The 54246-nt window shown below is 68.2% G+C and carries 41 protein-coding genes and 1 riboswitch (1 of these 42 only partly in view); of the genes, 18 read left to right on the top strand and 23 right to left on the bottom strand.

All coding sequences use genetic code 11. The annotated features are described in order from the left end of the window. The 4 genes from SB786_RS24310 to SB786_RS24325 form a co-directional block, all read left to right on the top strand. A protein-coding gene (locus SB786_RS24310; protein WP_410729704.1) for a (2Fe-2S)-binding protein crosses the window boundary here: on the top strand, window positions 1-427 show its 3' portion. 14 nt of this gene lie to the left of the window's left edge; only the last 427 of its 441 coding nucleotides appear in the window; the start codon falls outside the window, past its left edge; it ends in the stop codon at window positions 425-427. Further along, window positions 411-2618: a molybdopterin cofactor-binding domain-containing protein gene (locus SB786_RS24315; protein WP_410729705.1), complete on the top strand. Its 2208-nt coding sequence runs from the start codon at window positions 411-413 to the stop codon at window positions 2616-2618. The genes SB786_RS24310 and SB786_RS24315 overlap by 17 nt, the downstream gene beginning before the upstream one ends. A gap of 89 nt (window positions 2619-2707) precedes the next feature. Beyond that, window positions 2708-3796 carry a porin gene (locus SB786_RS24320; protein WP_410729706.1) on the top strand — a complete coding sequence of 363 codons (1089 nt, stop codon included), beginning with the start codon at window positions 2708-2710 and terminating at the stop codon, window positions 3794-3796. Window positions 3797-3826: 30 nt separating this feature from the next. Then, entirely contained in the window at window positions 3827-4789 is a 963-nt protein-coding gene (locus SB786_RS24325) for an AraC family transcriptional regulator (protein ID WP_410729707.1), read from the top strand. A 99-nt stretch (window positions 4790-4888) separates the two neighbouring features. On the opposite strand, the gene SB786_RS24330 is transcribed toward SB786_RS24325, so the two are convergent. The 7 genes from SB786_RS24330 to SB786_RS24360 form a co-directional block, all read right to left on the bottom strand. Beyond that, on the bottom strand, window positions 4889-5260 hold the full coding sequence (locus tag SB786_RS24330; protein WP_006758315.1) for a hypothetical protein: 372 nt from the start codon (window positions 5258-5260) through the stop codon (window positions 4889-4891). A gap of 209 nt (window positions 5261-5469) precedes the next feature. After that, the gene (locus SB786_RS24335) at window positions 5470-8778 is read right to left on the bottom strand and encodes an efflux RND transporter permease subunit (RefSeq protein ID WP_410729708.1); all 3309 of its coding nucleotides are present in this window, start codon (window positions 8776-8778) and stop codon (window positions 5470-5472) included. Window positions 8779-8781: 3 nt separating this feature from the next. Continuing rightward, window positions 8782-11901, bottom strand: coding sequence for an MdtB/MuxB family multidrug efflux RND transporter permease subunit (locus SB786_RS24340; protein ID WP_410729709.1), 3120 nt, complete (start codon window positions 11899-11901; stop codon window positions 8782-8784). Window positions 11902-11916: 15 nt separating this feature from the next. Continuing rightward, on the bottom strand, window positions 11917-13293 hold the full coding sequence (locus SB786_RS24345) for an MdtA/MuxA family multidrug efflux RND transporter periplasmic adaptor subunit (RefSeq protein WP_410729710.1): 1377 nt from the start codon (window positions 13291-13293) through the stop codon (window positions 11917-11919). Window positions 13294-13537: 244 nt separating this feature from the next. Then, window positions 13538-14362: an IclR family transcriptional regulator gene (locus SB786_RS24350; protein WP_410729711.1), complete on the bottom strand. Its 825-nt coding sequence runs from the start codon at window positions 14360-14362 to the stop codon at window positions 13538-13540. A gap of 731 nt (window positions 14363-15093) precedes the next feature. Next, the gene (locus SB786_RS24355; protein ID WP_410729712.1) at window positions 15094-16236 is read right to left on the bottom strand and encodes an FAD binding domain-containing protein; all 1143 of its coding nucleotides are present in this window, start codon (window positions 16234-16236) and stop codon (window positions 15094-15096) included. A 79-nt stretch (window positions 16237-16315) separates the two neighbouring features. Further along, window positions 16316-17191, bottom strand: coding sequence for an alpha/beta fold hydrolase (locus tag SB786_RS24360; RefSeq protein WP_410729713.1), 876 nt, complete (start codon window positions 17189-17191; stop codon window positions 16316-16318). Window positions 17192-17465: 274 nt separating this feature from the next. On the opposite strand from SB786_RS24360, the gene SB786_RS24365 reads away from it, so the two are divergent. Next, window positions 17466-17684 (top strand): hypothetical protein, encoded by a 219-nt coding sequence (locus tag SB786_RS24365; RefSeq protein WP_410729714.1) that lies wholly within the window; start codon window positions 17466-17468, stop codon window positions 17682-17684. Between the two features lie 96 nt (window positions 17685-17780). On the opposite strand, the gene SB786_RS24370 is transcribed toward SB786_RS24365, so the two are convergent. The 3 genes from SB786_RS24370 to SB786_RS24380 form a co-directional block, all read right to left on the bottom strand. Then, window positions 17781-19739, bottom strand: a complete 1959-nt coding sequence (locus tag SB786_RS24370) for a PhoX family protein (protein WP_410729715.1) — start codon at window positions 19737-19739, stop codon at window positions 17781-17783. 192 nt (window positions 19740-19931) lie between these two features. After that, window positions 19932-21125: an ammonium transporter gene (locus SB786_RS24375; RefSeq protein WP_410729716.1), complete on the bottom strand. Its 1194-nt coding sequence runs from the start codon at window positions 21123-21125 to the stop codon at window positions 19932-19934. Between the two features lie 253 nt (window positions 21126-21378). Continuing rightward, window positions 21379-21714 carry a hypothetical protein gene (locus tag SB786_RS24380; RefSeq protein ID WP_410729717.1) on the bottom strand — a complete coding sequence of 112 codons (336 nt, stop codon included), beginning with the start codon at window positions 21712-21714 and terminating at the stop codon, window positions 21379-21381. Between the two features lie 193 nt (window positions 21715-21907). Here SB786_RS24380 and SB786_RS24385 point away from each other — a divergent pair, with 193 nt between their 5' ends. The 4 genes from SB786_RS24385 to SB786_RS24400 all read left to right on the top strand — a co-directional run bounded on the left by SB786_RS24385 (window position 21908) and on the right by SB786_RS24400 (window position 24443). After that, entirely contained in the window at window positions 21908-22336 is a 429-nt protein-coding gene (locus tag SB786_RS24385; protein ID WP_410729718.1) for a hypothetical protein, read from the top strand. A 96-nt stretch (window positions 22337-22432) separates the two neighbouring features. Next, entirely contained in the window at window positions 22433-22888 is a 456-nt protein-coding gene (locus SB786_RS24390; protein ID WP_006762377.1) for an Rrf2 family transcriptional regulator, read from the top strand. A 137-nt stretch (window positions 22889-23025) separates the two neighbouring features. Further along, window positions 23026-23667: an NAD(P)-dependent oxidoreductase gene (locus SB786_RS24395; RefSeq protein WP_410729719.1), complete on the top strand. Its 642-nt coding sequence runs from the start codon at window positions 23026-23028 to the stop codon at window positions 23665-23667. A gap of 305 nt (window positions 23668-23972) precedes the next feature. After that, window positions 23973-24443: an Lrp/AsnC family transcriptional regulator gene (locus tag SB786_RS24400; protein WP_006762379.1), complete on the top strand. Its 471-nt coding sequence runs from the start codon at window positions 23973-23975 to the stop codon at window positions 24441-24443. Window positions 24444-24489: 46 nt separating this feature from the next. Here the strand turns inward: SB786_RS24400 and SB786_RS24405 are convergent, their stop codons facing one another. From SB786_RS24405 to SB786_RS24415, 3 genes are read right to left on the bottom strand one after another with little or no spacing between them, the layout of a single operon-like run. After that, window positions 24490-25263 (bottom strand): ABC transporter ATP-binding protein, encoded by a 774-nt coding sequence (locus tag SB786_RS24405; protein ID WP_410729720.1) that lies wholly within the window; start codon window positions 25261-25263, stop codon window positions 24490-24492. Between the two features lie 4 nt (window positions 25264-25267). Next, window positions 25268-26944: an ABC transporter permease gene (locus tag SB786_RS24410; RefSeq protein WP_410729721.1), complete on the bottom strand. Its 1677-nt coding sequence runs from the start codon at window positions 26942-26944 to the stop codon at window positions 25268-25270. Further along, on the bottom strand, window positions 26934-27977 hold the full coding sequence (locus tag SB786_RS24415; RefSeq protein WP_410729723.1) for a Fe(3+) ABC transporter substrate-binding protein: 1044 nt from the start codon (window positions 27975-27977) through the stop codon (window positions 26934-26936). The genes SB786_RS24410 and SB786_RS24415 overlap by 11 nt, the downstream gene beginning before the upstream one ends. Before the next feature lie 242 nt (window positions 27978-28219). On the opposite strand from SB786_RS24415, the gene SB786_RS24420 reads away from it, so the two are divergent. Beyond that, the gene (locus SB786_RS24420; protein ID WP_006754390.1) at window positions 28220-28381 is read left to right on the top strand and encodes a hypothetical protein; all 162 of its coding nucleotides are present in this window, start codon (window positions 28220-28222) and stop codon (window positions 28379-28381) included. Window positions 28382-28558: 177 nt separating this feature from the next. Here SB786_RS24420 and SB786_RS24425 read toward each other — a convergent pair whose 3' ends face one another. Together SB786_RS24425 and SB786_RS24430 are read right to left on the bottom strand one after the other, a co-directional pair. Next, window positions 28559-29926: an amino acid permease gene (locus SB786_RS24425; RefSeq protein ID WP_410729724.1), complete on the bottom strand. Its 1368-nt coding sequence runs from the start codon at window positions 29924-29926 to the stop codon at window positions 28559-28561. Between the two features lie 338 nt (window positions 29927-30264). Next, window positions 30265-32556, bottom strand: a complete 2292-nt coding sequence (locus SB786_RS24430) for an FUSC family protein (RefSeq protein WP_410729726.1) — start codon at window positions 32554-32556, stop codon at window positions 30265-30267. Window positions 32557-32736: 180 nt separating this feature from the next. Between SB786_RS24430 and recC the strand changes: the two genes are divergently transcribed. The 4 genes from recC to arfB are packed head-to-tail and all read left to right on the top strand — an operon-like array spanning window position 32737 to window position 42492. After that, window positions 32737-36075 (top strand): exodeoxyribonuclease V subunit gamma, encoded by a 3339-nt coding sequence (gene recC, locus SB786_RS24435; RefSeq protein ID WP_410729739.1) that lies wholly within the window; start codon window positions 32737-32739, stop codon window positions 36073-36075. Continuing rightward, on the top strand, window positions 36072-39776 hold the full coding sequence (gene recB / locus SB786_RS24440) for an exodeoxyribonuclease V subunit beta (RefSeq protein ID WP_410729727.1): 3705 nt from the start codon (window positions 36072-36074) through the stop codon (window positions 39774-39776). Before recC ends, recB begins: the two co-directional genes overlap by 4 nt. After that, entirely contained in the window at window positions 39773-42091 is a 2319-nt protein-coding gene (locus tag SB786_RS24445; RefSeq protein ID WP_410729728.1) for an AAA family ATPase, read from the top strand. The genes recB and SB786_RS24445 overlap by 4 nt, the downstream gene beginning before the upstream one ends. Further along, the gene (gene arfB, locus SB786_RS24450; RefSeq protein ID WP_006759249.1) at window positions 42088-42492 is read left to right on the top strand and encodes an alternative ribosome rescue aminoacyl-tRNA hydrolase ArfB; all 405 of its coding nucleotides are present in this window, start codon (window positions 42088-42090) and stop codon (window positions 42490-42492) included. The genes SB786_RS24445 and arfB overlap by 4 nt, the downstream gene beginning before the upstream one ends. Before the next feature lie 66 nt (window positions 42493-42558). Here arfB and SB786_RS24455 read toward each other — a convergent pair whose 3' ends face one another. From SB786_RS24455 to thiC, 5 genes are all read right to left on the bottom strand, one after another. Next, the gene (locus SB786_RS24455; RefSeq protein WP_410729729.1) at window positions 42559-43839 is read right to left on the bottom strand and encodes an EAL domain-containing protein; all 1281 of its coding nucleotides are present in this window, start codon (window positions 43837-43839) and stop codon (window positions 42559-42561) included. A 476-nt stretch (window positions 43840-44315) separates the two neighbouring features. Further along, the gene (locus tag SB786_RS24460; RefSeq protein WP_410729731.1) at window positions 44316-45242 is read right to left on the bottom strand and encodes a DMT family transporter; all 927 of its coding nucleotides are present in this window, start codon (window positions 45240-45242) and stop codon (window positions 44316-44318) included. Window positions 45243-45384: 142 nt separating this feature from the next. Beyond that, the gene (locus SB786_RS24465) at window positions 45385-45633 is read right to left on the bottom strand and encodes a hypothetical protein (RefSeq protein ID WP_011656438.1); all 249 of its coding nucleotides are present in this window, start codon (window positions 45631-45633) and stop codon (window positions 45385-45387) included. A gap of 199 nt (window positions 45634-45832) precedes the next feature. Further along, window positions 45833-46045, bottom strand: a complete 213-nt coding sequence (locus tag SB786_RS24470) for a glycine zipper 2TM domain-containing protein (RefSeq protein WP_006759245.1) — start codon at window positions 46043-46045, stop codon at window positions 45833-45835. Window positions 46046-46282: 237 nt separating this feature from the next. Then, on the bottom strand, window positions 46283-48214 hold the full coding sequence (thiC, locus tag SB786_RS24475; protein ID WP_410729732.1) for a phosphomethylpyrimidine synthase ThiC: 1932 nt from the start codon (window positions 48212-48214) through the stop codon (window positions 46283-46285). 124 nt (window positions 48215-48338) lie between these two features. After that, window positions 48339-48455, bottom strand: a riboswitch (TPP riboswitch). Between the two features lie 242 nt (window positions 48456-48697). Here thiC and SB786_RS24480 point away from each other — a divergent pair. From SB786_RS24480 to SB786_RS24490, 3 genes are all read left to right on the top strand, one after another. Beyond that, window positions 48698-48949 carry a pentapeptide MXKDX repeat protein gene (locus SB786_RS24480; protein WP_006754217.1) on the top strand — a complete coding sequence of 84 codons (252 nt, stop codon included), beginning with the start codon at window positions 48698-48700 and terminating at the stop codon, window positions 48947-48949. Window positions 48950-49044: 95 nt separating this feature from the next. Next, a complete protein-coding gene (locus SB786_RS24485) occupies window positions 49045-49677 on the top strand; it encodes a cytochrome b/b6 domain-containing protein (protein WP_006759243.1) in 633 nt (210 codons plus the stop codon). A gap of 29 nt (window positions 49678-49706) precedes the next feature. After that, complete coding sequence (locus SB786_RS24490) at window positions 49707-50495, top strand: molybdopterin-dependent oxidoreductase (RefSeq protein WP_410729733.1); 789 nt, start codon at window positions 49707-49709, stop codon at window positions 50493-50495. A 21-nt stretch (window positions 50496-50516) separates the two neighbouring features. Here the strand turns inward: SB786_RS24490 and SB786_RS24495 are convergent, their stop codons facing one another. Further along, window positions 50517-50798: a helix-turn-helix domain-containing protein gene (locus tag SB786_RS24495; protein WP_228907224.1), complete on the bottom strand. Its 282-nt coding sequence runs from the start codon at window positions 50796-50798 to the stop codon at window positions 50517-50519. Continuing rightward, entirely contained in the window at window positions 50795-51148 is a 354-nt protein-coding gene (locus SB786_RS24500; RefSeq protein WP_410729740.1) for a type II toxin-antitoxin system RelE/ParE family toxin, read from the bottom strand. Before SB786_RS24500 ends, SB786_RS24495 begins: the two co-directional genes overlap by 4 nt. Window positions 51149-51641: 493 nt before the next feature. Between SB786_RS24500 and SB786_RS24505 the strand changes: the two genes are divergently transcribed. Further along, window positions 51642-52823: an EamA family transporter gene (locus tag SB786_RS24505; RefSeq protein WP_410729735.1), complete on the top strand. Its 1182-nt coding sequence runs from the start codon at window positions 51642-51644 to the stop codon at window positions 52821-52823. Between the two features lie 21 nt (window positions 52824-52844). Here the strand turns inward: SB786_RS24505 and SB786_RS24510 are convergent, their stop codons facing one another. Next, complete coding sequence (locus SB786_RS24510; protein WP_410729736.1) at window positions 52845-54044, bottom strand: MFS transporter; 1200 nt, start codon at window positions 54042-54044, stop codon at window positions 52845-52847. Between the last annotated feature and the right edge of the window lie 202 nt (window positions 54045-54246).

A 54246-nucleotide genomic window follows, 5' to 3' on the forward strand; every position in this document is an offset into this window, starting at 1 on the left:
GAACGGCCAGCCGTTCGATTTCGGCGGCGATCCGGATACGCCGCTGCTGTGGGTCATTCGCGACTCGGCCCGCCTCACCGGCACCAAATACGGCTGCGGCATCGGCGCATGCGGCGCCTGCACCGTCCATCTCGACGGCGAAGCCGCGCGTTCATGCGTGCTGCCGGCCGCGAGCGTCGCGGGCCGCTCGGTCACGACGATCGAAGGGCTGTCGCACGATCGCTCGCACCCGGTGCAGCGCGCGTGGATCGAGAAAGACGTGCCGCAGTGCGGCTACTGCCAGTCGGGGATGGTGATGGCCACCGCCGCGCTGCTCGCGCAGCATCGCAAGCCGACCGACGCGCAGATCGACCAGGCCGTCACGAACCTGTGCCGCTGCGCGACCTATCAACGCATTCGCGAGGCGATCCATGTCGCGGCCGGCTGACGCGCGGCGGGCGCGGCATGCGCCGAACGCGTCGCGGCGCGTGTTCCTCAAAGGCGGCGTCGCGCTGGCGGGCAGCCTGCTGCTGCCGCTGGCGATCGGCGACGTCGTGCATGCGGCCGGCGACGGCGCGCGTCGCTTTCGCGAGATCAACGACTGGGTGCGCATCGACGCCGACGGCAGGACGATCATCGGCCTGTCGCAGGCGGAAGTCGGGCAGGGTGTCTACACGGGGCTGCCGCAGGTGCTTGCCGACGAGATGGATGCCGATTGGCGCAGCGTAACGGTCGAGTTCGTCACGGGGCGCGATGCGTACCGGATCGACGCCGCGAACGAGGCGCCGCAGCAGTTCGTCGGCGCGTCGATGTCGGCGACGATGTTCTACACGCGGCTGCGCATCGCGGGCGCGCAGGCGCGCTGGGCGTTGCTGCGGGCCGGTGCCGCACGGCTCGGCGTGCGCGACACGCAGTGCGTGACGCGCGACGGCCGCGTCATTCATGCGGCGAGCGGACGCTCGCTGTCGTATGGCGCGCTCGTCGACGCCGCCGCGGCGCTGCCGCCCGATCCGCAGCCGCGTTTGAAGCCGCAATCCGCGCATACGTTGATCGGGCGTGCGCTGCACAAGCTCGACGTGCCCGCGAAGGTCGACGGCAGCGCGATCTTCGGCATCGACGTGCAGGTGCCCGGCATGCTGGTCGGCGCACTGACGATGGCGCCGACGCTGAACGGGCGGCCGAGCGCCGTGCGGAACCGCGACGCGCTGCGCGCGATGCCGGGCGTCGTGGACGTCGTGCTCGCGAAGGACGCGGTGATCGTCGTCGCGCACACCTACTGGCAGGCGAAGAAGGCGTGCGACGCGGCGGACATCGCGTGGGACGCCGGCACGACACCGGCGTTCGACAGCGCGACGATCCTCGCGCAGCGCAAGGCCGCGCTGCAGGCCGAGCACGCGGTGGTCGCGACGACGATCGGCGAGCCCGCGCGCCGGCTCGCCGAGGCCGGCACGATCGTCGAAGCCGACTACCACACGCCGTACATCGTTCACGCGACGATGGAACCCGTCAACGCGACCGTGCACGTGCGGGCGGGTGAGATCGAGGTGTGGGGGCCGATCCAGGGGCAGGACAAGGTGCGCTGGACGCTGTCGGCGCTGTTCAACGTGCCGGCCGAGCGCGTGATCGTCAACACGACGTTTCTCGGCGGCAGCTTCGGCCGCAAGTACGTGCCCGATTTCGTCGTGCACGCGGCCGTCGCATCGAAGGCGCTCGGCCGGCCCGTGAAGGTGATCCGTTCGCGCGAGGACGACATCCGTCACGGCTTTTATCGGCCGTGCGCGTCCGCGCGGTTGCGCGCGGCGCTCGGCAGCGACGGGCTGCCGGTCGCGCTGCATGCGCGCGTCGCCGGCCACTCGCTGTATGCGGCGATCAAGCGCGACCGCTACGAGAAGGCGGGTGGCTGGGACGAGACGATGCTCGACGGCCTGTACGACCTTTGCTACGACGTGCCGAACCTGCTGGTCGATTCGGTCACGGTGATGCAGCCGATTCCGGTCAGCTTCATGCGCAGCGTCGGCAGCACGTCGACGGTGTTTTTCCTCGAGAGTTTCGTGAACGAGCTCGCGCACACCGTACGTGCCGACCCCGTGGGCTACCGGCGCGCGCTGCTGAAGCACGACCCGCTCGCGCTGCGCGTGCTCGACGCGACGGCCGCGCACGCGAACTGGTTCGGCCGCGCGCCGGCCGGCGTGTCGCGCGGCGTCGCGTATTCGCTGTACACGGGGCGCGGTGGCGCGTTCCGCACCTACGTCGCGGCGATCGCCGACGTGCGGGTGACGGGCGGCCAGGTGAAGCTCGAGCGGATCGTGTGCGGGATCGACTGCGGCCGCGCGATCAATCCGCTGCTGATTCGCGAGATGGTCGAAGGCGGTGTCGGTTTCGCGCTGACCAATACGTTCAGGAGCGAGATCACGTTCGAGCACGGCGCGGTCGTGCAGCGCAATTTCGCCGACTATCCGCTGCTCGGTCTGGCCGCGATGCCGAAGATCGACGTCGTGATCGTCGACAGCGATCGTGATCCGCAAGGCTGCGGCGAAGTCGCGCTGCCGCCCGTCGCGCCGGCCGTCGCCGATGCGATCTGGCGCGGGACCGGCGAGCGGCCGCGCTCGATGCCGTTCGCCACGCCGCTCGCGATCTGAGCGATTCCAGGGTTCCCCCCAAGACCGGCGGTGCCCGTGCGCCGCCGGTCGATATCAAGCATAACTACACGACCGGTCTGGAGACTTCCATGAAAACCTTCCGCACGGCCGCGACGGCCGTTTTGTTCGCGGCTGCCGCCGCGTCGCCGGGCGCGCATGCGCAGGGCAGCGTGACGCTGTACGGCATCGTCGACACCGGCGTCCAGTACTACAACAACGCGGCGGGTGGCGGCACGGTCGCCGGCATGCCGTCGCTGACCGGTGAAGTGCCGTCGCGCTTCGGGTTGCGCGGCGTCGAGGAGCTCGGCGCCGGCTATCGCGCGTTCTTCGTGCTCGAGAACGGCTTCGCGCCGAACTCGGGGGCGCTGAACTACGGCGGCCGCCTGTTCGGCAGGCAGGCGAACGTCGGCATCGAGTCGCCGTACGGCGCGCTCACGCTGGGGCGGCAGATGAACATGTCGATGCGGGTGCTGCTCAATGCCGACGTGATCGGCCCGTCGATCCATTCGATGGCGAGCTTCGACAGCTACCTGCCGAACGCGCGCAGCGACAACGCGCTCGGGTATCTCGGCCGCTTCGGCGGCGTGACGCTGGGCGGCACCTACAGCACCGGGCGCGACGACGCGGGCCCGGCCGGCCCGTCGGCGACCCATTGCGCGGGCAACCTGGCGGGCGACCCGGTCGCCTGCCGCCAGTACACGATGATGGTGGCGTACGACGCGGCGCAGTTCGGCGCGGCCGCTTCGTATGACGTGATGCATGGCGGCGCGGGCGCGTCGGCGCCGCTGTCGAGCCCCGGCTATACGGACACGCGCACGATCGTCGACGCGTACGTGAAATTCGGCATCGCGAAACTCGGCGCGGGCTGGATCCGCCGCAACACGGCGGCCGCGGCGCACAGCCAGTCGGACATCTTCTTCGCGGGCGGCACGGTGCAGGCAACGCCGGCGCTATCATTCGACGCACAGGCGGTGCGCTACCTGCTGCGCGGCCGCTTCGACTCGAACCTGTTGGTCGCGCGGGCGAACTGCAGTCTGTCCAAGCGTACGATGGTCTATACGTCCGTCGGCTACATGACGAACAGCGCACTCGGCACGTCGGCGGTGGCGGCCGGCGGCACCGTCGGCGCCGGCCAGAACCAGGTCGGCGTGATGGCGGGCATCCAGCAGCGCTTCTGAGCCGCGACGCGCACCACGGAGACTCCGACGATGACGACCGATCTTCTCAGCGACGTGCTGACCGACCTGCGGGCCGATGCGGTCGTCACCGGGCGCTTCACGCTGAGCGCGCCGTGGGCGATCCGCAAGCCGGCCGTCGCGGGCGCACCGTTTCGCACCTGTGCGGGCAGCCCGTTCTTCCTGGTGGTCGCGGGGGCCGCGCCCGTGCACGTCGAGCCGGGCGACTTCGTGCTGCTGCCGCACGGCGACGAGCACGTGATGGCATCGTCGCTCGACGAGCCGCCGGTGCCGTTCGATACGCTGATGGCGGACAAGGGTATTCGGCCGCGCTTCGACACGCCGCTCGAATTCGTCGCGGGCGGCGGCGGCGCGACGAGCGACCTCTATACCGGGATCGTCATTTATCGCGATATCGTGCGCAGCCCGCTGTTCTCCGTGCTGCCGCCGCTGATTCACGTGCGCGCGAACGACGCGGCCGTCGCGCCGTGGCTCGCGAGCACGCTGCAGAGCTTCATCGAGGAATCGATGGCGTGCCAGCCCGGCTGGGCCGTCGCGGCGACACGTCTGGCCGACGTGCTGTTCGTGCAGTTGCTGCGCGCGCACCTGCAGTCGTCGGCGAATCACACAGGCTGGCTGCGCGGCTTGACCGATGTGCAGATCGGCCGCGCGATGGCGCTGATGCACCGCGACCCGCGCCGCGACTGGCAGCTCGCGAGTCTCGCGGCCGAGGCCGGCATGTCGCGCTCGCGTTTTTGCGCGCGTTTCGCGGAGCTGGTCGGCGAGACGCCGATCGGTCACCTGACTGCCTACCGGATGTACCTGGCGAGCGGCGAGCTCGCGCACGGCAAGCTGCGGCTGATCGAGATCGCCGAGCGGGTCGGCTACACGTCGGAAAAGGCGTTCGCGCGCGCGTTCCATCGCTGGTCGGGGATGGCGCCGCGCCGCTATGCGCGCAATGCACAGGATCTGTACGACCTCGCACGACATGGATGACGGCGTGCGCGATGCCGGGTGCCGGCGCTCGAACGCGGGCCGTGTTGCGTCGAAATCGCGCCGTCGCGCTCGAAGAAGTCGAGCCGCCGCGCGCGTCGATCAGTCGATACGTAGCCGGTCGAATTCGACGGCCAACTCTACGCCAAGCGTCGAATACAGATAGACGACGTGTTGGCCGTGACGCTCTCCGTGAGCGGAGCGAGAAAGCAGCGCGTCCGCTTTCGCGTATGCCTCCGTGCCCGGCAGCACCACCTCCAACGCATTCACGATATTCAATAATCCCCCTGCCTCGAACCCAAGCCGGGTGACGCCTTCGAAGGTGAGCCTTGCACGGCTTCGCCCGTCGTGCGCGCTCAGGATGAAAGTATCGGGAACGCCCAAGCCGACGCTGCCCTCGGTCGAGATACCGTCGATATACCAGTCATGGAAATTGCCGAATGGGTCGAATAGTGCGGAAATCTTGTCAGCCATCGCGATATTGGCCTTACGGAAGAATGGAGACCTCTCAAGTGGCGGCATGCGCTGCCACCACGTCCGTTTCGAAGATCGACGCAAGCACATGACAGGGCGATAACGGTTCGCACCGGGTGTCCGCCGTCACCGTAAACGCAACGGACCGGAATCGAAGCGACGATCCCGGTCCGCACAACCGCGATATGCCAACGCCGCGTCGCTCCCCCTCACTCACCGGCTACCGCCGGCCCGCCCGAATTGCCGCGACGGTTGCGGCGCTTCTCTCCCCACACGCGCAGCCGGTCCATGTACAGATAGACGACCGGCGTCGTATACAGCGTCAGCACCTGCGACATGATCAGGCCGCCGGCGATCGCGATCCCGAGCGGCGCGCGCAGCTCGGCGCCGTCGCCATGGCCGAACGCGAGCGGCAGCGCGCCGAGAAGCGCCGCCATCGTCGTCATCATGATCGGCCGGAAGCGCAGCAGGCACGCCTCGTGGATCGCATCGAACGACGACTTGTGGCCGTTGCGCGTCTGGTCGATCGCGAAGTCGACCATCATGATCGCGTTCTTCTTCACGATGCCGATCAGCAGGATCACGCCGATCAGCGCGATGATGCTGAACTCCGTCTTGAACAGCAGCAGCGCGAGCAGTGCGCCGACGCCTGCCGACGGCAGCGTCGACAGGATCGTGATCGGGTGGATGTAGCTCTCGTACAGGATCCCGAGCACGATGTAGACGGCCAGCAGTGCCGCGAGGATCAGGAGCGGCTGGTTGTTCAGCGATTGCTGGAACGCCTGCGCGGTGCCCTGGAAGCTGCCGACGATCGTCGGCGGCACGCCGATCTGCGCCATGGTCTGGTAGATCGCCTGGGTCGCCTGCGACAGCGACACGCCCGGCGGCAGGTTGAACGAGATCGTCGTCGCGACGAAGAGGCCCTGGTGGTTGACCGACAGCGGCGTCGTGCTCGGGCCGAAGGTCGCGATCGCGGACAGCGGGATCATCGTCGACTTCGACGTCGACACCGCCGCGCCCGACGACGCGCTCGACTTGCCGGTCGACGCGATCGAGTTCAACGCCTGGTTGCGCGCGGAATCGGACGCGATCGCCGCGGCGCTGGTGGCGGCCGTGCCGGCGCTCGACGTGCCGGCCGAGGTCGCGACGAAGGTGCCGGCCGCCGCGTTGGTCGACTGCGAGCCGTTCGCGCTGCCGCCCGACGTGCTGATCCACACTTCGTTCAGCATTTGCGGGCTCTGCCAGTATTTCGGCGCGACTTCCATCACGACGTGGTACTGGTTCAGCGGGTTGTAGATCGTCGAGACCTGGCGCTGGCCGAACGCGTCGTACAGCGTGTTGTCGATCTGCGCGGGCTTGATGCCGAGCCGCGCGGCGGTCGCGCGATCGATCGTCACCATCGCCTCCAGGCCGCCTTGCTGCTGGTCGGAGTTGACGTCGGTCAGCTCGGAACGCTTCTGTAGCGCCTCGGTCAGCAGCGGCCCCCACTTGTACAGGTCGGCGCTCGAATCGCCGAGCAGCGTGAACTGGTATTGCGCGTTGCTCTGCCGGCCGCCGACGCGGATGTCCTGCGCAGCCTGCAGGAACGTGCTCGCGCCGGCCACATCCGCCAGCGGCTTGCGCAGTTGCTGGATCACCTCGTCGGCCGACAGCTTGCGCTCGGTGCGGTCCTTCAGCGTGACGAACATGAAGCCCGAATTGGTCTGCGTGCCGCCGGTAAAGCCCGCGGCGCTCTGCACGTTCGGGTTGCTCTGCACGATCCGCATCATCTCGGTGAACTTCTGCTTCATGGCCTGGAACGACGTGGACTGGTCGGCCCGAATGCCGCCGACCATCAGCCCGGTGTCCTGCTGCGGAAAAAAGCCCTTCGGCACGATGATGTACAGATAGACATTCAGCCCGATCGTCGCGAACAGGATCAGCAGGACCAGCAGCGGGCGGCGCAGCGCCCACGACAGCGAGCGCTCATAGCCGCGCTGCATCCGCGTGAAGAAGCGCTCCAGGAATCGGCCGACGCGGCCTTCCTCGTGCGCGTCGTGCGGCTCGCGCAGCAGCCGCGCGCACATCATCGGCGTGAGCGTCAGCGATACCGCGAGCGATACCGCGATCGCGAGCGACAGCGTCAGCGCGAATTCGCGGAACAGGCGCCCGACGATGCCGCCCATCAGCAGGATCGGCAGGAACACCGCGACGAGCGAGATGCTCATCGACAGGACCGTGAAACCGACCTCGCGCGCGCCGTCGAACGCGGCCTGCAGCCGCGGCTTGCCGTTCTCGATGTGACGCGTGATGTTCTCGAGCACGACGATCGCATCGTCGACGACGAAGCCGGTCGCGACGATCAGCGCCATCAGCGACAGATTGTCGATCGAGAAGCCGAGCAGGTACATCGCGCCGAACGTGCCGATGATCGAGATCGGCACCGCGACGCTCGGAATCAGCGTCGCGCGCCAGTTGCGCAGGAACAGGAACACGACCATCACGACCAGGCTGATCGCGATCAGCAGCGTGTGCTCGGTGTCCTTCAGCGACGCGCGGATCGTCGTCGAACGGTCGAGCACCGGCGTCACCGTGATGTCGGCCGGCAGCGACGCGGTGAGCTGCGGCAGCGCGGTGCGCACGCGATCGATCGTCTCGATGATGTTCGCGCCGGGCGAGCGGTAGAGGATCACGAGCACCGCGCGCTTGCCGTTCGACAGGCCGAGGTTGCGCAGGTCCTCGACCGAGTCGACGACCTCGGACAGGTCGGACAGCCGCACGGCCGCGCCGTTGCGGTACGCGACGACCAGGTCGCTGTACTGCGACGCATGCGAGGCCTGGTCGTTCGTATAGAGCTGGTAGTGCTTCGGGCCGAATTCGATCGCGCCCTTCGGGCTGTTCGCGTTCGCGGACGCGAGCGCGGCCCGCACGTCCTCGAGGCCGATCCCGTAGTGGAACAGCGCATGCGGTTCGAGCTCGACGCGCACGGCCGGGTTCGCGGAACCGCTCACCGACACCTGGCCGATCCCGTCGATCTGCGACAGCGACTGCTGCAGCACCGTCGACGCGGCGTCGTACAGCTTCGCGGGCGACGACGTTTCCGACGTGAGCGACACGATCATGATCGGCGAGTCGGCCGGGTTGACCTTGCGGTACGTCGGGTTGCTCTTCAGCGACGCGGGCAGGTCGGCGCGCGCCGCGTTGATCGCGGCCTGCACGTCGCGCGCGGCGCCGTCGATGTCGCGGTTCAGCCCGAACTGCAGGATGATCCGCGCGTTGCCGACCGTGCTGGTCGACGTCATTTCGCTGACGTCGGCGATCGAGCCCAAGTGCCGCTCGAGCGGGCTCGTCACGCTGGTCGCGACGGTCTCGGGGCTCGCGCCGGGCAGCGACGCCTGCACCGAGATGGTCGGGAAGTCGACCTGCGGCAGCGGCGACACCGGCAGCTTGATGAACGCGAACAGGCCGGCGAGCGCGACGCCGAGCGCGAGCAGCGTCGTCGCGACGGGGCGGGTGATGAAGGGGCGCGACAGGTTCATCGCTTACGCATCCGGGTGCGTGCCGGCGCCGGCGCCCGGCCCGTGCCGCTCGAACCAGCCGCGCACGCGGCGCGCGAGGCTGTCGAAGCCGAGATAGATCACCGGCGTCGTGAACAGCGTCAGCACCTGCGACACGATCAGGCCGCCGGCGATCGCGATCCCGAGCGGCTGGCGCAGCTCGGAGCCCGCGCCCGCGCCGACGATCAGCGGCACCGCGCCGAGCAGGGCGGCGAGCGTCGTCATCAGGATCGGCCGGAAGCGCAGCAGGCACGCCTGGTAGATCGCCTCGCGCGGCGGCTTGCCTTCGACCCGTTCGGCCTCGAGCGCGAAGTCGATCATCATGATCGCGTTCTTCTTCACGATGCCGATCAGCAGCACGATCCCGATGATCCCGATGATGTCGAGGTCGTGCCCGGTCATCATCAGCGCGAGCAGCGCGCCGACGCCGGCCGACGGCAGCGTCGACAGGATCGTGATCGGATGGATGTAGCTCTCGTACAGCACGCCGAGCACGATGTACATCGTGACGATCGCCGCGAGGATCAGGAACAGCTGGTTCGACAGCGACGCCTGGAACGCGAGCGCCGCGCCCTGGAAGCGCGTCTGGAACGAGCCGGGCAGGCCGATGTCCTTCTCGGCGGCGCCGATCGCCTTCACGGCCTCGCCGAGCGACGCGCCCGGTGCGAGGTTGAACGAGATCGTCGTCGACGGGAACTGCGACAGGTGCGCGACGAGCAGCGGTGACGGCCGTTCGTGGAACGACGCGATCGACGACAGCGGCACCTGGCCGCCGCCGGCGGACGGCAGGTAGATGTCGTTCAGCGATTCGGCGTAATGCTGCTCCTTCGGCTCCGACTCGAGAATCACGCGGTACTGGTTCGACTGCGTGAAGATCGTCGACACGATGCGCTGGCCGAACGCGTCGTACAGCGCGTTGTCGACGGTCGCCGGCGTGATGCCGAAGCGCGCGGCGCTGGCGCGGTCGATCTCGATGTACACCGACTGGCCGTTGCTCTGCAGGTCGGTCGCGACGTCGGCGAGCGACGGCTCCTTCTGCAGCCGCGTGACGAGCTTCGGCACCCAGGTCGAGAACTCGTCGGGGTTCGGGCTCGTCAGCATGAACTGGTACTGCGTCGGGCTCACGGTCGAGTCGATCGTCAGATCCTGCACCGACTGCATGAACAGCGTGATGCCGGTCACGTTCGCGACGCGCTGCTGCAGCTCGCGGATGATCTGCGCGGCCGGCTCGGAGCGGTTGTCGCGCGCCTTCAGGTTGATCAGCATCCGGCCGCTGTTCAGCGTGATGTTGCTGCCGTCGACGCCGATGAACGACGTGAGGCTCTCGACGTTCGGGTCCTTCAGGATCTCGGCCGCGAGCGCCTGCTGGCGTTCGGCCATCGCGCCGTACGAGATCGACTGCGGCGCCTGCGTGATCCCCTGGATCACGCCGGTATCCTGCGCGGGGAAGAAGCCCTTCGGCACGTACACGTAGAGCAGGGCGGTCAGCGCGAGCGTCAGCAGCGCGACGACGAGCGTCGAGCCCTGGCGGTTCAGCACCCATTCGAGCGCGACCGCGTAGCGAGCGATAACCGCGTCGATCACGCGATGCACGCGCGCCTCGAAGCGGTGGCTTTCCGGCGGCGGCGAATGGCGCAGGAGCTTCGCGCACATCATCGGCACGAGCGTGAGCGACACGATCGCCGAGATCACGATCGTCACCGCGAGCGTGATCGCGAATTCGTGGAACAGGCGGCCGACCACGTCGCCCATGAACAGCAGCGGGATCAGCACCGCGATCAGCGACACCGTCAGCGAGATGATCGTGAAGCCGATCTGCCTCGACCCCTTCAGCGCGGCCTCGAGGCTCGTGTGGCCTTCCTCGACGTAGCGTGCGATGTTCTCGATCATCACGATCGCGTCGTCGACGACGAAGCCGGTCGCGATGGTGAGCGCCATCAGCGACAGGTTGTTCAGCGAGAAGCCGGCCATGTACATCACCGCAAGCGTGCCGATCAGCGACAGCGGCACCGACAGGCTCGGGATGATCGTCGCGTAGACGTTCGCGAGGAACAGGTACATCACCAGCACGACCAGCGCGACCGCGAGCAGCAACTCGAACTGCACGTCGCGCACGGCGGCGCGGATCATCGTCGTGCGGTCGGTGACGACCTGCACGTCGAGCGCCGCGGGCAGCGTCTCCTGCAGCTTCGGCAGTTGCGCCTTGATCGCGTCGACGGTCGCGATCACGTTCGCGCCCGGCTGGCGCTGCACGTTCAGGATGATCGCGGGTTCCGAGTTTACCCACGCGCCGAGCTTGGTGTTCTCCGAGCCGGCGACCACCTTCGCGACGTCGGTCAGCATCACCGGGCGGCCGCTCTTGTACGCGACGACCGCGGAGTTGTACTGGTCGGCGCTGGTGAGCTGGTCGTTGGCGTTGATCGTGTACGCGCGCGTCGGGCCGTCGAAGTTGCCCTTCGGCGTGTTCACGTTCAGGTTCGAGATCGTCGTGCGCAGGTCGTCGAGGTTCATCCCGTACTGCGCGAGCGCGGTCGGATTCGCCTGGATCCGCACGGCCGGCCGGTTGCCGCCCGACAGGCTGACGAGACCGACGCCGGCGATCTGCGAGATCTTCATCGCGACGCGCGTATCGGTCAGGTCCTGCACCTGCGTGAGCGGCAAGGTTTTCGACGTGATGGCGAGCGTCAGCACCGGCGCGTCGGCCGGGTTGACCTTCGCGTAGATCGGCGGCGCCGGCAGGTCGGACGGCAGCAGGTTGCCGGCCGCGTTGATCGCGGCCTGGACTTCCTGTTCGGCGATGTCGAGCGGCAGGTCGAGCGAGAACTGCAGCGTGATCACCGACGCGCCGGCCGAGCTTTGCGACGACATCTGGTTCAGCGACGGCATCTGCCCGAATTGCCGCTCGAGCGGTGCGGTGACCGACGACGTCATCACCTCGGGGCTCGCGCCCGGATAGAAGGTCTGGACCTGGATCGTCGGGTAGTCGACTTCGGGCAGTGCGGCGAGCGGCAGGAAGCGCAGCGCGACGAGACCGGCCAGCATGATCGCCGCCATCAGGAGGGCGGTGCCGACCGGCCGGAGAATGAAGAGGCGGGATGGATTCATCGAGCGGCCCGCGCGTTACTGGGCCGCGGGGGCCGCGGCCTGCGACGCGCCGTGCTTGTGTCCGCCGCGGTGGCCGGCCGCACCCGATGCGCCCGATGCACCGGACGCCGCGCCGGCGCCGTGCGCGCCCGACGCGCCTTTCGGCTTGTCGGCCGGGATCGTGATCTTCGCGCCTTCGCGCAGCCGGTCGGAGCCGTCGGTGACCACGCGCTCGCCCAGCGCGACGCCGCTGACGATGCTGGTGCGTTCGCCGTCGACCGGGCCGATCGTGACCTTGCGCACCGTCACCGTGTTGTCGGGTTTCACGATGTACACGAACTGGCCGATCGAGCCGGTCAGCACGGCGGCCGTCGGCACGATCGTCGCATTGCGCAGCACGTCGACGAGCAGGCGCGTGTTCACGAACTGATTCGGGAACAGCAGGCCTTCCTTGTTATCGAACGTCGCGCGCAGCTTGACCGTGCCGGTGCTCGTGTCGATCTGGTTGTCGAGCGTTTCGAGCGAACCCGTCTCGAGCGGCACCGTGTTGTTGCGGTTGTACGCGGTGACCGACAGTTTCCTGCCCGCGTTCACCTGTTTGAGAATCCGCGACAGGTTGTCTTCCGACGTCGTGAAGATCACGCTCATCGGCTGCATCTGCGTGATCACGACGATCCCGTTCGTGTCGCCCGCCGTCACGTAGTTGCCGGGGTCGACCTGGCGCAGGCCGACGCGGCCCGACACCGGCGCCGTGATGCGTGCGTACGTGAGGTTCAGCTTCGCGGAATCGATCGCCGCCTGATCGGTCTTCACCGTTCCTTCGTATTGCTTGACGAGCGACGCCTGCGTGTCGACCGTCTGCGACGCGATCGAGTCCTGCGACAGCAGTGTCTGGTAGCGCTTCAGGTCGAGGCGGGCCGTCGCGAGCAAGGCTGCGTCGCGGGCGTGCGTGCCTTCGGCGTTTTCGAGCGCGACCTGGTACGGACGCGGATCGATCTGCGCGAGCAGGTCGCCCTTCTTGACGAACTGGCCTTCCTGGAATGCGACGGACTGCAGATAGCCCGACAACTGCGTCTTGACCGTCACGTTCGCGAGCGGCGTCACGGTGCCGAGCGCGGACAGCACGATCGGCATCTCGCCTTGCGTCGCGGTCGCGACCGACACGGGCTGCGGAATGTTCGCCATCGCGGCCGGGCCGCCGCGGCCGCGATGGCCGCTGCCGGCGCTCGCGCCGGAGGCCGCGCTGCCGGCTGCCTGCGTGCCGGCCGGCGTACGGCTCCACGGGTGCCACCACAGCAGGCCGCCGATGACGACGACTGCGAGCGTCCCGATCAGCAGCGTGCGGCGCGGGCGACGGGCGGCAGGGGAGGCGGGATCCTTCGAAGGGGGCGTGGGCTTTTGTTGGTTGTCCATCGTGTTCTGTCAGGAAGACGGCGCGGCGTGCCGGAAAACGGGCGTGGTGCGGCGCGTGGGCATGCGATGCCGCGAGGGCCGGCTCGGTCCGGCCCTTGCGGTCCGCGCGGGAAAGAGCGGCGCGCACCGCGAATGCGGCGCGACGATGGGCATGATCCTACGTGCCGTCCCCGTTACAGTCCAGCGGTCTATCTTTCAACGGGTTACGGTCGTTACAGAACGCGACTCGGCGATGACGAAACGATTACACGCCGACGCGCCGGGCCGGTGCGCCGCCGATCTCGCGCGTGATTTTCGCGATGCATTCCTGCAGCGCGGGCACCACGTGTTCCTGCAGCCATTCGGGCGGGCACTGGTGCGACGCGCCGCCGCAATTCACCGAATAGCGCTGGCCCGACGGGCCGACGAAGCCGGCCGCGACCGCGTTCAGCCCTTCGCGCCATTCGCCGATCGCGATCGCATGGCCATCGCGCATCGCTTCGTCGAGTGCGGGCGTCAGGCGGGAGGACACGTGCGGCCAGTCGTCGCCGGCGGTGGTGCGCAGCGACTCGAGCAGCAGGCGGCGCTCGTCGTCCTCGAGGGCGGCGAGATACGCGCGGCCCACGGCCGTACGCGCGATATCCATCCGCGAGCCGATCTCGAGGCGCGTGACGAGCACGGCCGAGCGCGGCCGGATCACGTCGATCGCGACCATGTCGAGCCTGTCGCGCACCGCGAGGTGCACCGACAGCGACGTGCGCTCGGCGAGTTCGATCATGAACGGCCGCGAGCGCGCGCGGATATCGAAGTTGCGCAGGAAGCCGTGGCTCAGCTCCAGCACCGACGCGGTCAGCACGAAGCGCTCGCTGTCGGGCAACTGGAACAGGAAGCCGGCGCTGACGAGCGTCGCCGTGATGCGCGACACGGTCGGCTTCGGGATGCCCGTCAATTCGGTCAGCTCGCGGTTGCTGACGGGGGCATCGGCGGCCGCGATGCGGCGCAGCACGGCGAGGCCGCGCGCGAGCGCGGTGATCTCGTCCGGCGACGATTCGCGGTCCCGGGGCGCGGGAGGCGTTACAGATGTCGACACGAGGAATTCTCTCTATTTCCGAAACTCGATTTCAATTTTGTTGGTATCGTAAGACGATTGTCAAAAGATGCATGTTCCTTGGGCGAATCGTTCATCGTATGGGATTTTACGGGTTCACCCTTGGTTTATTAGGAAAGTTCTCAAATGACCCTTGCCGGAAAGTGCGGGAGCCGGTGCAAATACCGCTTGACTTGTCGGGCGGAAACGGAAAGAATGTCTCACGTTTTCGAAACATCGTTTCAGGAGTTTAACCGGCAACGGTGTTTCGCGCAGTCTCTCAGGTTCTAGCACGGCCCTCGGAATGGCTAGAACTTTTTTAGCGCCACGGTCTCCGTGGCGCTTTTTTTTGCCCGTCTATCGGCGCACATCAAAGTCTGCAGCAAAGCAGAAGAGCGGCTTCAGAAACACGAAAGTATGCCGCATCGCGGAAAGTTGATGTTCGACGCACCATCTTTGGTTATTTGGCTATCGTATCTTGCTCCTCGATAGCTTGGCGTTGGTGAAGTCGCTTACCGAGCTGCGGGCCTGCGGGTGTTGGCCTGACGCCTCGAAATCGTGGATTGAGCAGAATGTGGCAGTCGGTCGAACAGTTCGGCACGGATTCGTGCGCGCGGGCATCGGCGCAGTTCGATCCTGAGGCGGCCGTCCACGCTCGAAGAGCTCGCGAACGTGGTCGTCTACGTCTGTTCCACGCAGGCCTCGGCGACGAGAGGCGCGGCTTGCCAAGATGGTCACGTAGATCCCATGATGCGCGTACCCAGTGAAATACCGAGCGCCGATAGCGAAGCGTTGATCTTCTGCTGATCGAGTTCCCAACGCGACAATGCGGCGTCGAACGCCGTGCCTCGCGCGAAAGCCTGCATCGCTTCGGCGAGTCCAACCGCATTGTCCGCCGCCTTTGCTACGCCAGCGGCGGTATGTGGGCGGACAAGGCAAGCCGCGTCGCCAAGCAATACCGCGCGGCCGAACACCATTCGCTCGACGACAAGATCCTGAATTGCCTGTGCGAACGGCGCGTGCGTTGCGTTGACGAGCGCGGCGAGCGTCGGTGCGAGCAGGTTGCGGCCCGCGTCGACAAGTTCCGACCGATTGTCGTCGCGCATTGCACCGGGCGGCAGCGATCCGTCTCGCTGTGTGCCGTCCCGGGAAAGAAACAGTTCAGGTAGCTTGTCGTACGAGAGACGCCGGTACCACACCCAGTTCACGCGCCGTTTGCCGGGCTCGACGGTGCCGTCGCGGCCTGGTACCAGGTAGGTCAGGAAGAGATGTGCGTCACCCTGCTGAAACGTAAAGCGGTTGCGCAGCACGCGAAGTACCTGATCGGGCAGGTCATGTTCGTCGACGAGCCCGCGCCACGCAACGTAGCCCGCATAGGCGGGGTGCGTATCGGGCAGCAGTTGCGCGCGCACGCTGGAGCGCCCGCCATCCGCGCCGACGAGCAGATCCGCGTGTTCTACCCGGCCGCTCGCGAAATGCGCGGTTACGCACGCGCCATTGGAATCGAGTCGCGCGAACGTTTCGCCTGCATGGACGACGCCCGCTGGCAGTGCGCGCTTCAGCGCGGTATAGATCACGTTCCACGCAGGCTGGGTTTGCGGCGCGCGCATTTGCTGCACGATCCGGTCACCTTCGTCAAGATAGATCCGGTCGGTCGAATCCACGCCGGTATCGCCCGGCATCGGTACCCCGCCGAATGCGAACGCGCGGACGATCGGGGGCTGCAGGACGATGCCCCCGCCGCGGCTATCGAGCTCGCTTGGCGACTGTTCGAACACGCTGACGCGCCATCCTGCCGCACGCAGCGCGGTTGCCGTGAAGAGTCCGCCTACCGATCCGCCGATCACGAGTGCCCGCGGACTCGATACGTCATTCATGAAGTGCTCCTGTTAGCCAGTTGACCGCGCGTACCGTGCGTCCAATTTCCTGCTGACTCGATGCCGGTGCGCTGCGGATTCAACCTTCCCAGCTCTTCAGGAAATCGAGCAGCAGCGCGTTGACGCGTTCCGGCTGTTCTTCCTGCGGAAGGTGGCCGCATTGCGCGATGGGCTCGGCCCGAAGATGTGTCGCCATGCTTTCCCACACGGATTTCATGTCGAACATCTTGCCGACCGCGTAGAAATCCTCACCCCAGATCGCCATGGTCGGGCACGCGATCTTCACGTCGGCGTCGGCGAGATCCTGTTTGACGTCTTCCGCGTTCGCGCGATAGTCGGCGAGTGCGCCACGTACGGCGCCGGGACGACGATAGGCCCGGACATACGTGTCGAACGCTTCGCCGGAAATGGCGTGCGGGTTGTAGCACCAGTCGGAGAAGAAGTAGCTGAGCCACTCGGCTTCCTTGCCGGCGATCAGTGCTTCGGGCAGGTCCGCTACCTGATGAAACAGGAAGAACCAGTACGCGCGTGCCGTCTGGGCTGTCATGTTCTGCGCGACGATGCGGGTCGGCACGTTGTCCATCACGACAAGGCGCTCGAGGCGCTCGGGGAAGTCCTTCGCGAAGCGGGTCGCGACGCGTGCGCCGCGATCGTGCCCGACCAGCGCGATTCGGCCGACGCCAAGCGTGTCGAGCAATGCGACGAGATCGCGGGCCATGTTGCGCTTGTCGTAGCCGGCGGCCGGCTTGTCGGTTTCGCCGTAGCCGCGCAGGTCGGGCACGATTACGCGGTAGCGTTGTGCCAGGACGGGAATCTGGAAGCGCCATGCGAAGCTGGTTTCCGGGAAACCGTGCAGCAGGACCACGACAGGCCCGCTGCCCGCATCGATGAAATGTTGTCGAATGCCGTTCGCAGTGACGGTGTGGTGAACGATCGAAGGCGTAGTGGTGGACATGTGTCGGTTCCCATTCCGGTTCGGACGACGCGCCATCGGAGCGAAGTGCGCGCGAGTGGTGTTCGAGCATAGGCGAAGCAACATGGGCAGTCGCATGAATTGTTCTGAATCGTCTGCCGGGTCGATGCGGCCCGGCGGGCGCAGGCCGTTTCATAACGATTAAGTTGTTCCTGGGAGGATGGCGACCTCTGATGCCCGATGTGAGCCGTGCGGCGAGTGGCGTCAGTGACGGAGGCCGTGTTGCACCGCCGGAGCGACAAAGGACAGCCGAAGCGTGAAGATGCCGGATGTCGATTCGTCAATCGTGCGGTGCCGCGAGGCTATCGCCTGCGATCTGCGCGCGATCGTCGGCGACGAATGGGTGCTCGACAGCGAAACGGAGCGGCGCTCCTGCGAATGCGACGGGCTTACCGCGTCCAGCGCGTTGCCATTGCTACGATCGAACAAGATCGCGCAAAAAAAGCGCGACGCCCGCAATGGGCATCGCGCATGAACCGGCGTGGAGCGCCGACGAATGAAACGTGATGAAGAGGGGAGGCCCGCTTAGGGAGGCCCAGTTAGGGAGGCCCCGGTCACGGCCCCCGGCCGCTCAGGCCTTCGCGAGCTTGATGCTGGTCGGCTCGGCCGTCAGGTAGCCGACGCTGGCGCCGAAGCGGTCCTTGTAGTTCGCGCGCACGAGCGGGTCGAGCGTCGACTTGACCTTGTCGTGCAGCGGCGTTTCCCAGTCCCCCACGTGCTGGAAGTTGCTCATGATGTAGGTCCAGCCGTTGATCTCGTCGACCGCGTGCAGGCCCGTCGATTCGGCGCCGGCCGGGCACGACAGCACGCGCGCGAGCGACTTCGTGTCGACGTTGTACGCCCACAGGAAGTTGTTGACGTGCATGCCCGAGTCTTCGCCGATGAAGAGCGTGCGCAGCTTTTCGGAGAACTTCAGGTTGTCGGCGTTCGCGATCTTGTCCGGATTCGCGAGGTTGCCGAGCGCGTCGGCCGTGGCGAGGTCCTCGCCGACGAGCGCAGCCGGCGCGCTCATGTCGACCGGCACCCATTCGCTGTCGATCGCGCCGCCCGACGTGTCGCGCTGGCCGGCCTTCAGGTTCAGCGCATAGACGGCGCCCGCGGCGATCTTCTTGTCCACCGCGACGTCGTGCGACGCCGCGTTGCCCTTGACCATCGACGTCTCGATCCGCGACATCGCCGTGTAGACGATCTTGTCCTTCGCGTTCACCGTCGTGCCTTCGAGCTTCGTGAACGCCATGCTGCCGCCGAGCAGCGCCGCATAGCGGTGCGTCTCGAGGAACGCGGCCGCCTTTTCCATCCCGGGCTTCACGCGCATCCAGTTGAATTTGCCGCCGAAGTGGATCTTCGTGTAGCTCGCGTCGTTCGGGTCGGTCGTCGTCAGGTCCATGATGTCCGACGCCTTCAGCGTGTTCGCGAGCGTCTCGATCTCGCTGCTCGTCGCGTGGCCGATCCTGATCCACGTCAGCGTCGCGCTGCCGGCGCCGGCGGACGACGTCTGCGTCCACTTTGCGACGTACAGCGTGCCGGCCGATAGGTCGGCCGCCTTGTCGGCGACGAACATGAACAGGCCGCCGTTGGTGGCGTCGTCACCCATCATCACGGTGCGCTGGTCCGGCATCACCTGGATCAGCTCGTGCGAGATGCGGCCGAGACAGTAGTGTTTCTTCACCGTGCCGGTGCCGTCCGGGTTCACCGTGATCTCGGGCAGGTGGCCGTAGTGATAGGGGTTCGCCTTCGTCTCGTCGCCGAACGTGTTCTTGCTGAATGCCTTGAATTGCGCATCGGTCGCGGCCTTCGTCGCGTCCGGCTCGTATTCCTCGCTCGACAGGTGCGTGCCCCACGGCGACAGGCTCGCGCCGCAGGTGATCCACAGGCCGTGCGCGCTCGACGTATCGACGTTGTGATACTTGACGACCTTCAGCGCGCCGCTGGACGGATCCTGATCGAGCGTGATCACCGCGATCGGCGACGGCAACTGGCCGTACTGCGATGCGCTCGCCTGGTCGCGCGTCGTGTATTCGAACTGCACGACCGCGAACACGGTGTTGCCCTTCACGCCGGCGACGTTCGCGTTCTTCAGCGTCAGCAGCGAGCTGCCGTCCGGGCAGTCCGAATAGAACTGGCGCTCCTTGCCGGCCACCGAGCGGTCGATGATCGGCTGGTTGTTGATGTCGTAGTAGCCGCCCGCGAGCGTCGTGCCGCCCTTGCCGTCCGGCACCATGTCGCCCGTCACGAAGAACGGCCGGTACGCCAGCTTGAAGTTGCGCGAGGAGCCATCCGAGAACGACACCGACAGCGTCGAGCCGACCGTCGTCGTGGCCATCGCGGCCGCGTTGTCGAGCGAGGGCGCGGCCATCGCCGAGAATGCCGCCGACGTGTATGCGGCAGCGGCCGGCGTCGCCGTCGGATTGTCGTCGCCGCCGCAACCGGTCAGCAGGGCCGGCAGCGCGAGGCCGGAGAGGGGCAGCATGGGCGCGCCTGCGAGGATCTTCAGGGCCTGACGACGGGAAGCATTGGGCAACGCGGGCATGTGGAGTCCAGTTTCAGATGTTGGAAGAATGGCCGTCGCGAAGCAGGCTCTCGGCAAGCAATGCGAAGGCAAGTTGAAAACTGGACCGAAGTGTAAGGATGCTAGATGAAAGTTTTTTGAATCGAAAACGTAATGATGCGCCGGGCGTCCGTCAGGTGTGCTGCCGGACGCCGGTTTTGTGCGTGATGGTGCTCAGTCGCGCTCGGGCGTCGCCGAGATGCGGTGGATCGACAGGTCGGCGCCGTCGAATTCGGCTTCACGATCGAGGCGCAGCCCGACCGTCGCCTTCAGCGCGCCATACACGAGCGTGCCGCCCGCCGTTGCGATCGCGATGCCGCCCAGCGTGCCGATGAGCTGCGACACGAACGACACGCCACCGAGGCCCCCGAACAGGGGCTGCCCGAACACCCCGGCCGCGAGGCCGCCGAGCGCGCCGCACATCCCGTGCAACGGCCACACGCCGAGCACGTCGTCGATGCGCCATTTGTTCTGCACGCAGGTGAACATCGCGACGAATACCGCGCCGGCCGCGGCACCCGTGACGAGCGCACCGATCGGGTGCATCACGTCGGAGCCCGCGCAGACCGCGACGAGGCCCGCGAGCGGGCCGTTGTACGTGAAGCCCGGGTCGTTGCGGCCGGCCATCCACGCGGAGAGCGTGCCGCCGACCATCGCCATCAGCGAGTTCACGGCGACCAGGCCGCTGATCTTGTCGAGTGTCTGCGCGCTCATCACGTTGAAGCCGAACCAGCCGACCGCGAGCACCCACGCGCCGAGCGCGAGGAACGGAATGTTCGACGGCGGATGCGCGGCGATCCGGCCGTCCTTCGCATAGCGGCCGTGGCGTGCGCCGAGCAGCAGCACGGCCGGCAGTGCGACCCAGCCGCCGAATGCGTGCACGACGACCGAGCCCGCGAAATCGTGGAACGGCGCGCCGAACGCATGCGTGAGCCAGTCCTGCACGCCGAAGCGGTCGTTCCATGCAATCCCTTCGAAGAACGGATAGATGAAACCGACGATGATCAGGGTCGCGACGAGCTGCGGATTGAATTTCGCGCGCTCCGCGATGCCGCCGGACACGATCGCGGGGATGGCCGCCGCGAACGTCAGCAGGAAGAAGAAGCGCACGAGCGCGTAGCCGTTGTGCTGCGACAGCGTGCCGATGTCGTCGAAGAACTCCACGCCGTACGCGATCGTGTAGCCGATGAAGAAGTAAGCGAGCGTCGACACCGAGAAGTCGACCAGGATCTTCACGAGCGCGTTGACCTGGTTCTTCTTGCGGACCGTGCCGAGCTCGAGGAATGCAAAGCCCGCGTGCATCGCGAGCACCATGACGGCGCCGATCAACAGGAACAGTGTATCGACGCCGGATTTCAGACCATCCATGCCGTGGCTTCCTTGCGCAAAAAATGCGCGAGGAACGCAAGTATCGAGCCAACTTGGTGAATCGCTGCGTGCAAATGGTGCGAAAGGCCGCGCGGTGCGGTGTTTCGGTGAAGCATGCACGGTCGCGGGGCGGGCTGCATGCGGGGGAAGGCGCGCGGCGGGTGCACGCGTGTGGTGCGAAGTGTGCGTAACTGGTGCGTGCGACGCGCGGCGGGGTGCGACGTGGTGCGGCGCGGTGCACCGGTCTGGCGCGTCACCGGCGCGCGAACAGCGTGCGTGGCCGCCGCAGTCGCAGCGCGCGCGCGCACCAGTAGGCGGCGACGGCCGCGAGCCCGAGTGCGGCGAACGCGAGTGCGACGACGCCCGCGTGCGACTGGCCGTCGCCGTCGGGGCCGAGGATGCCTTGCGCGACGATCAGCGCGGCCGTCCAGAAGCCGATCACCGCTTGAGCGAGCAGGCGCGCGGACGCCACGCGGCGCGGACGCCCGACGGCACGCAGGCGCGTCGCGGACGGCGAGCGAAGACACAGGAACAGGGTGGCGGCGAGCACGGCGGCCAGCGCGATGAACCAGTCGATGAGGAAAGCCATGAAGAAGCGGGAAGCGGACGCAGCGGATGGAAGGCTGCCCACTTTAGTGTCGGCGCGCGTCCGATTGAATCAGACAAATCCGAAATTGAAAGGCATTTTTAATCGGGAGTAGTCAGTGGCCCTGTTCCACAAGCGGTATCATCGGCATCGGTCCAACCATTCAGGCCGTGCGGCGCACGGCCGGAGATTGCTGATGAAGATGAACACTTCGCGGGCGCGTCGCGCGCCCGGGTTCGTGCTGGCGGCCGCGGCCGTCGGTGCGGTGCTGTTGCTCGCAGGCTGCGAGAAGTCCGGCACGCCGGCCCAGCAAGCCGATACGGCCGCGAGCGCGGCCACCGATGCCGCCAACAGCGCGGCCAAGGCGCTCGACCAGGTGGCGAGCACCGTCAACCAGCAGCTCAATGCCGCGAAGGCCGGCATCGCGAGCGCGGCCTCGGCCGTGCCGCCGCTGTCCGCGAGCGGTCTCGCGTCGGCCGCGCAGGCGCAGCTCGATGCGGCCGCTTCCGCGGTCGTCGCGCATGCGGCGTCCGAAGCGGGCGCGAAAATGGCGGAGGCCGGCAAGAAGCTGCAGCAGTGGAGCCAGCAGAATGCGTCCGGCGCGAAGCCCGCCAGCGGCGAATAACCCGGCACTTGCACAATCCGTAAAATGTAATTATAGTGGTTACACATTGTCGCCGGCTGCCGTTCGGGCCGGCCGGCGTCGCCAGGTGAGTGAGGAATGAATACCAGCAGCCGGTTCGCGTTTGCCGTTCACGTGCTCGCCTTGCTGTCGATGCAGGAAGGCGTGCCGCTGTCGTCCGACATCATCGCGGGCAGCGTGAACACGAATCCGGCGCTGATTCGCCGTCTGCTGTCGATGCTGGCGGCCGCGGGGCTGACCACATCGCAGCTCGGCGCGGGCGGCGGTGCGCTGCTGGCGCGCGAGCCGGGCGAGATCACGCTGCTCGACGTGTATCGAGCGGTCGACGATGCGCAGTTGTTCGCACTCCATCGCGAAGCGCCGAATCCCGCGTGTCTCGTCGGACGGCACATCCAGGGCGTGCTGATCGACTACATCGGCGACGCGCAGCGCGCGATGGAAGCATCGCTTGCCACGCGCACGCTCGCGGACGTCACGGCCGACGTGCTCGAATCGGAGCACCGCAGTCGGCCCGCAGGAAGCGCCGGCGGGTAAGCGCAGGCGACGGACGATGCAGGGCAGGAGGCCGGGCGGCGCGCACGCGCGGCGGCCGGCACGACGGAGTTTCGCTCCGTTTTTTTTCGGTCTTATATGTAATCACTTTAGTTACTTTTTCTTTCTGGAGAATCGACATGACGCAACGTACCTTGAACATCGCACTGTTTGGCGCCACCGGGATGATCGGTTCGCGCATCGCCGCGGAAGCCGCGCGCCGCGGCCATCGCGTGACCGCGCTGTCGCGTCACCCGGGCGCATCCGCCGACGGCATCGTCGCGAAGGCGGCCGACCTGTTCGATGCGGCCAGCATCGCGGCCGCGCTGCCGGGTCACGACGTCGTCGCGAGCGCGTACGGTCCGAAGCAGGACGATGCCGCGAAGGTTGTCGCGGCGGCAAAGGCGCTGGTGGCCGGCACGCGTCAGGCCGGCCTGAAGCGGCTCGTGGTGGTGGGCGGCGCCGGTTCGCTCGAAGTCGCGCCGGGCAAGCAGCTGGTCGACACCGAAGGCTTCCCGGACGCGTACAAGGCCGTCGCGCTCGCGCACCGCGATGCGCTCGACTATCTGCAAACGGTCGGTGATCTCGACTGGACGTTCTTCGCGCCGGCCGCCATGATCGCGCCGGGCGAGCGCACGGGCACGTTCCGCACGGGCGCCGGCAAGCTGATCGTGGATGCGCAGGGCAACAGCAAGATCTCGGCGGAAGACTACGCGGTCGCGTTCGTCGATGCGCTCGAGCAAGGCAGCTTCGTGCGCGAGATCGCGACGATCGCGTATTGAGCGACATCGCGGCGAGGCGGCGCGCGCGTGCCGCATTCTCCGTGAGCGTCCGTGAGCCTTCGTAAGCGCCGGGCAGCCCACGCGGTCGCAACGACATCAGGCGATTCCACCTTGACGGGCGGGATCGCCTGTTTCGTTTGAGGTGCCGCTCATCGAAAGGGAGGCGTGCGCGGGATTGCGCGCATCGCGGGCGTATCCGTCGCTGATTGGTATTTATCCCGGTCGACGCGGCGCAGCGGTTTCCATATTGTTCCCCGTCATGCACGATGCATAGAAAAAATTTCTATCTACGAAGGACTGGGTAAATGGATGCCATCGATCGCAAGCTGCTGGAGCTGTTGCAGGCAGATGCCACATTGCCGATCGCGGAACTCGCGCAGCGCGTGAACCTGTCGCAGACGCCCTGCTGGAAGCGCGTGCAGCGGCTCAAGGAAACCGGCGCGATCCGCGCGCAGGTCGCGCTGTGCGACCCACGCAAGCTCGGGGTCGGCACGACCGTGTTCGTCGCGATTCGCACGAACCAGCACACCGAGGAGTGGGCGCAGCGTTTCACGCAGGCCGTGCGCGACATGCCGGAAGTCGTCGAGGTGTACCGGATGAGCGGCGAGACCGACTATCTGCTGCGGGTCGTGGTGGCCGGCATCGACGATTACGATCGCGTCTACAAGCAGCTGATCCGCGCGGTGCCGCTGTTCGACGTGAGCTCGTCGTTCGCGATGGAGCAGATCAAGTATTCGACCGCGCTGCCGGTGCGCGATGTGTCCGAACCGGCGTAGCACGGTACGGCGGCTCGCACGGATCGCGCCGTCCTCGTCATCGCGCTCAGCGGCCGCGCGCCAGTGCGCGGGCGCGTTCGTCCGCCAGCGCGTCGCGGCGCACGAACTCCGCGACGAACGGGCTGGCCGGATGATGGTGCAGCGCGTACGGCGTGTCCCATTGCGCGAGCCGGCCATCCTTCATCACGCCGATCCGGTCGGCGATCGCGAACGCTTCCGCCTGGTTGTGCGTGACGAGGATCGCGGTATGACCCGTGCGCTTCAGGATGTCGCGCAGTTCGAACGCGAGCCGCTCGCGCGTATCGACGTCGAGATTCGAGAACGGCTCGTCGAGCAGCAGTAGCTCCGGCGACGGCGCGAGCGCGCGGGCGAGCGCGACGCGCTGCTGCTGGCCGCCCGACAGTTCGTGCGGATACGCGCTGCCCGCATCGGCGAGACCGACGAGCTCCAGCATGTCCGCGACGCGGGTGCGCCGTTCGGCCTTCGGCACGCGTCGCAGGCCGAACGCGACGTTGTCGGCCGCGCTCAGGTGCGGAAACAGCGCATAGTCCTGGAACATCATCCCGATGCGCCGCCGCTCGGGCGGCACGTCGAGCGACGGCGCGGCGACGGGCGTGCCGTCCAGCACGATGCGCCCCATGCGCACGGGCTCGAAGCCCGCGATCGCGCGCAGCACGGTGGTCTTGCCACAGCCCGATGCGCCGAGCAGGCAGCCGATGTCGCCGCGCGGCAGCGCGAGGCTCAGCCCGTCGACCACCGTGCGGCGGCCATGCGGCGTGTCGTAGGCGACGCAGAGGTCGTCGAGTTCAAGCAGGTTCACGATGTCAGGCTCCGATCTTGTGACGGGTGCGCGCGAGCAGGATCACGGGCACGAGCCCGGCCAGCACGATCGCGAGCGCGGCGACCGCGCCTTCCTCATAGGTGCCGCGCGCGGCTTCCGCATACAGCCAGGTCGCGAGCGTGTCGAAATTCAGCGGGCGCAGCAGCAGGGTCGCCGGCAGCTCCTTCATCGCGTCGACGAAGACGAGCAGGGCGCTCGTCGTGAGCGCGGGTCGCAGCAGCGGCAGGTGCACGCGGCGCAGCGTGCCGCCGGCCGTCTCGCCGAGCGAGCGCGCGGCCTGTTCGAGCGACGGCGGAATGCGCGCGAGGCCCGCTTCGATGCTGCCGGTCGAGATCGCGAGAAAGCGCACGGTGTACGCGATCACGAGCGCGGCCGCCGAACCCATCAGCAGCAGCCCGTCGCGGCCGAGCGCCGCGCCGAGCAGCCGGTCGGCCGCCGCCAACGGGATCAGCAGGCCGATGGCGAGCACGGTGCCCGGCACCGCATAGCCGAGGCAAGCGATGCGTGCACACACGCGAGCCGGGCCCGCATGGGCGCTGTCGCGCCGCGCGCGTGCCGCCCATGCGACGACGAGCCCGCAGGCCAGTGTGGTGACGGTCGCGGCGGCGGCGATCGTCAGCGTGTTCGCGAGCCCGGTCAGCAATTGCGCCGACACGCCACCGACGAGATGCAGCCGCTTGCCGGTCTCGACCGCGAGGTACGCGGCCGGCGCGCCGAAGCCGATGAGTACCGGCAGCCAGCCGAGCACGGCGGCGCTCCACGCGGCCGCGCCCGTCAGCGTGCGCGGCGCGACCGGACGCATGCGCCGGCCGTGCGCGTAGCGCTGGCGGCGGCGCCCATAGCGTTCGAGCACGATCATGCCGACGACGATCGCGAGCATCGCGAGCGCGATCTGCGCGGCGCCGGCGAGATCGGAGCGCGTGATCCACGTCGTGTAGACCGATACGGTCAGCGTCTGCACGCCGAGGAATTCCGACGCGCCGATGTCGTTCAGCGTTTCGAGCAGCGCGAGGCTCACGCCGACGGCGATCGCGGGCCGCGCGAGCGGCACGACGACGCGCCAGAATGTCGCGATGCGTCCCGCGCCGAGCGTGCGCGCGGCTTCGAGCAGGCTCGCGGACTGCGTGACGAACATCGCGCGGGTGCTCAGGTACACGTACGGATACAGCACGAAGCCGAGCACGAAGATCGCACCGGGTAACGAGCGCAGGTCGGGCAGGCGGAACTGGCGCGGGCTGTCGAAGCCGAGCAGCCAGCGGATCGCGCCCTGCACGGGGCCGATCGGGTGGAGCAGGTCGAGATACGCGAACGCGACGATATAGGTGGGCACCGCGAGCGGCAGCAGCAGCGCCCAGGTCAGTATCCGGCGGCCGGGAAAGTCGTACGCGGTGACGAGCCATGCGCAGCCGGTTCCGACCACCGTGACGATCGCGCCGACGCCCGCGAGCAGCAGCAGCGTATTGGCGAGCGCCTGCGGCAGCACGAAGGCGCCGAGATGCTTCCAGTGCGCGAGATCGGCGCCGAACGCGGCGGCGACCAGCACCGCGAGCGGCGCCGCGACCGCCGCGGCGATCGCGACGGCCGCGCCGAGCCAGACGCTGCCCGCGCGCCAACGCAACGGCCGGCGGCGCGCGCGGACGAACGATGCCTCAGTTGTCAAAGCCGACCTTGTCGACGAGCTGGCTGGCCGCCTTGCGGTGCTTCGCGATGTCGGCCAGCGGCAGCGGGTCGACCTTCAGCGTGCCGAAGCTCGCGATCACCGGATCGAGCTTCACGTTCGCGCGCACCGGGTATTCGTAGTTCGCCTGCGCATACAGCGCCTGCGCTTGCGGCGACACGAGGTACTCGAGCAGCTTCACCGCGTTGGCCTTGTTCGGCGAGTGCTTCGCGACCGTCGCGCCGCTGATGTTGACGTGCGTGCCGCCGCTCTTCGCGTTCGCGAACGTCGGGCGCACGACCTTGATCGCGTCGCCCCACTTGCGCGCATCGGTGCCCGGCTCCGCGTTCTTCATGTGACCGACGTAGTACGCGTTGGCGAGGCCGACATCGCAGATGCCGCCGAGAATGTCGCGCGCGACGTCGCGGTCGCCGCCCGTCGCCTTGCGCGCGAGGTTCGCCTTCACGCCGCGCAGCCACTTTTCGGTCGCGGCTTCGCCGTCGTGCGCGATCATCGCCGCGACGAGCGCCGTGTTGTACGGATGCTGCCCCGAGCGGATGCAGACCTTGCCCTTCCATTTCGGATCGGCGAGATCCTCGTAGCGGAACGCGTCGACCTTCAGGTCCTTCTCCACATAGAGCACGCGATCGCGCAGCGACAGCGCGTACCAGTCGCCTTGCGCGCCGCGCAGGTTCGCGGGAATCGCGTCGTCGAGCACCTTCGAGCGCACCGGTTGCGCGAGCCCGCCGTCGACGAGGTCGAGCAGGTTGCCGATGTCGACCGTCATCAGCACGTCGGCCGGCGACTGCGCGCCTTCCGCCTTCACGCGCTCGAGCAGCCCGTCCTTCACGAATACCGTGTTGACCTTGACGCCGCTCTGCTTCGTGAACGCGTCGATCAGCGGCTGGATCAGCTTCGGTTCGCGGGTGGTGTACAGGCTCACTTCCTCGTTGGCGTGGGCCAGCGGCGCGAATGCGGCGGCGGCAAGGGCGAGGGCGCCGGCGAGCGGCAACAGGCGGGTGCGCGGATTCGACATGGAGACTCCGGTGAGGCAGGCGGACGAAGAGGCGTTCCGGGGCGTGCCTGCCGCCCGAGCGACCCGAAACATTACAAAGCGAAAGATTTCGGATTCTAGATCGAAATGGGAATGATTATCAAATGAAAGGTGTCGGAAAGCTGCGCGGAAGGCGGAAGGAGGGGGGTGTAACGGGGCGTCGCGGCGCTGGCGCAAGCGCGTAGAATGCCCGCTTCAACGAATTCGACGGAGCCGGACCGACCATGAACGATCAGCGCAAGAAGAACCCTGTCCGCAACGTGAGCATCCTGATCGTCGTGGCCGTGCTGCTCGTGATCGGGACGATCGCGTACAACGCGATCTCGCAGAAGCACGCGTACGACGAGGCCCATCCGGCCGAGGCCGCGAGCGCTGCGTCGCACTGACGCCGGCACGGCGGGCATGATCGCTGAGGGCCGGTGGGCTGGGCGCAAGCGACGTGCGGAAACGGCGGGAGGAGCGGGAGCGGCAGGAGCAGCAGCAGGCGACGCGCGGTACGTCGCGCCGCGCCGGGACAGATGCGGGCGCGGACTCGGCGCGCCGCATGGAAGGTCAGTCGTGCGTCAACGTGACGCGGGCGCGAACTTCGGGCGGATCCGTGCGTAGAACACGACCGCGAGCAGCACGAGCCATCCCGCGCCGACGTAGAGCGCGACGCGCGTGTCATCGAACCCGCCGAGCATCACGATCACGAAGCCCATGAATGCGATCGTCAGCGCGGGCGCGACCGGCCACAGCGGCACCTTGAACTTCAGCGCGGCGACTTCCGCGCCCGACAGGCGACGGCGCATCGCGACCTGCGACAGCAGGATCATCAGCCACACCCACACGGTCGCGAACGTCGCGATCGCCGCGACCACCAGGAACACGTCCTTCGGCATCAGGTAGTTGAGCACCACGCCGACCAGCAGCGCGCCGGCCATCACGAGCACCGTGACCCACGGCACGCCGTGCCGCGACGTCGTCATCAGCACGCGCGGCGCCTGACCCTGCCGCGCCATCCCGAACATCATCCGGCCCGCGCCGAAGATGTCGCTGTTGATCGCAGAGATCGCCGCGCTGATCACCACGAGGTTGAGGATCGTCGCGGCCGACTTCACGCCGAGCGCGGAGAAGATCTGCACGAACGGGCTGCCGTCGCTGCCGACGCCGGTCCACGGGCTGATCGACATCAGCACGACCATCGTCAGCACGTAGAACAGCAGGATGCGCGCGGGCACCGCGTTGATCGCCCGCGGAATCACGCGCTCCGGATCCTTTGCCTCGCCGGCGCTCATCCCGATCACCTCGATGCCGCCGTACGCGAAGATCACGACCGACAGCGAGGCGACCAGCCCGCCGATCCCGTTCGGCAAGAAGCCGCCATGGTTCCACAGGTTCGCGAAGGTCGGCACGTCGGCCGAATGGCCGAAGTGCATGCCGGTCAGCAGGATTGCGACGCCGCCGCCGATCATCGCGACGATCGCGCCGACCTTGATGATCGACAGCCAGAATTCGAGCTCGCCGAACACCTTCACGTGGCACAGGTTCAGCCCGCAGATGACCGCGACGACGCCGAGCACCCAGATCCATTGCGGCACATCCGGAAACCAGAAGCTCATGTAGATGCCGAACGCGGTGATGTCGGCGATCGCGACGATCACCATTTCGAGCGTGTAGGTCCAGCCGGTGACGAAGCCGGCGAACGGGCCGAGGTTTTCGGTCGCGTAGTGGCCGAACGAGCCGGCGATGGGTTCGCGCACGGCCATCTCGCCGAGCGCGCGCATCACCATGTAGACGGCCGCGCCGCCCAGGATGTAGGCCAGGATCACCGCCGGGCCCGCGAGCTGGATCGCGGACGCCGAGCCGTAGAACAGGCCGGTGCCGATCGCCGAGCCCAGCGCGAGAAAGCGGATGTGCCGTGCGCTCAGATGGCGCTGCAGGTTCTTCATCGAGTCTCCGATATCGTTATGCGACGAACCGGGGGAGCAGGGCCGGCCCGGTCGGCTCAAGTTGTCTATACAACTTGAATGTGAACGAATGATAACAAGCCCGGCCATGTGACCGGAATTGGGTATTCCCTGACTGGCGCCACCGATTGAATCGCGGGTGGGGCCGTCGCGCGGCGCGCACACGGGCGGCCTGGGGCGGGCGGGTCATACTGCGGAACGGTATTGCGGGAGCGGGGAAGCGGGAAGCGGGGGAGCGCCGCCGGCTGGCCCGCTTGGATGCGCGGCCGGCCGGCGGCGGGAACAATGTCATGCCGTCATGCCGTCATGCCGTCATGCCGTCATGCGGGCAGGCGGATCACGCTCGCGTCCTTGCGGATCAGCAGCGACGACGCGAGCATCTGCTTGCACTGGTGCGCGAGCACCTTCAGGTCGTGCGTGAGCTCGGCGCCCACCGCGTCGGATTTTTCCGCGGACACGACCATCGCGTCGAGGTCGCGCGTGATCTGCTTCGTCGCGTCGAGCCGGTCGGCCGGCGGCGGCTCGCCGGCTTCCGCCTTCTCGAGGTTCTCCAGCACGGCGGACAGGCCGCGGTGCAGCGCGTCGTCGTGGACGAGGGTCTCGTCGGCCGCGCACGCGCTGCGGATCAGCGGCGCGGCGGCGGTGATCTGTGCGCCGAGCACGTGCGTCTGCACGAGCAGGTCGTTCAGCTCAGGCACGAAGCGCTGGTGCGCCTTCGGCTCGATCATCATCCGCTGGAACGCCTGGCCGAGGTTCGCGAACGCGATGTGCACGTCCTTGCGCGCGAGGCGGTAGCGGTAGTCGTCGTCGAGGGCGGTGGTGGGCGCTTCGATCGCCGCGGCGACGACCGGCACGACCGCCGCGCCGTCGGCGGTCGGCACGGGCGGCGGCGATGCGCCGCGTCCGGCGCGCCACACGGCCTCGAAATACTTGCGGGTCGACGTCAGCATGTCGGTGACGAGCTTGCCCATCAGCCGGTATTCCCAGTACGGGAACAGGCGGCTCGCGGCGATCGCGATCATGCAGCCGACCACCGTGTCGATCGCGCGCTCGCCGATGATCCGCATGCTGCCCGGCGCGAGCAGGTGGAACATCAGCAGCACGTACGACGACGTGAACACGACGCTCGCCGCGTAGTTGAACAGCAGCAGGCTGTAGCTCATCACCATCGAGCCGAACATGATCGCGATCAGCAGGTGCGGCTCCTTCACCGTATAGATCAGCGCGATGCTCGCCGCGCAGCCGATCAGCGTGCCGACGATACGCTGCGCATTGCGCTGCTTGGTGAGCGAGTAGCCGGGCTTCAGGATGATGATGGTCGTCATCACGATCCAGTATGCGTTCGTGAGCGGCAGTAGCCGGCCGAGCCAGAAGCCGACCGCCACCGCGATCGTCACGCGCAGCGCGTGGCGAAAGCTCGGCGAGCGCATGTTCAGGTTCGAGAAGATCAGCAGCGGCGACATTCGGCGCCGCTGCAGGAAGCGCGTGAGCGCCTTGTCGATCTTCAGTTCCATCTGCTGCGGGTCGGCATGGCCCGACAGGTTGCGGCGCATCCGGTCGATCAGGCGCGTCGCGCTCCAGATTCGCCGGAACGTCGCGAGCACGGCCGCGTACGCTTCCGCATTGCTGGCCGGGAAGTTCTTCTTGCGCATCAGCTCGATCTCGTACTCGATCGCGCGCAGTTCGGCCTTCACGCTGATTCGCGAATGCGGCGCGCGGTTTTCGAGCACCGCGAGGCCGATCTGCTCGAGATCGGCGGCTGCCTTGCGGATCAGGTCGCGGTAGAAGATGATCAGGTCCGAGCCGCCGAACGTGTTGCGCACGAGCGGATAGTCGGTGTGCGCACCGACGAACAGCTCGTGCAGGTCGACGCTGTTGATGAACAGGTTGTACATCGTCGCGCGCCCGGGATCGAGCTTGCCTCGACGCAGCTTCGGCAGATTGCGCAGCACGATGTCGCGCGCGGTTTCCTGCGTTTCGACCGCGGTGATCTGCTTCGCGACGAGGTTGCGGTAGCACTCGTCGAGATCGGCGTCGAGATCGTAGAACTGCGCGCGCGCGAGCAGGTAGTCGGCGCATGCGAACAGGCTTTCGGCGAGCGCCTGCTGTTCGATCCGGCGCGCCTGCCATTGCGACACGAACGTCGCCCAGTACGTGTACCAGAGGCCGCCCGCGAGAATCCAGCCCGCATTGACGAACGCCTGCAGCGGCGTGAAATTCTCCTCGAGCGTCATCACCATCATGAACAGCGTCGCGAAGCTGATCTGCGGCCAGCGGTTGCCGTAGACGACGATCAGCGACAGCACGAACGTGAGCGGCACGATCGTCAGCCACAGCCCGAAGATGTTCGGCGTGGCGAGGCCGGTCGCGAGCGCGGCCAGGAAGCCGATCACGCTGCACGCGAGCATTTCGTTGTGCTTGTACTTCAGCGGGCCCGGCATGTCGACGACGCACGCGCCGAGCGCGCCGGTCGAGATCGTGAAGCCGAGCTCCCGGTTGTGAAACACGATCAGGCACAGCACGGCCGGCAGCGACACGCCGACCGCGATCCGCAGGCCGCCGAAAAAGTACTGGCTGTAGAGAAACTTTCTGATTTCGACCGAATAGCGCATCGATGGGCTGAATGACAGACGAAGACGCCGGGGCGGCGTATTGACTGGCGACGAGTCTATCGTATTTCGCGGTCCGCAAAACCTGGCCTTTCGGACGAGCTTCATCGTGACGGTCCTTTTGCTATCCTTGGTGCTCCTGTTCGCCCGGCCCCGCCGGCGCGACGCTTCGACACCCGCTTGATGCTCCATCTCTTCTATTCGAACCGTCACGAAACGCTCGCCGACGCGCTGCTCGACGACCTGGCCGCGTTCCCGGCCCGCAACGGCCCGTGGGCGCCGCAGCAGGTCATCGTGCCGAGCGCGGCGCTGCGCCGCCGTCTCGAGCTCGACATCGCCGCGCGCCACGGCGTGTGCGCGAACGTCGAGTTCACGTATCTCGCGCAGTGGCTGTGGGCGCAGATCGGCCGCGTGCTGACGGTGCCCGCGCGCTCGCCGTTCGCGCCCGACCGCCTCGTGTGGCGCTGCTACCGGTTGTTCGCGCAGGCCGCGGGCGACGCGCCGTGGCTCGCGTCGCCGCGGCTGGCCGCGTATCTGTCCGCGTCCGATGACGCGATGCGCTACGAGCTTGCGCACCGCGTCGCGGCCGTGCTCGATCATTACCTGACCTATCGGCCCGAATGGCTGGCCGCGTGGCAGGCCGGCGAGTCGGTGCTCGCGGGCGATGCCGCGCCGCGCGGGATCAGCGATGCCGCACGCGACGACGAGCACTGGCAGGCCGCGCTGTGGCGCGCGCTGCTCGCCGAGCTGAGCGACAGCGGCACGCCGCCCGCGCATCGCTTCCTCATGGAGGCGCGCAACCTCGATACCGAATCCGTCGCGCGCGCCGACTGGCCGGAATCGGTCAGCGTGTTCGCGCTGCCGACGATGCCGCCGCTGCACGTCGCGCTGCTGCGCGAGCTGTCGCGCTGGATCGACGTGCGCGTCTATGCGCTCAACCCGTGCCGCGAATTCTGGTTCGACATCGTCACCGCCGCGCATGCCGAGGCGCTCGATGCGGCCGACCGGCTCGACTATCAGCAAGTCGGCCATCCGTTGCTCGCGGAGTGGGGCCGGCAGACGCAGGCGCAACTGCACATGCTGCACGAACTGACCGAGAGCGCCGCGTTCGGCGACGCATCGCGTTTCGTCGGCAATCCCGCGCCGACCTGGCTCGCGCGCGTGCAGAACGCGATCCTCGATTTGCAGCCGGAAGCCGAACTCGGCGAAGCGCCGGCCGAGCGCGGGATCGAGGTGCACGTGTGCCACAGTCTCGCGCGTCAGCTCGAGGTGCTGCATGACCGCCTGCTCGCGTGGTTCGACGCCGACGCGACGCTGCAGCCGTCCGATGTGCTGGTGGCGGTCGCCGATCTCGCGGCGGCCGGGCCGCTGATCGATGCGGTCTTCGGCACGGCAGGCGCCGGCGGTGCGCGCGTGCCTTACCGGATCACCGGCCTGCCGCCGTCGCAGGCGAACCCGGTCGCGCGCGTGCTGCTCGAATGGCTCGCGTTGCCGGAGCGGCAGGTCGGCGCGCCGGAGCTGGTCGAATGGCTGCGCGTCGACGCGGTCGCGGCCCGTTACGGCATCGACGCGGCCGCGCTCGAGACGGTGCAGACCTGGCTCGCGGCCGCCGGCGCGCGGCGCGGGCTGTCGCCGACGGCGAGCGACGACGCGGCGGTGCCGGCGCCGCGCCATACATTCTCCGATGCGCTCGCGCGGCTCTTCCTCGGCTATGCGATGCCCGAAGGCGCGGCACCCGTCGGCGCGTGGCTGCCGATCGAGGCGGCCACCGGCAGCGAGGCCGAACTGCTCGGCCGGCTCGCGCGCTTTACCGACGATCTCGACGGCTTTTCGCGGCGGCTTGCCAGCGCGCATACGCCGCGCGCATGGAGCGAACTGTTCGCCGACACCGTCGCGCGCTTCTTCGATTCCGGCGCCGCGTATGCCGATGCGCTCGCCGGCGTGCGCGACGCGCTCGACGCGATGCTCGCCGCGATGACGGAAGGCGCGCCCGACGAAGCCTTCCCCGCGGCCGTCGTGCGCGCGGGGCTGACAGCCGCGCTGGACGATCCGGCGCGCGGCGGGGTGCCGTGGGGCGGCGTCACGTTCTCGTCGCTGACGAGCTTGCGCGGCTTGCCGTACCGCGTCGTGTGCCTGCTCGGCATGGACGACGGCGTGCTGCCGAGCCTCGCGCGCGCGGACGAGTTCGACCTGATGGCCGTCCTGCCGAAGCTCGGCGACCGGCAGCGCCGCGACGACGAGCGCAATCTGTTTCTCGACCTGCTGCTCGCCGCGCGCGACCGGCTGCTGATTGCCTATACGGGGCGAAGCATTCGCGACAACGCGCCGTTGCCGCCCGCGGCGCTCGTCGACGAACTGCTCGACCATCTCGCGCTCGTCACGGCCGGCGCGGACACCGCACCCGGCGCGGTCGATGCCGCGCGGCGCGCGTTCGTTGTCGAGCATCCGCTGCAACCGTTCGCGGCCGAGTATTTCCGGCCCGGCAGCGAACTGGCCTCGTACGACGCCGAGCGCGCGACGCTCGCGTCGCTGCTGGCGGCCGAAGCCACGCGCGACGCGACGCGCGAGCAGCCGTTCTTCGCGCAGCCGCTGCCGGCCGAGGCGGTCGAGCCTGTTGCGTTCAGCGAATTCGAACGTTTCTGGCGGCATCCGGCCCGAGCGCTGCTGCGTGCGCGGCTTGGCATCGTGTTGTCCGACGCGCAGGCCGAACTGCTCGACACGGAGCCGTTCGCACTCGACTTCGCCGGCAGCGACGCGCTCGCCGAGCGCGTGCTGCCGCTCCTGATCGAATCGGACGAAGGCGGCGTGCACGATCATGCGCTGCGCATCGCGGACGCGAGCCCGGAACTGCCCGGCGGCGCGACGGGTGCCGTCTGGCGCGACCAGGCGCTCGGCTCGATGATGCAGCTTGCGTCGAACGTGCGTCGTGCGCTGGCCGACGGCATGGAGCGGCGGCCGTTCACGCTCGCGATTGCGCCCGCGTGGCCCGATACCGATCAGGCGCTGTTCGGCGCTGATGACGCGATGCTGTCGGGCGACGCGGTGAGTGCGCCGCTCGAATTGCACGGCACGCTGAACCGGCTGACGCCGGCGGGCCAGATCATCTATCGCTATGCGCGGCCGAGCGCGCGTGACTACCTGTCCGCGTGGCTTGCGCACCTCGTCTATTGCGCGGTGGAACCCGACGGCCCGCGCCGCACGCTGTGGTTCGGCAGCGGCGGCGCGTTCGAACTCACGCCGGTCGCTGCGCCGCTCGAGCGTCTCGCGCCGCTCGCCGCGCTGTTTCGCGCGGGGCGGCGCATGCCGCTGCGGTTTTTCCCGCGCAGCGCATGGGCGCGCGTTTCCGACGGCGAGGCGAAGGCGGCGAGCGTCTGGATCAACGAGCGCGTGGTGAGCGAGGCCGACGATCCGGCCATCGCGATCGCGTGGCGCGGTGCCCGTCCGTCGCTCGACGAGCCGTTCGGCACACTTGCAGGGCTCGTGTTCGAGCCGATGCTGGAACACCTGAAGGAGCTCGCATGAGCGCCGCATCACAGCCGCAGGCGGCGCTCGAACTCGACGTGTTCGCGTGCCCGCTCGACGGCGTCAACCAGATCGAGGCGTCGGCCGGTACAGGCAAGACGTGGAACATCTGCGCGCTGTACGTCCGGCTGCTGCTCGAGAAGGATCTCGGCGCGGACGAAATCCTCGTCGTGACCTTCACGAAGGCCGCGACCGCCGAACTGCACGAGCGGATCCGCGGGCGGCTCGCACAACTCGCGCATGCACTCGACACCGGTGACGACGGCGGCGATCCGTTCGTCGCGCGCCTGCTCGAGACGACGCTCGGCGACGCCGGCACGCTCGACCCCGAGACCGCCGCGAAGCGGATCCGGCGCGCGTTGCGTGCATTCGACCAGGCGGCGATCCACACGATCCACGCGTTCTGCCAGCGTGCGCTGCAGGAGGCACCGTTCGCGGCCGCGATGCCGTTCGCGTTCGACATGCAGGCCGACGATGCAGCGCTGCGCTTCGAACTCGCGGCGGACTTCTGGCGCACGCGCGTCGAACCGATGGCCGCGCGCTGGCCCGGCTTCGCGACGTGGCTCGTCGATTCGGGCGCGGGCCCGGCCGCGCTCGACGCCCAGCTTGCGCGGCGGTTGAAGAAGCCGCTCGCCGCGCTGCGCTGGGACGGCGTCGTCGAACCGGACGAATCGGCGGAGGCCGCTGCCGCCGAGTGCTTCGCGGAGGCGGCGCGGCTGTGGGCCGACGAGCGCGATGCGATCGACGCGTTGCTGCGCGCCGCGCAGCCCGCGCTCAACCAGCGCTCGCACAAGCCCGACGCGCTTGCCGATGCACTCGCCGCGTGGGCCGCGCATTTCGCGCAGGGCGATGCCGCGGCCGCGTTGCCGAAGGCGGCGCTCAAGCTCACACGCACCGCGCTCGCGAAGGCGACGAAAAAGGGCGGCGTGACCCCCGAGCACACGTTCTTCGACGTGGCCGATGCGCTCGAAGCGTCGGTGGCCGCGGCCGAGGCCACGCAGCGCGCCCGCTGGCTCGCGCTGATCGCCGACTGGCTCGACACCGCGCCGGGCGAGCTGGCCGAACGCAAGCGTACGCGTCGCGTCGTATCGTTCGACGACCTGCTCGCGAACCTGTATCGCGCGCTGCATGCGCACCCGTGGCTCGCCGAGACGCTGCGCGCGCGCTATCCGGCCGCGCTGATCGATGAATTCCAGGATACCGACCCGCTGCAGTTCGCGATCTTCAACCGGATCTTCGCGCCGGGCGGGCCGCTCTTTCTCGTCGGGGACCCGAAGCAGGCGATCTACAGCTTCCGCGCGGCGGATCTGCATACCTATCTCGCCGCACGGGCAAGCGCGAGCGCGTGCTATACGCTCGCGGTCAACCAACGCTCGACGCCGGCGATCGTCGACGCGTGCAACCGCTTCTTCATGTCGAACCCTCGCGCATTCGTGCTCGACGGGCTCGACTATTACGCGGTGCGCGCCGGCACGCGCGTGCGCGCACCGTTCGTCGACGCAACGGATCCGGGCCCGGCCGGCGATTTCCGGATCTGGGCGTTGCCGGGCGGCGATGGCACGTTGCTCAAGCGCGATGCGCAGGCGCAGGCCGCCCAGGCGTGCGCGGCCGAGATTGCCCGGCTGATGCGCGGCGCGCGCGAAGGGCAGGCGCGGCTCGGCGATACGCCGCTGTCGCCGGGCGACATCGCGGTGCTGGTGCAGACGCACCGGCAGGGCAGTCTCGTGAAGCGCGTGCTCGCCACGTGGGGTATCGGCAGCGTCGAGCTCGCGCAGGCGTCGGTGTTTTCGACCGGCGATGCGGAGCAGCTCGAGCGCGTGCTGGCGGCGATCGACGCGCCGGGCGACCTGCGGCGCTTGCGCGCGGCGCTGGCCGCCGACTGGTTCGGCCTCGATGCCGGTGCGCTGTGGCGGATGGAGCAGGGCGACGGCGACGCGTCGCGCGAAGCGGCCGACAGCGCGGACGCGATGAGCTGGGTCGAGCGCTTCTCGCGCTATCGGCTGCTGTGGCGCGAACGCGGCTTCGCGGTGATGTGGCGCACGTTCACGCGCGAGCTGCACATCGCCGAGCGGCTGATGGCCGGCGCGGACGGCGAGCGCCGCGTGACCGACATCAACCATCTGGCCGAACTGACGCAGGCGCGCGCGTCCGCGCAGCCGGGCATCGCACCGACGCTGCGCTGGCTCGCCGCGCAACGGCTCGACGGTGGCGGCGAGGAAGCACAGCTGCGCCTGGAATCCGATCGCAATCTCGTGCAGATCGTGACCGTGCACAAGTCGAAGGGCCTCGAATACGCGGTCGTGTTCTGTCCGTTCCTGAACGACGGCGGGCTGCGCGAGCCCCCCGCGTCGGGGTTGCCGGACGCGCGCGAGTATCACGACGACGCGGGCGACGCCGTGCTGCATTACGGGTGCGACGACGAAGCCGCCGAGCATGCCGCGCGCCAGGCGCTGCGCGAACAGGCGGCCGAACGCGCGCGGCTCGTCTACGTGGCGCTCACGCGCGCGGTGTATCGGTGCTATCTCGTCGCCGGGCCTTATTTGTCGTCGCGCTCGACCCGCGAGGCACGGCGCAGCGTGCTGAACTGGCTCGTGGCCGGCGCCGGCCAGTCGTTCGACGCGTGGCTCGACGAGCCGCCCGACGAAGCGGTGCTCGACGCTGCGTGGCAAGCGCTGGCCGGCGGCCCGGTGAGCGTTGCACCGTTGCCGGTGCCGGCTCGGCCCGAACGGCTCGCGGCCGGCCACGATGCGACGCAGACGCTCACGGCACGCCATGCGACGCGCGTGCTGCGCGACGCGTGGCGGATGGCGAGCTTCAGTTCGCTGACGGCGTCGATGGCGCGCGAGGAGGCGGGCGTCGCGGTCGTGCCGGACGACGAGCTTCGGCCCGATCACGATGCGCTTGCCGCCGTGGCGCCGGACGGTGCATTCGTCGCGGCCGACGCGGTCGCTACCGAGCCGCCGGACCACGACATCCTGCTGTTCCCGCGCGGTGCGGCAGCGGGCGAGTGCCTGCACCGCCTGTTCGAACTCAGCCGCTTCACCGAGCCCGATTCGTGGCACCAGGCAGCGCTCGGCGCGCTGCACGATCGGCCGGTCGAGGCCGAGCCGGAACTCGCGACGCGTCTGCCGGCGATGATGGCGCGGCTCGTCGACGATGTCGTGCGTACGGAACTCGTGCCGGGCATGCGGCTTGCGGATCTCGACCCCGCCAGGCGGCTCGACGAAATGGGTTTTCTGTTTCCGGCGCCGTCGCTCGAGCTGGGCGCGCTGCGCCGGCTGCTGGTGGCGCATGGCTATCCGGACGTTGCGCTCGACTCGGGCATGCTCGCCGGTTTCATCAAGGGTTTCATCGACATGATCGTCGAACACGACGGCCGGTTCTGGATCGTCGACTGGAAGTCGAACCATCTCGGCAATACGCCGGATGCGTACGGCCCGCGCGCGCTCGACGTCGCGATGGCCGATCACGCGTATCACCTGCAGGCGCTGCTCTATATGGTCGCGCTGCATCGCTATCTGCGCGGGCGGCTGCGCGACTACGACTACGACACGCATATGGCGGGCTACCTGTACCTGTTCGTGCGCGGCGTGCGGCCCGACTGGCGCAGCGGCGGCGAACCGGCCGGCGTACATGCGCGGCGGCCCGCGCGCGAACTCGTCGACGCACTCGACCGGATGATGGAAGGGGGCCGCGCATGAATGCGTCCGACGATACGCTCGAATTCACCGGCGGCCTCGTCGCGCGCCTGCCCGAGCCCGCGGATTTCGGCATCGCGCTCGCGGAAGGATTCGCGCGGCGCATCGGCGACCTGTCGCGCCGCGCGGGTGCGCCGGCCGCGGCCGCCCGCTGGGCGGCGCGTGCCGCGTTCGCGACGAGCCGGGCGACCGCGGGCGGCCACGTGTGCGTGTCGCTCGGCGCGCTCGCGCAGCGCTACGAGGAGCCGGTCGACGACGTGCGCGCCGCGCTTGCCGCGAGCGGCGTCGTGGCGTTCGGTACGCTCGCGCGCGGCGACGAGCGGCCGCTGATCGTCGACCGGCACGACCATCTGTATCTGTCGCGCTATTTCGACTACGAACGGCGGCTCGCCGATGCGCTCGTCGCGCAGGCCGGCGTCGCCGCACCGGGCGACGCGCTGTCGCCCGAGCGCTTGCGCGACAGTCTTGCGCGTTACTTCGGGCCCGCGACGGGGGAAGTGGACTGGCAGCGCGTCGCGGCGATCGTTGCGCTGACAGGGCGCGTGACGATCGTCAGCGGCGGCCCCGGCACCGGCAAGACGACGACCGTCGTCGGTGTGCTGGCTTGCCTGCTCGACGCGCATCCGGCGCTGCGCATCGCGCTGGCGGCGCCGACCGGCAAGGCCGCGCAGCGGATGCAGGAAGCGTTGCACGCGCGGGCGGGCGACCTGCCGCCGGAACTCGCCGCGCGCCTGCCCGACACGTCGTACACGCTGCATCGCCTGCTGGGCGGCGGCGGCGCGGCGGGCTTCCGCCATCACCGCGACAATCCGTTGCCGTATGACCTGATCGTCGTCGACGAGGCGTCGATGATCGACGTCGCGCTCGCCGCGCATCTGCTCGATGCGCTCGCGCCCGGCGCACGGCTCGTGCTGCTGGGCGACAAGGATCAGCTCGCCGCGGTCGAGGCCGGCGCCGTGTTCGCCGAACTCAGCGCACGGCCGACGTTTACCGACGCGGCACGCACGCGCATCGCGGGTGCACTCGGGATTGACGAGGCGGCTTTCGTCGCGGCGTTGCCGCTGCCCGACGGCGACGCGGCGGCGGTTGCCGCGCCCACTCCAGCACCGGCCCCAGCACCAGCGTCAGCATCCGCGTCGGTGTCGACGAGCGCTGCGCGCAAGCCGCCGGCGCGGCGGAACGTGGATACGCGCCAGGCGTCGCTGTTCGACGACGATCCGCAGGACGAAGCGATGTCCGCTACCGATGTCGCGCCGCCGGCCGCGTCGTTGCCGCCTGCGGCGCCCGCACCGACCGACATCGACAGCGCGGCCGCCGATCCTGCATGGATCGAGGCCGACGAACTCGCGTGGCTCGACGCGGTCGAGCTCGCGCCATTCGATCCGGCCGATGCGGCCAATGCAGCCGATTCGTCGCTCGCGTCGGCCGTCACGACACGAGCCGACGACCACGCCGCCGCATCGCCCGCGCCCGCGCCGGCACCGCTTGCAGACTGCGTCGTGTGGCTCGAACGCAATTACCGTTTCGGTCTCGATTCGCCGATCGGCCGCCTGTCGCTGGCGATCCGCCGCGGCGACGTGCAGGCCGCGCTCGATGCGTTGCCGACGGACGATGCCGCAGCCGCGTCGTTTCATGACGACGCGGGCGATACGCTTGCGACGTCGACCGTCGAGCGGCTCGCGCGCCGGTTCGGTGCGTACCTCGACGCATTGCGTACCGCGTTGTCCGAGCCGGAGCCCGATCCGTTGCCGTTGTTCGATGCGCTCAACCGCTTCCGGATCCTGTGCGCGACGCGCACGGGATCGCGCGGCGCCGAGCACGTCAATGCGCTGGTGGCCACGCACGTGCGACATGCCGCGCGCGTGCCGCTCGCGGTCGGCGCACACTGGTTCACCGGGCGGCCGATCATGGTCACGCGTAACGACTACGCGCTCGGGCTGTTCAACGGCGACATCGGTATCGCGTTGCCCGACACGCACGGCGTGCTGCGCGTGTGGTTCCGGCGCGCGGACGGCACCGCGCGCGCCGTGTCGCCCGCCGCGCTGCCGCCGCACGAAACGGCGTTCGCGCTGACGGTCCACAAGTCGCAGGGCTCCGAATTCGACGAGGCCGCGCTCGTGCTGCCGGCGTCGTTCGGGCGCGTGCTCACGCGTGAACTCGTCTACACGGCCGTCACGCGCGCACGCACGCGCGTGCAGGTAATCGGCCCGCGGCGCGTGCTCGCGCAGGCGGTCGCGACGCGCACGCAGCGCGATTCGGGCCTTGCGGCCCGGGTCGACGAGGCGCTCGCGCGGCGTCGCAAGGAGTCGTCGCGATGATGATCCGCTACACGCTCGATCCGGCCGAAGTCGAATGGACCGCCGTGCGCGCGCAGGGCGCCGGCGGACAGAACGTCAACAAGGTGTCGAGCGCGATTCACCTGCGCTTCGACATTCGCGCGTCGTCGCTGCCGCCCGTCATCAAGGAGCGGCTCCTCGCGCTGTCCGACCAGCGCATCACGCGCGACGGCATCGTCGTGATCAAGTCGCAGGAATACCGCACACAGGAGAAGAACCGCGACGCGGCACTCGCGCGGCTCGATGCGTTGATCGGCAGCGTCGCGTTCACGCCGCGCGCGCGGGTCGCGACACGCCCGACGCGCGCATCGAAGGAGCGGCGGCTCGAACACAAGTCGCGTCGCGGCGCGGTGAAGTCGGGAAGAGGGAAGGTGACAGACTGACGAAGGGCCGGGCTGGCTGGGCAGGGCTGGGCCGGCGTTGCGGACGGTTCCGGACCGGCGCGCCGGCTACCGCATCACGGTGCCCGCGCTGTCCAGCACGAAGTCGACGCAGAACACGACGAGGCGGCTTTGCGCGCGAATTGCCACCGCCGCGGTATAGCAGTCGCGGCCTTCGGTCAGCGAGAAGTGCGGGCCCATCAGCGCGACGCGTCCCGGCGCCGCGATCGCGCGCTGGAAGTAGGGGCGTCGCGACCAGTTGCTGTGGGTTTCCGGAAACAGCGGCGAGAGCCGGGTGCCGCCTGCCTGGCCGTCCTCGGGAGGCGCGCCGATCGACGGCAGGAACTGTTCGCCGATCTCATCCGTGACGAACACGCGGCGCGCGGCCGGCACCGCGAAGACGCGCTGTGCGGCATCGTTCAGGTTGCCGCTCGCGGAAAACGCGGCCGCGCCGGCGAGCACGAGCCGCTCGATCGCGTCGAAGCCCGGCTGCTCGGCGCTTCCCGGCGTATGCCGCTGCGCGATGAAACGCTGCCACGCGGCATCGAGCATCGCGGGCGCCGCGGCGCTCGCATGTGCGATTGATCCATCGGGCTGGCCGAACTGGAAGCCCTGGACGAAATCGATATCGGCGTCCATCAGCGCCTGCAGCGCGTCGTCGCTTTCAACACCCTCGGCGAGCACCATCGCGCCGGCCTGGTGGAGCATCGATACCAGGTGATGCATGATGCGGCGATCCTCGCCCGACCCGGTCGCGCGTTCGACGAGCGAGCGGTCGAGCTTGACGATATCCGGCCGTGCGCGCCACACGCGGTCGAAATTCGAGAATCCGGTGCCGAAATCGTCGATCGCGATCAGGAAGTCGCGATGCTGGATCATGTCGATCGTGCGGGCGAGCGCGGCTTCGTCGCGCGACGGCTGCTCGACGACTTCCAGCACGATGCGATTCGGCGGCAGTGCGAAATGCCGGCACAGCGCCTCGACGAATTCGCGCTGCACGAGGCCCGAATCGAGCACGCGCGGCGTCACGTTCAGGAACAGCCAGCCGTCGCCGATGCCTTGGGCGACGAAGTTGGCCGTATGCAGGCAGCGCGCGAGCCGGTCGAGCAGCAACGCGTCGGCGGCCGCGCGCGTCTTGTCGAACAGTGCGACCGGCGACACCAGCGTGCCGTTCGCGTCCACGACGCGCAGCAGCGCTTCATAGCCGACCACGCGCTTGTGCGTGATCGACAGCACGGGTTGAAACACGCTGCGCAGCGTCGTGTCGCGATACGTGGCGATCCAGCCGCTGGGCGTCGGCGTGAGGCGTTCGAGCAGGGATTCGAGCGAGAGGTCGCGGGAGGGCTTCATGTCGATGGTGCCCTGGCGCGCTCCGGGGGGGCGATGTCGTGCCGCCACGCCGAAGCCGTCGCACGCGCAGGCGGACGCGAAAGAACGTGGCGCATCGTGACCGCCTTCTGCGGATGAGTGTCCCGAGTGTAACGGGAATGGCGCGGCGCGCGTATCAGGGTAACTCCAGACGCAAACGCTACACTGGCACGTCGACGGGGCTATCCGCCCGGGAGCATGCACCCCGCGAGGGCGCCGGTCGAGCACGCGGCGACAGCGCAGCGTGCGCCGCGTTCATTGCGTGCGAAGAATGCGCGGGATTCGGAAAACGGAGGGGCCGGAAGGCCGCGCACCGCGCGCGGTCATCGGCCTCGGGTGAAAGGCGCCATGCTTCGGCGCGTACCGGTCGACGCGCGGTGCTCGAAGCCCGGGAACCGGCAACCGGCGCGTCACGCGAAACCGGCAACCGGCGGGACGCCGGCCACCACGCACACCGCTCAGGCAGCTCCCTCGCCGCGCGGGCGGACCCCAGGAATCCGCTTGATCACGCCGGTCGCCAGCGCGGTGCCGACCAGCACGATCGCGCAGCCTTCGAGCATCACGACCGACACGTGTTCACTGAGGAACAATGCGCCCCACAGCAGGCCGAACACCGGAATCACGAACGTCACGGTAATCGCGCGGGCCGGGCCGACATGCGCGATCAGGTAGAAGAAGATGAAATACGCGATGCCCGTGCAGGCGATGCCGAGCGCCAGCACGGCGCCCCACGCGTGCGCGCTGACCGCCGCTGCAGGCCAGGTCGCGATCGCAAACGGCAGCAGCAGCACGGTCGAGCCGATCATGCTGCCGGTGGCGTTGACGAGCGGATCGACGCCGCTGAGCTTGCGCTTCGTATAGTTGGCCGCAATGCCATACAGCAGCGTCGCGCCGAGCGCGGCGACGGCGGCCAGCGCGGTCGCGCTGGCGCCGGTGCTGCCGTGCGCATTCGCGATCTGATCCCAAACGAGCGTGAGCACGCCGGCAAAGCCGATCACGAGGCCGAGCGCGCGCGGCAGCGACAGCTTGTCCTTCAGCCATACGTAGGCCACGAGCGCGCCCCAGAGTGGCGTCGTCGCGTTGATCACCGAGGTCACGCCGGCCGACAGCGTCAGTTCGGCATAGGCGAACAGGCAGAACGGCGCGCCCGAGTTCAATATGCCGACGACGAACAACGGCCACGCATGCCGGCGCAGGCGGGCGGCGAGGTCGGCGGGCTTGAAACGCGTCAGCGCGAGGCCCGTCAGGAACAGCGCGCCGATGCCCACGCGCAGCGCCATCAGCGGCGCGACGCCGAATTCGGCGACGCCGATCCGGATGAACAGGAACGACGCGCCCCACAGGGCGGCGAGGACGGTCAGCAGAAAGGCGTTCTTGGGCGACATCGAGGTTGGCAGGCGCGGGGAAGGGATGCGCTGAATCTTACACCGCGTTACCACGCCGTCGTTTCACGATCGGATGAAACGACAAGAAACGGGAAATCCGCTCGCTGCCGCCGCGAGCCGGCCGGATGGCCGGCTCGGTGGCTCAGTGATGGCGATGGCCGCCGCGTCCGCCGAAACCGAAGTTCAGCGACAGCGCGGGGCCCCAATAGCCGCCCCATGCCGGCGCATACGCGGGAGCCGGATAGTAGTACGCGGGGCCGGGCTCGACATACACCGGCGCTGTCTGTACCGGCGCCGCTGCGTAATAGCCGGACGGATAGTAGCCATAAGGGTAGTAACAACCGGCGAGTGTCGCGCACGCGAGCGCTGCGGCGACGAGGGTCCTGTTCATGATGTTTCTCCGGCGTAGCCGGCAATCGGCGGATGCTTAAAGCTTAGGCCGCACGACGATGACGCGGTGCGCAAAACGGTAACGGATCATTTCCGGGCGTCGCCTGCGGCGCATGCGAAAACGGCGCTTCCGCACCGCGGAAACGCCGTCTGCTCAAACTGAAACGTACCGCGCATCGCGCGGCACGCGTCGGGCCGGCTTACTTGCCGACCTGGTTGCCGATGAGGCCGCCGGCTGCCGCGCCGCCGAGGGTCGACAGTGCGTTGCCGCCGATCGCCGCGCCGGCTACGCCGCCGACACCCGCACCGATTGCCGTATCGCGCTGGCGCCGCGACATCGAATCGCAGGCCGACAGGCTGGCTACCGTCGCGACGAGGAGTGCGTATACCCCAAAACGCCGAATCGAGTTCATGATCGTTGTCCTTGTGGTAGTGGGCGGAAGTCGCGCGACCGCCGGGTCGCGCATGAGCCCAATCTACGCGCCGTGCCCCCGCGCTGCTGTAAGGACTTGTTAAGGCGGGTTCGGTTTGGTAATCAATTGTTTCCCGCATCGGTGCAGGCATGCGTGATGCGGGCGCAAAAAAACCCGCTCGAAAGCGGGCTTCCTGCCGTGCGTCGCGATGCGACCCGTGCGGATCGCCGCGCGCGCTTACTGACGGTGATAGATCTCGGCGCCGGTCTTCACGAACTCGACCGCCTTGACTTCCATCCCCTTCTTCAGCGCCTCGGTTTCCGACACGCCCTGCTGCGCGGCGAACTCGCGCACGTCCTGCGTGATCTTCATCGAGCAGAAGTGCGGGCCGCACATCGAGCAGAAGTGGGCGACCTTCGCCGAGTCCTTCGGCAGCGTCTCGTCGTGGAATTCGCGCGCCTTGTCCGGATCGAGGCCGATGTTGAACTGGTCTTCCCAGCGGAACTCGAAACGCGCCTTCGACAGCGCGTTGTCGCGCACCTGCGCGCCGGGGTGACCCTTGGCGAGGTCGGCCGCGTGCGCGGCGAGCTTGTACGTGATGATCCCTTCCTTCACGTCGTCCTTGTTCGGCAGTCCGAGGTGCTCCTTCGGCGTCACGTAGCACAGCATCGCGGTGCCGAACCAGCCGATCATCGCGGCGCCGATGCCCGACGTGATGTGGTCGTAGCCCGGTGCGATGTCGGTGGTCAGCGGCCCGAGCGTGTAGAACGGCGCTTCCTTGCACCAGTCGAGCTGGAGATCCATGTTCTCCTTGATCAGCTGCATCGGCACGTGGCCGGGGCCTTCGATCATCACCTGCACGTCGTGCTTCCACGCGATCTGCGTGAGCTCGCCGAGCGTCTTCAGTTCGCCGAGCTGCGCTTCGTCGTTCGCGTCGTAGATCGAGCCGGGGCGCAGGCCGTCGCCGAGCGAGAAGCTCACGTCGTACGCCTTCATGATCTCGCAGATTTCTTCGAAGTGTTCGTACAGGAAGCTTTCCTTGTGATGCGCGAGGCACCACTTCGCCATGATCGAGCCGCCGCGCGACACGATGCCCGTCATCCGGTTCGCGGTGAGCGGCACGTACTGCAGCCGCACGCCCGCATGGATCGTGAAGTAGTCGACGCCTTGCTCGGCCTGCTCGATCAGCGTGTCGCGGAAGATTTCCCAGCTGAGATCCTCGGCCTTGCCGTTGACTTTTTCGAGCGCCTGGTAGATCGGCACCGTGCCGATCGGCACCGGGCTGTTGCGGATGATCCACTCGCGCGTTTCATGGATGTGCTTGCCGGTCGACAGGTCCATCACGGTGTCGCCGCCCCAGCGGATCGCCCACGTCATCTTGTCGACTTCCTCGCCGATCGACGACGTCACGGCCGAGTTGCCGATGTTCGCGTTGATCTTCACGAGGAAGTTGCGGCCGATGATCATCGGCTCGGATTCCGGGTGGTTGATGTTCGCGGGGATGATCGCGCGGCCGCGCGCGATTTCGTCGCGCACGAACTCGGGGGTGATCTCGGCGAGCGCGTTCGCGCCGAAGGCCGCGGCGCCGAACGCCTGGCCCGGGTGCTGGCGGCCCATCATCGCGGCGAGCTTCGCGCCGTTCGGGCCGCTCGACTTCAGGCTCTCGATGTACTCGGCGCGGCGCTGGTTCTCGCGGATCGCGATGTATTCCATTTCCGGCGTGATGATGCCCTGACGCGCGTAGTGCATCTGCGTGACGTTCTTGCCCGGCTGCGCGCGGCGCGGGTTGCGGTGCAGGCCCGGGAAACGCAGGTCGGCGGTGGCCGGGTCGGCCGCGCGCTCGAGGCCGTACTGGCTCGACAGGCCGTCGAGCACCTCGGTGTCGCCGCGCGCTTCGATCCAGCGCTGGCGCAGCGCGGGCAGGCCCGCGCGGATGTCGATCTTGGCGTCCGGATCGGTGTACGGGCCCGACGTGTCGTACACGTAGATCGGCGGATTCTTTTCGCCGCCGAAGCCGGTCGGCGTGTCGGCCTGCGTGATTTCACGCATCGGCACGCGGATGTCGGGCTGCGAGCCGGTTACATAAACCTTTCGCGAATTGGGCAGCGGCGCGACGGCAGCGGCATCGACGTGGGCGTCGGCGGACAGAAACTTCGGATTGGCGTTCATGCAATCTCCTGTGTGAGCGCCGGACACGCGCTGCGGCGCTTGCCCGGAGCCCTTGACGAATGTGGGGCTCGAGCTAAGCAGGAGACGAGGTTTGGTGAGGCGGCGGATTTCGTCAGAAGGAAGGCGGCGAGATCCGTACGCTTCCCTGCGCTGGCATTATCCAGATCAGGTTCAAAGGGTATTTCTCACCCGCAATGCCGGTTGTTTGACCGAACGCATTGCAGGACCCCCGCGTTAGCAAGGGCACACGATACACCGGCTTCGCAGCGGTTTCAACCGGGGGCGGATCTTATGCTGGGTGCGGCCGCAGCATCGCGGGCCGTCGCCCGGGCCGCCAGCACGGCCGCCCCGGCGAAGCGGTGCAGCATCGCGGCCGTTCGATTCCTGCCGGAAACCCCGACCGAAAAAAATATTCAACCGGCTGTCATTTCCGGGGTCATGCTGCGTCTATTCGGCTCCTTACCCATGTACCGGAGAGATGTCATGAAAAATGGACTGCTGGCTGTCTGTGTCGCCGCTTTCGCGATGGTTGCCGTGAGCGCTCATGCGCAGAACGATGCGATGTCGAAGGACGGCACGTCGATGTCGAAGGACGCGATGGGCCACGACGCGATGGCGAAGGACGGCGCGATGAAGAAGGGCACCATGAAGAAGCATGCGATGAAGAAGGACGCGATGGGCCACGACGCAATGGGCAAGGCGACGCCGAGCGACAAGATGGCGCCGTCGAACTGACGCCGGCGGGCGCGGCGGGCGGTGCGTGCATTGCATCGGCCGCCGCCGCCCATCGCATGCGTTTGCATCATTCCCGCATCTCCGGAGGCTTCACCATGCAAACCGTTCCCGCCACCGGTCGCGACGCGGCGTCACCGCCCGTGCGCCCGATCCATCCGGCGTGGGTGCGCGTGAGTCACTGGCTCAACGCGCTCGCGGCGATCCTGATGGTGTTGTCCGGCTGGCGCATCTACGACGCGTCGCCGATCTATCCGCCGTTCACGTTTCCTCACGGCATCACGCTCGGCGGCTGGCTGGGCGGCGCGCTGCAATGGCATTTCGCGGCGATGTGGCTGCTCGTCGCCAACGGGCTGTTCTATCTGGCGATGTCGATCACGACCGGGCGCTTCGCGCGCATGCTGCTGCCGGTCACGCCGGCGTCCGTCTGGCGCGACTTGCGTGCCGCATTGCGCGGGCGGCTGTCGCACGACGACCTCGGCGTCTACAACGCGGTGCAGCGCACTGCGTACCTGACCGCGATCGTCGACCTCGTCGTGCTGGTGCTGTCGGGGCTCACCATCTGGAAGTCCGTGCAGTTTCCGCTGCTGCGCGCGCTGTTCGGCGGCTACGACATGGCGCGCGTCGTGCATTTCTGGGCGATGTCGCTGCTGGTCGCATTCGTCGTCGTGCATGTCGCGATGGCGTTGCGCGTGCCGCGCTCGCTGCTCGCGATGCTGCGCGGACGCTGACCCGCACCATGCGGGAAAAGGGGATCATCATGTCGGAATCCGAAAGTACGCGCGACCGTTCGCGCTGGACGCTCGACCGCAAGTCGCTCGAACTCGACGTGCGCCACGCGCTCGACATGCCGTCGCGACGGCTCTTCAACCGCCGCATCCTGACGCTCGGCGGCCTGACGATGTTGACCGGTTGCTCGCTGCAGGACGACGCGTCGGTCAACACGTTTCTCGAGCGGGTATCGCGGCTGAACGATCGCGTGCAGGCGTGGATCTTCAGCGGCGAGCGGCTCGCGCCGACCTATACCGAAGCCGACATTACGCGGCCGTTCCCGTTCAACGCGTACTACGGCATCGACGACGTGCCGCACGTCGACGCGACGACGTACCGGCTCATGCTGTCGGGCCGCGTGACGGGCAAGCGCGTGTGGACGCTCGACGAGCTGTATGCACTGCCGCACGCGGAGCAGATCACGCGGCACATCTGCGTGGAAGGGTGGAGCGCGATCGGCCGCTGGGGCGGCACGCCGTTCGGCGCGTTTCTGGCGCGCGCCGGCGCCGATACGCACGCGAAATACGTCGGCTTCAAATGCGCGGACGATTACTACGAAAGCATCGACATGCCGACCGCGCTGCATCCGCAGACGCTGCTCACATTCGACTACGACGGCCATCGCCTGCCACCGGAATTCGGCTTTCCGATGAAGCTGCGGATGCCGACCAAGCTCGGCTACAAGAACCCGAAGCACATCATGGAAATCTTCGTGACCGATACGTTCCCGGGTGGCTACTGGGTCGACCAGGGGTACAACTGGTTCGGCGGATCGTGAGCGGCGGGGCTTGCCGATGCGTCACGCGGAGTCGCGCACCTGCAGATCGACGCGCAGGCCGACGGCCGACGCCATGTTCACGAGCGCATCGAGCCCGAACAGGTTGATCTTGCCGCGCAGCAGGTCGGACACGCGCGGCTGCGTGACGCCCAGTTGTTTCGCCGCCTGCGCCTGGCTGAGTTCCAGCTGCGCGATGCGCTGCTTGAGCGCGATCATCAGTTCGGAGCGCAGCTTCATGTTCTCGGCCTCGGCCGGCTGGCCCTCGATTGCGTCCCAGACATTCGTATAGCGTTCGTTGCTCATCGTTTCCTCTCGATCGTCAGCGCGCGATAGCGCCGGGTGGCCAGTTCGATATCGGCCTTGCAGGTGCGCGCCGATTGCTTGCGAAAGCAGTGCAGCACGTAGATCGCGTCGGCGAATGTCGCGACGTAGATGATCCGGAATGCGCCGCTCGCATCGCGCAGGCGAATTTCCCGCACGCCGGGGCCGACGGTGCGCATCGGCTTCCAGTCGTCGGGCGCCAGACCGCGCTGCACCTGGTCGATCTGGTGGCCGGCTTCGCGGCGCGCGGGCAGTGGAAAGCCGCGAAGCGCGTCAAGGGTGCCGCCGACGAAGACAACCGGCTTCGGCGGAAGAATGGTTGAATTATACAAAATTTTGTATGGGTGGTGTGCGAATCGAATGACCGGAACGTCGGCGGCCGGAGCGGCAGGCCGATCGTCACGATAAGCGGGAAGCGACACCTGAAGCGCCTGACTGGCCATCAGGCCGAGGTATCGACGTGACGCGCGGGTAGGTTTTGAGCACGGCGGCCGCGACGCCCGTGCAGCGCGTCTCCGGCACCGGATCCAGCGTGTGCCGCGGCCCGAAATTGTCGCGCCGAAACGTCAGTCGATATCCTTTCAGACTGGTCTGACGATGCTTTCGAATCCGTGATGCCATAATGCCGAGCATTGCGTGGACGAAGCCGTTCACGCACGTTTTCGTGACCCTCTGCCGCCGCTCGCCGGTTCTTATTCGTCGCCGTTCGCACCCATGTCGTTCCGCACGTTTGTCTGCGCCTTCCCGGTCCCGTCAGGGCCGTTTGCCGGTTTCTCCGGCGTCTTTCAGCGGAGCGCGCGACACGTCGTGCAGGCAGGCTGAACGATGACACCGCTCGACCGCCTCCTCGATTTCCTCGCCCGCCTGCCGTTCCGGATCCGCCTGCCGCAAAGCCGCGGCGGCCGTGTCGCACTGGCCCTGGTATTCATCTATTTCGTGTGGGGTTCGACCTACAGCGGCCTGCATTTCGCGCTGCAGTCGTTCCCGCCGCTGCTGCTGTCGGGGCTGCGCAACCTGCTCGGCGGGATTGGCCTGTTCATCTTCGCGCTGCGGCGCAAGCCCGAATGGCCGACGCTGCTGGAAATCCGCAACTCGGCGATCGTCGGCACGATGCTGGTCGCGTTGTCGTCCGGCACGATCGCGCTCGGGATGCGCACGGTCAGCAGCGGCTCGGCCGCGGTGATGGTCGCCACGGTGCCACTGTTCGCGACCGTGATCGCGGCGGTCGCCGGGCGCCCGGTGACGAAGGGAGAGTGGTCGGCCGTCGCGCTCGGGATGGTCGGCATCGTCGTGCTGAATTCGGGCGGCGCGGCTGCCGCGAACTCGGCGCTCGGCACGATCAGCGTGCTGGCCGGCGCGCTGTTCTGGGCGGGCGGCGCGCATCTGTCGACGCGGCTCAAGCTGCCGTCGGACCTGTTCCTGTCGACGTCGCTGCAAATCGGTCTCGGCGGACTGATGTCCACGTTGGCCGCGTGGCTGCTCGGCGAGCGCATCGAGCAGGTCGCGGCCGCGCCGGTGTTCGCGTTCCTGTACCTGATGGTGTTCTGCACGATGGCGGCGTACGTCGCATACGGCTATCTGATTCGCCACACGAGCCCGATCATCGCGAGCAGCTGCATGTACGTAAATCCGATCGTCGCGGTCGCGCTCGGCGCGCTGATGCTGGGCGAGCCCGTGACGATGGCGACCGTGGTCGCGACGGTCGCGATTCTCGGCAGCGTCGGACTGTCGTTCCTGTTCGATCCCGCACGCCGTCCCGCGGCGCGCGCGGCGGCCGATGCGTCGCAGGCTGTGGCGGCCGGCTCGGCAGCGGGGGCGGCAGGGGCGGCGTTCGTACCGGATCAGGCCGCGGTGCCGGATCCGGCGCCGATCCTCACGCCTTCCGCGATACCGCTTGCGGTGCCGACCCCGGCCGCCGTCGTGGACCCGGCCGCGGTCATGGATCCCGCGCAGGCGTTCACGCCGCCACCCGCCGACGAACCGGCCGAGTCGCGCGCCGGCGGGTGACGGCGGCGCGCGCGGCAGCGATCAGCCGCGCCGTGCGCCGCGATGATGGGACCACGCGGCAAGCGCGGCAAACAGCAGTCCGGCCGCGCACATGCCGATCCAGCCGAATGCATGCCACGCGGCGACGCCGACCGACGAGCCGAGCGCGCCGCCGATGAAGTAGCACACCATGTACACGGTGTTCACGCGGCTGCGCGCGTCAGGCTTCAGTGCGTAGATCCGCGACTGGTTCGAGATCTGCGCGGCCTGCACGCCGACATCCAGCACGATCACGCCGATCACGAGCCCGACGAGGCTCGCCCCCGACAGCGCGAAAATCACGAACGACGCCGCGAGCAGCGCGATCGCGAGCGAGATGATCGCGCGTGGGCCGCGCTTGTCGGCGAAACGGCCCGCGTAGGGCGCGGCCAGCGCACCGGCCGCGCCGACGATGCCGAACAGACCCGCAGCCTGCGGGCCGAGATGGAACGGCGCGCCGGCGAGCAGCAGCGTGAGCACGGGCCAGAACGCGCTGAACGCGGCAAACAGCGCAGCGCCCGTCAGCGACGCCTCGCGCAGCCCGCGCAGTTCGACCGCCAGATGCCACATCGAGCCGAGCAGCTTGCCGTACGACAGCGTCGACGTCGGCGAACTGCGCGGCAGGCGCAGCACGATCACCGCGGCCAGCGCGGCGAGCGCCGCGACCGACGCACCGAATACCGCCCGCCAGCCGAAATATTCGGCGACGAAGCCGGCCGCCGTGCGCGCCAGCAGGATGCCGAGCAGCAGGCCGCTCATCACGGTGCCGACCGCATGCCCGCGCTCGGCGGGCGGCGCGATCTCGGCCGCGAACGGCACGGCCTGCTGCGCGATCGTCGCGAGCACGCCGATCGCGAGGCTCGCCGCGGCGAGCACCGCCAGCGACGGCGCGGTCGCGGCCACGATCAGCGCGATCGACAGGCCCGCGATCTGGAGCAGGATCAGCCCGCGGCGATCGAAACGGTCGCCGAGCGGTGCGAGCAGGAACATGCCGGCCGCATAGCCGAGCTGGGTCGCGGTCGGCACCGCGCCGATCCACGACGCATCGTCGGGAAAGGCCGAGCGGAAGCTGTCGAGCAGCGGCTGGTTGTAGTAGATGTTCGCGACCGACACACCCGCGATCGTCGCGAGCAGCAACAGCAGGCTGCGCGAGTAGTGGGGCGAGGCGGCGTCGGTCGGACGGTCGGTGGAGGCGGCGGACATGGCGGCAACGGAACGGAGTGGGGCGGCGTGGCGCCAGGCGCGGCACGGCTGCGCAGGCGGCCGGGCGCCGATCGAGCGTGCCGATCATACCGGAGCACCGGGGATCATGCCGGGAGGGCGGCCAAGCGGCCAAGCGGCCAAGCGGCCAAGCGGCCAAGCGGCCAAGCGGCCAAGCGGCCAAGCGGCCAAGCGGCCAAGCGGC

Origin of the sequence: Burkholderia sp. SIMBA_062 (assembly GCF_046534765.1) — a bacterium.
Classification (GTDB): Bacteria; Pseudomonadota; Gammaproteobacteria; order Burkholderiales; family Burkholderiaceae; genus Burkholderia; species Burkholderia ambifaria.

Coding starts and splice junctions, on each gene's coding strand:
- SB786_RS24315 (WP_410729705.1), top strand. CDS start 411: ATGTCGCGGCCGGCTGACGCGCGGCGGGCGCGGCATGCGCCGAACGCG.
- SB786_RS24320 (WP_410729706.1), top strand. CDS start 2,708: ATGAAAACCTTCCGCACGGCCGCGACGGCCGTTTTGTTCGCGGCTGCC.
- SB786_RS24325 (WP_410729707.1), top strand. CDS start 3,827: ATGACGACCGATCTTCTCAGCGACGTGCTGACCGACCTGCGGGCCGAT.
- SB786_RS24330 (WP_006758315.1), bottom strand. CDS start 5,260: ATGGCTGACAAGATTTCCGCACTATTCGACCCATTCGGCAATTTCCAT.
- SB786_RS24335 (WP_410729708.1), bottom strand. CDS start 8,778: ATGAACCTGTCGCGCCCCTTCATCACCCGCCCCGTCGCGACGACGCTG.
- SB786_RS24340 (WP_410729709.1), bottom strand. CDS start 11,901: ATGAATCCATCCCGCCTCTTCATTCTCCGGCCGGTCGGCACCGCCCTC.
- SB786_RS24345 (WP_410729710.1), bottom strand. CDS start 13,293: ATGGACAACCAACAAAAGCCCACGCCCCCTTCGAAGGATCCCGCCTCC.
- SB786_RS24355 (WP_410729712.1), bottom strand. CDS start 16,236: ATGAATGACGTATCGAGTCCGCGGGCACTCGTGATCGGCGGATCGGTA.
- SB786_RS24360 (WP_410729713.1), bottom strand. CDS start 17,191: ATGTCCACCACTACGCCTTCGATCGTTCACCACACCGTCACTGCGAAC.
- SB786_RS24370 (WP_410729715.1), bottom strand. CDS start 19,739: ATGCCCGCGTTGCCCAATGCTTCCCGTCGTCAGGCCCTGAAGATCCTC.
- SB786_RS24375 (WP_410729716.1), bottom strand. CDS start 21,125: ATGGATGGTCTGAAATCCGGCGTCGATACACTGTTCCTGTTGATCGGC.
- SB786_RS24380 (WP_410729717.1), bottom strand. CDS start 21,714: ATGGCTTTCCTCATCGACTGGTTCATCGCGCTGGCCGCCGTGCTCGCC.
- SB786_RS24385 (WP_410729718.1), top strand. CDS start 21,908: ATGAAGATGAACACTTCGCGGGCGCGTCGCGCGCCCGGGTTCGTGCTG.
- SB786_RS24390 (WP_006762377.1), top strand. CDS start 22,433: ATGAATACCAGCAGCCGGTTCGCGTTTGCCGTTCACGTGCTCGCCTTG.
- SB786_RS24395 (WP_410729719.1), top strand. CDS start 23,026: ATGACGCAACGTACCTTGAACATCGCACTGTTTGGCGCCACCGGGATG.
- SB786_RS24400 (WP_006762379.1), top strand. CDS start 23,973: ATGGATGCCATCGATCGCAAGCTGCTGGAGCTGTTGCAGGCAGATGCC.
- SB786_RS24415 (WP_410729723.1), bottom strand. CDS start 27,977: ATGTCGAATCCGCGCACCCGCCTGTTGCCGCTCGCCGGCGCCCTCGCC.
- SB786_RS24420 (WP_006754390.1), top strand. CDS start 28,220: ATGAACGATCAGCGCAAGAAGAACCCTGTCCGCAACGTGAGCATCCTG.
- SB786_RS24425 (WP_410729724.1), bottom strand. CDS start 29,926: ATGAAGAACCTGCAGCGCCATCTGAGCGCACGGCACATCCGCTTTCTC.
- SB786_RS24430 (WP_410729726.1), bottom strand. CDS start 32,556: ATGCGCTATTCGGTCGAAATCAGAAAGTTTCTCTACAGCCAGTACTTT.
- recC (WP_410729739.1), top strand. CDS start 32,737: ATGCTCCATCTCTTCTATTCGAACCGTCACGAAACGCTCGCCGACGCG.
- recB (WP_410729727.1), top strand. CDS start 36,072: ATGAGCGCCGCATCACAGCCGCAGGCGGCGCTCGAACTCGACGTGTTC.
- SB786_RS24445 (WP_410729728.1), top strand. CDS start 39,773: ATGAATGCGTCCGACGATACGCTCGAATTCACCGGCGGCCTCGTCGCG.
- arfB (WP_006759249.1), top strand. CDS start 42,088: ATGATGATCCGCTACACGCTCGATCCGGCCGAAGTCGAATGGACCGCC.
- SB786_RS24455 (WP_410729729.1), bottom strand. CDS start 43,839: ATGAAGCCCTCCCGCGACCTCTCGCTCGAATCCCTGCTCGAACGCCTC.
- SB786_RS24460 (WP_410729731.1), bottom strand. CDS start 45,242: ATGTCGCCCAAGAACGCCTTTCTGCTGACCGTCCTCGCCGCCCTGTGG.
- SB786_RS24465 (WP_011656438.1), bottom strand. CDS start 45,633: ATGAACAGGACCCTCGTCGCCGCAGCGCTCGCGTGCGCGACACTCGCC.
- SB786_RS24470 (WP_006759245.1), bottom strand. CDS start 46,045: ATGAACTCGATTCGGCGTTTTGGGGTATACGCACTCCTCGTCGCGACG.
- thiC (WP_410729732.1), bottom strand. CDS start 48,214: ATGAACGCCAATCCGAAGTTTCTGTCCGCCGACGCCCACGTCGATGCC.
- SB786_RS24480 (WP_006754217.1), top strand. CDS start 48,698: ATGAAAAATGGACTGCTGGCTGTCTGTGTCGCCGCTTTCGCGATGGTT.
- SB786_RS24485 (WP_006759243.1), top strand. CDS start 49,045: ATGCAAACCGTTCCCGCCACCGGTCGCGACGCGGCGTCACCGCCCGTG.
- SB786_RS24490 (WP_410729733.1), top strand. CDS start 49,707: ATGTCGGAATCCGAAAGTACGCGCGACCGTTCGCGCTGGACGCTCGAC.
- SB786_RS24495 (WP_228907224.1), bottom strand. CDS start 50,798: ATGAGCAACGAACGCTATACGAATGTCTGGGACGCAATCGAGGGCCAG.
- SB786_RS24505 (WP_410729735.1), top strand. CDS start 51,642: ATGACACCGCTCGACCGCCTCCTCGATTTCCTCGCCCGCCTGCCGTTC.
- SB786_RS24510 (WP_410729736.1), bottom strand. CDS start 54,044: ATGTCCGCCGCCTCCACCGACCGTCCGACCGACGCCGCCTCGCCCCAC.